This window comes from Polaromonas sp. P1_F9, assembly GCF_056405615.1.
Window position 1 is genome coordinate 962356 of record NZ_JBFUBT010000001.1, and the last position, 55728, is coordinate 1018083.

Consider the following 55728-nt stretch of genomic DNA (forward strand, 5'->3'; position numbering starts at 1 on the left):
GGCCCACAGTGCATTGGTGAAGCCGTAGTTGAGCGCGATGGCGCCGCCTATCGCCTCCAGCGCCAGGAAAGACATCGCGCCGAAGGCCGTGTTGCCGACCCGCCACTCCGACCACTTGCGAAAGCCGCGCGGCGTATAGCGCAGCGCGTAGTCCTCGATGGATTCGTCGGCCACCCACGCGTTGTACTCGCGTCGAATACGGAAAATTTTCTGGGTGGCGATGGTCAAGGCGGTCTCCGTCGAACGGCCGTAGGGCTGCGGCAACGCACCCGAAGCGTTCCGCAAGAAGTGTGCCCGGCGCACCAAAAGGGTGGCTACGTTGATTGACGTATAGGGATGCGCGGCCCTTGTGAACATGATTCACCTGACTTCAACGCAAGCCTTCACCTCTTCAACCGTTCACCTTTTTACCAACCGCAGGAGCCCAGCATGTCCAACGACGATCGCGATCCATCTTCCTTCATCAACCGCCGCCGCCTCATGCAGGGCGTCGCCGCGGCCCTGCCGCTGGCCGGCCTGCCCGGCTGGGCACAAGCCCAGCAATTTCCCACAGCCAAGGTCAACACCACCAAGCTGGCCGTCACCGACACCGAAGTGACCGTGGGCCAGTTGCACTCGGCCACCGGCACCATGGCGATTTCCGAGACGGGTTCCATCCAGGCCGAGCAGCTCGCCATAGACCAGATCAACGCCATGGGCGGCGTGCTGGGCCGCAAGATCAAGGTCATCAAGGAAGACGGCGCCTCCGACTGGCCCACCTTCGCGGAAAAATCCAAGAAACTGCTGGTCAATGACAAGGTCGCCGCCGTGTTCGGCTGCTGGACCTCGGCCTCACGCAAAGCCGTGCTGCCCATCTTCGAAAAAGAAAACGGCATGCTCTACTACCCGACTTTTTACGAAGGCCTGGAGCAGAGCAAGAACGTGATCTACACCGGCCAGGAAGCCACGCAGCAGATCCTCTACGGCCTGGACTGGGCCTCGAAAGAAAAGAAAGCCAAGACCTTCTTCCTGGTCGGCTCCGACTACATCTGGCCGCGCACCTCGATGAAAATCGGCCGCAAGCACATCGAAGCCCACCTCACCGGCAGCAAGGTCGTCGGCGAAGAGTACTACCCGCTGGGCCACACCAACTTCAACTCGCTGATCAACAAGATCAAGGTCGCCAAGCCCGACTGCATCTTCATTGCCGTGGTGGGCGGCTCCAACGTGGCCTTCTACAAACAGCTGAAAGCGGCCGGCGTCACCGCCGCCAAGCAGTTCCTGCTGACCATCTCGGTGACGGAAGACGAGGTGCTGGGCATAGGCGGCGAGAACATGAACGGTTTCTACGCCTCCATGAAGTACTTCCAGTCGCTGGACAACCCCAACAACAAGGCTTTCGTGACGGCCTTCAAGGCCAAGTACGGCAAGGACGCTGTGATCGGCGACGTGACGCAGGCCGGCTACCTCGGCCCCTGGCTGTGGAAAGCCACGGTCGAAAAAGCCGGCAGCTTCGACGTCGACAAGATCGCCGCGGCCTCCACCGGCATCGAGCTCAAGACCGCGCCCGAAGGCTACGTGAAGCTGCATGAGAACCATCACCTGTGGAGCAAGGCCCGCATCGGCCAGGCCCAGGCGGACGGCCAGTTCAAGGTGGTGGCCGAATCCCCGGCATTGATCGAACCCAACCCCTTCCCCAAGGGCTACCAGTAAGCGCAAGCGCTGGCTCCTGACGGTTCACTCAGCCACGTGGCTGGGTGAGCCGGCAGGGGCTTCTTCTTTTCCCTTTGTCCTTTCTTCGCAGACGCCCCGCCTTTTTGACTCGCACCGGAGCCCCACCATGAATCTTTCCGAAATGCTCAACATCGGCCTGATGCAAGGCTTTGCCGGGCTCAGCCTGTTTTCCGTGCTGCTCCTCATGGGCCTGGGCCTGGCCATCATCTTCGGCCAGATGGGCGTGATCAACATGGCCCATGGCGAGTTCATGACCATAGGCGCCTACACGATTTACCTGTTTTCGCATTTGTCGGAAACCTACGCACCGGGCTTTGTGCAGGCCTACTTTCCGTTCGCCATCGTCGCGGCTTTCATCTTCGCCTTCGCCGTCGGCTGGCTGGCCGAATGGGCTTTCATACGGCATCTCTACAAACGACCGCTGGACACGCTGCTGGCCACCTGGGGCCTGTCGCTGGGCATGCAGCAGATCTTCCGCACCACCTTCGGCGCCAAGGAAGTCAGCCCCACCCTGCCCGAATGGCTCATGGGCTCATGGGCGCCGGCCCCCGGCCTGGACATTCCGATCAACGGCATGTTCGTGATGGCGCTCACATTGATCGCGACCTGCGGCGTGTTGATCGCACTGCACAAGTCGCGCTGGGGCCTGCGCGTACGCGCCACGGTCGCCAACCGCGTGATGGCCAACGCCACCGGCATCAACACCAAGAAGACCGACCGCCTGACCTTTGCCATCGGCTGCGGCATTGCGGGCGTGGCCGGCGCGGCCTTCACCACGATTGGCTCCACCGGCCCGACCAGCGGATCGCTCTACATCGTCGATGCTTTCCTGGTCGTCACCTTCGGCGGCGCGGCCAGCCTGCTGGGCACTGTGGTCTCGGCCTTCGGTATCGCGCAGACGCAATCGATTGCCGAGTTCTTCATGACCGGCTCGATGGCCAAGGTGCTGACCTTGATGACCATCGTGACCATCCTGATGCTGCGCCCGCAAGGTTTGTTCGCCTCCAAGGTGCGGCGCTGAGCTTTCAACTTATTCCCACAGCAATCCAGATAACCGGAGTTTTTCATGAACAGCCTCAAGCAATGGATAGTGCGCAACGGCCTGGGCAACGTCGCCCTGCTCGCCCTGGTGCTGCTGGTGGTCTTTCCCCTCGCGCTGGATTTGTTTCGCCTCAACCTCGTGGGCAAATACCTGAGCTATTCCTTCGTCGCGCTGGGGCTGGTCATGCTGTGGGGCTACGGCGGCGTGCTCAGCCTGGGCCAGGGCGTGTTCTTCGGCCTGGGCGGCTACGGCATGGCGATGTTCTTGAAGCTTGAAGCCAGCGACCCTATCACCACCAAAATCCAGTCCACGCCCGGCATCCCCGACTTCATGGACTGGAACCAGATCACCGCACTGCCGATCTGGTGGAAGCCCTTCCAGTCCTTCCCGCTGACCTTGCTGCTGATCCTGGTCGTGCCCACGCTGCTGGCCTTCATCATCGGCTACGCCATGTTCAAGCGGCGTGTGGGCGGCGTCTACTTTGCCATCATCACGCAGGCCGTGGCGCTGATCCTCACGGTGCTCATCATCGGCCAACAGGGCTACACCGGCGGCGTCAACGGCATGACCGACCTCAAGACCATCCTCGGATGGGACACCCGCACCGACAGCGCCAAGTACATCCTCTACTTTGCCACCGTGGGCCTGCTGCTGGGTGCCATCGTGCTGTGCACCTGGATCCAGAAGAGCAAGCTGGGCACGCTGCTGCTGGCCATGCGTGACAAGGAAGACCGCGTGCGCTTTTCGGGCTACGACGTGGCCATGTTCCGGGTCTTCGCCTTCTGCTTCGCGGCCATGCTGTCGGCCGTGGGCGGCGCGATGTTCACCCTGCAGGTGGGCTTCATGTCGCCCTCACTGGTCGGCATCGTACCGTCGATTGAGATGGTGATCTTCGCCGCCGTGGGCGGGCGCATGTCGCTGGTGGGCGCGGTCTACGGCGCGCTGCTGGTGAACTTCGGCAAGACCTATTTTTCCGAGAGCTTTCCCGACCTCTGGCTGTTCCTGATGGCCGGCATGTTCCTGGGCGTGGTGCTGGCCTTCCCCGACGGCCTGGCCGGCGTCTACACGCAGCGGGTCAAGCCCTGGCTGGCCAGGCACTTCAGCCGCCGGGAGAAAGTTGCCCCGCCTGCCGCTCCTCCGACGGCGCCGCCGGCAGTGACGACGCATGAAACGCCCACGCTGCCCGCCGGCTTGACTGGCCAGCAGACCTGAACTACCCAAGGACGCCACCATGATCGCTCCCGCCATGACCCCCAAGGACTTTGTGCTGTCGGTCGAAGACCTGACGGTGTCCTTCGATGGCTTCAAGGCCATCGACAGCCTGAACCTCTACGTCGACCAGAACGAGCTGCGCGTGATCATAGGCCCCAACGGCGCGGGCAAGACCACGCTGCTGGACCTGATCTGCGGCAAGACCCGCGCCAGCCACGGCCGCATCAAGTTCAAGAACGCCGAGATGACCAAGCTGCCCGAATACCAGATCGTGCGATCCGGCATAGGCCGCAAGTTCCAGACGCCGTCCATCTACGAAAACCTCAGCGTGTTCCAGAACCTGGAAGTGTCCTTCCCGCGCGGGCGCGGCGTGTTCGGCGCGCTGTTCTTCAAGCGCAGCGAGGAAGTCAAGGCCCGCGTGCAGGCCGTGGCGGCCGAGATCGGCCTGGCTGATCAAGTGGACACCGAAGCCGGCCTGCTCTCGCACGGGCAAAAGCAGTGGCTGGAGATCGGCATGCTGCTGATGCAGGACCCGGAGCTGCTGATGCTGGACGAACCGATCGCCGGCATGAGCGTGCGCGAGCGCGAGCTCACGGCCGAGCTGCTCAAACGCATCTGCAAGGGCCGCGCCATGATCGTCATCGAGCACGACATGGAGTTCGTCAAGCGCATCGCCGACAAGGTGACCGTCATGCACCAGGGAAAGATCCTGGCCGAAGGGTCGATGGAAAAAGTGCAGGCCGACCCGCGCGTGATCGACGTGTACCTGGGCCATTAAGCGCTAAAGCACCAAGGAACCACCATGCTCAACGTCAACAACCTCCACGTCAGCTACGGCCAGAGCGAGGCGCTGCACGGCATCAGCTTCTCGGCCAAGAAGAATGAAACCGTGGCCATCATGGGCCGCAACGGCATGGGCAAGACCACGCTGTTCAAGTCGCTGATCGGCATCCTGCCGCTCAAGTCCGGAACGATTGAAGTCGACGGCCTGGATATCTCCAAGGACGAGAGCTACCAGCGGGTTGCCAAGGGCGTGGCCTATGTGCCGCAGGGCCGCATGATTTTCCCGACGCTGACGGTGCAGGAGAACATCCTGACCGGCCTGGAGAACGCCAAACACAAGCAGATCCCGGACGAGATCTACGCGCTGTTCCCGGTGCTCTTCGACATGCGCGGCCGCAAGGGCGGCAACCTGTCGGGCGGCCAGCAACAGCAGCTGGCGATTGCCCGCGCGCTGGTGACCAACCCCAAGGTGCTGCTGCTGGACGAGCCGACCGAGGGCATACAGCCATCCATCATCAAGGACATCGCGCGTGCGCTCAACGAGATCCGCAAGATGCGCGAAATCACGATCGTGGTGTCGGAGCAGGTGCTGAGCTTTGCGATGGACGTGGCCGACCGGCTTTTCGTGATCGAGGGCGGGCAGCTGGTGCATGAAAGCACTCGGGCCGGCACCGACACGGCGCGCATCAAGCAGTTTCTTTCCGTCTGATTTTCTTTTCCCTTTCCCTTTATTCATCACCACCAGGAGATATGGCATGACTGACACGCTGATCAAGGTTGACCTGACGAAGTCGCCCACCCTCAACGAAAACATCCACAACCGCTGGCACCCGGACATCCCCATGGCCTGCTGGGTCAACCCGGGCGATGATTTCATCCTGGAAACCTTCGACTGGACCGGCGGCTTCATCAAGAACAACGACAGCGCCGATGATGTGCGCGACATCGACCTTTCCACGGTGCATTACCTGTCAGGCCCGGTCGGGGTCAAGGGCGCGGAACCCGGCGACCTGCTGGTGGTGGACCTGCTGGACATAGGCGCCAAGCAGGACAGCCTCTGGGGCTTCAACGGCTTCTTCAGCAAGAAGAACGGCGGCGGCTTCCTGACCGACCATTTCCCTGAAGCGCAAAAATCGATCTGGGACTTCAAGGGCATGTTCACGAGTTCGCGCCACGTTCCGGGCGTGAACTTCGCCGGGCTCATCCACCCCGGCCTGATAGGCTGCCTGCCCGACAAAGCCATGCTGGAGATGTGGAACACGCGCGAGCAGGCGCTGATCGACAGCGAGCCGACGCGCACGGGCCTCGCCAACCCGCCTTCGGCCGGCACCGCCCACATGGGCAAGATGACGGGCGCGGCACGCGACAAGGCCGCCGCCGAGGGCGCGCGCACCGTGCCGCCGCGCGAGCACGGCGGCAACTGCGACATCAAGGATTTGTCGCGCGGCTCCAAGGTCTACTTCCCGGTCTACGTCGATGGCGCCGGCCTGTCGGTGGGCGACCTGCACTTCAGCCAGGGTGACGGCGAGATCACTTTCTGCGGCGCCATCGAGATGGCCGGCTGGGTGCACATGAAGGTCACGCTGATCAAGGGCGGCATGGCCAAGTACGGCATCAAGAACCCCATCTTCAAGCCCAGCGTGATCACGCCACGCTACGACGACTATTTGATCTTCGAAGGCATCTCGGTCGACGAGGCCGGCAAGCAGTACTACCTGGACGTCAACGTCGCCTACCGCCAGGCCTGCCTGAACGCCATCGAGTACCTCAAGAAGTTCGGCTACTCGGGCGCGCAGGCGTATTCCATCCTGGGCACGGCGCCGGTGCAGGGCCACATCAGCGGCGTGGTCGACGTGCCGAATTCCTGTGCCACGCTGTGGCTGCCCACCGGCATCTTCGACTTCGACATCAACCCGAACGCGTCGGGACCGGTCAAGCACATCGACGGCAAGATCAGCATGCCGCTGTCGCCCGACCTGCCCTGATACGGAGAAACCGGTCATGCCTACCTACGACTACGACTGCCCGCAATGCGGCAGCTTTGACGCGCTGCGCTCGGTCTCGATGCGCAACCAGGCGGCCGCCTGCCCGGCCTGCGGCGGCCCCGCCGCGCGCATTCTGTCCGTCGCGCCTTCGCTGGCGTTGATGGAAGACGGCGCGCGCCGCGCCATGGACACCAATGAGCGCGCACGGCATGAGCCCAAGCGCTCCGGCGACTACGCGCGGCTCAAGCACCCGGCCGGCTGCGGCTGTTGTTCAAGCGGCAAGCGCGGCGCCACGCTCACCGCGCCCAATGGCAACAAAGCTTTTCCCAGCAAACGCCCGTGGATGATCAGTCACTGAAGCCACTCTTCTCAAGGAGCACCCCATGATTCACGGCGATATTTCAAGCAGCAAGGACACCGTCGGCGTCGCGGTGGTCAACTACAAGATGCCTCGGCTTCATACCAAAGCCGAGGTGGTGGAGAACGCGAACAACATCGCGCGCATGCTCGAAGGCATGAAGAAGGGCCTGCCCGGCCTGGACCTGGTGATCTTCCCCGAGTACAGCACCCACGGCATCATGTACGACAGCAAGGAGATGCATGAGAACGCCGCCACGGTGCCGGGCTTTGAGACCGAGATCTTCGCGGCCGCCTGCCGGCGGGCCAAAGTGTGGGGCGTGTTCTCGCTCACGGGCGAGCGGCATGAAGAGCACCCGCGCAAGGCGCCCTACAACACCCTGATCCTGATGAACGACCAGGGTGAGATCGTGCAGAAGTACCGCAAGATCATGCCCTGGGTGCCGATTGAAGGCTGGTACCCCGGCGACCGCACCTATGTGAGCGACGGGCCAAAGGGCATGAAGATCAGCCTGATCATCTGCGACGACGGCAACTACCCGGAGATCTGGCGCGACTGCGCGATGAAGGGCGCCGAGCTCATCGTGCGATGCCAAGGTTATATGTACCCGGCCAAAGAACAGCAGATTTTGATCAGCAAGGCCATGGCATTTGCCAACAACACCTATGTGGCGGTGGCCAACGCTTCAGGTTTTGACGGCGTGTACTCCTATTTCGGCCATTCCGCGCTGATCGGCTTTGACGGCCGCACGCTGGGCGAATGCGGCGAAGAAGAAATGGGGGTGCAGTATGCGGCGCTGTCCAAGAGCCTGATCCGCGACTTCCGCCGCAACGGCCAGTCGGAAAATCACTTGTTCAAGCTGCTGCACCGCGGCTACACCGGCATGATCAATTCGGGCGATGGCGACAAGGGAACACCCACCTGCCCCTTCAGCTTTTATGCCGACTGGCTGCGCGACCCGGAGACCGCACGCAAGCAGGTGGAGTCGTTTACGCGGACGACGATCGGGACGGATGAGGCGCCTATGGAGGGGATTCCGAACCAGAGTAGCGTTACGGCTTGATCCATCAGCTATTCTTTTGATAGCTGCTTGCGCCCGCCCATATTGGTTGGAACCCTTATTCCTCTGGATTGAAGGCTGTTTTCAGACCGGCAGCGACTGCCCCGCTTGCGAAATCACCGTCTTTTGAATGAGCCGGTCATCGCCTAGCACGATCAGGGAGAACAGCAGTTCGTCCAGGCTGGCGGCCTGAGCGGTCTTGCGGGCCAGCAAAGGCGTGGCCTGCAGGTCCAGCACCACAAAATCCGCTTCGCAACCGGGCTGCAGGTTACCGACAACGCCTTCCAGGCCCAGCGCCCGCGCCGCGCCCGCGGTGTGCTGCCACCACAGGTGCTGCGGCTTGAGCGAGAGACCGGTTTTGGTCTGCCCTTCCCTTCCCACATAGTAGGCCGCCAGCATGGTGTGAAAAGGGCTGAAAGAGGTCCCACCGCCGACGTCGCTGGCCAGGCCGTACGGGAAGCCGATCCTGTCCGCACCCTCATAGTCGAAAAACCCGCTGCCCAGAAACAGGTTGCTGGTCGGGCTCACGGCCGCCGCCGTGCCGGTGCCGCGCATCAGGGCACGGTCTTCGTCGTCGATGTGGATGCAATGCGCATATACGGCCCGCGGGCGCAGCAGGCCGAACTGTTCGTAGACGCTGAGGTAGCTGCGCGCCTTCGGATAAAGCTGCCGCACCCAGGCGATTTCGTCCTTGTTCTCGGCGACATGGGACTGGATCCACACATCCGGGTATTTCGCCGCCAGCTCGCCGGCGCCACGCAGCTGCGCCTCACTGCAGCTGGGCACAAAACGCGGCGTGATGGCATAGCCCAGCCGATCCACGCCGTGCCAGCGCAGGATCAGCGCTTCGGTGTCCTGCAGGCTCTGCACCGTTTCATCGCGCACGCCATCCGGCGCATTCTGGTCCATCAGGCATTTGCCCGTCATGAGGCGCAACTGGTTTTTTTGTGCCTCGGCGAACAGCGCGTTGACGGATTCCACATGCGAAGTCGCGAAAGCCAGCGCCGTGGTGACCCCGTTGCGCAGCAGCTCTGCTATGAAAAACGTAGCTGCTTGCGCACAGTGGTCCTTGCTTGCGAAGCGTTTTTCTTCTGGAAAAGTATAGTTTTCAAGCCAGGGCAGCAGCCCTTCGGCAGGCGAGCCGATCACGTCCAGCTGCGGATAGTGAACGTGCATGTCGACAAAACCCGGCGCAATGAGGCGGCCCGGCAGGTGTTCTGTGGGCACCTCGGCAAATTGGGACACCAGCGCCTGGTAGCTGCCAACAGCCTGCACGACCTGGCGGCCTTCGGCATCGGGTCCGGTCACCAGCAGGCCATCAGCCTCATAAACGGCCTGCGCAGGCGCGGCAAAGTACAGGAGGGCGGCGCGATAGGCTTTCATGGCTGCAAGATTAACCCAGTCACCGGCGGGCTGAATATTCAAAACCCGATAAGGCCTATTGAGCTTGTTGCCAGCCGGACAGCCGGGTTCAGCGGCTCACACGGCAGCCGTCGCCCAGCGAGGCGCGCCAGACCCGTACCGAAGTCAAGCCCGGCAGGCGTGCGTCCAGCTTGCGGAAGATGAACTGGCACAGGTTTTCCAGCGTGGGCGGGCCCAGATCTTTCACGTCGTCGAGCAGGTGGTGGTCCAGTTCCTCGCGCAGCACCTCGATTTCGCGCCGTACCAGGCCGAGATCCATCACCATGCCGGTTACCGGGTCAGGCACGCCGGCGAGGAAAACTTCCGCGTTGTAGGTATGGCCATGCAAGCGTTTGCTGCTGTCGGCCTCGATGACGCGCTTCAAGGTGTGCGCCGCGTCAAAGTAGAAAGTCTGGCTGATCTCGCAGCGCATGGGGGCTGCCGTGGTTTTTGTTGTGCTCATCGGATGCCCGTGATCTTGTGGGTCTGCAGGCTGAGGCGCCACGCGGGGCGGGCCATGCACAGCTGGATGCAGGTTTCGGTGTTCTGCTGGCGCTGGGGGTTATCCATGGGCTGCAGGTAGCGGTGGGTGAAGTCGGCGGCTTCCAGTTCGGCCAGGTCAAAACTGCTCTGCGGCCACACCACCTTGAGTTCATGGCCCGCGCGTTGCACCCAGGGCGCGCCGGCCTTGGGGCTGACGCAGATCCAGTCGATGCCCTCGGGCGCGGCGATGGTGCCGTTGGTCTCGACCGCGATCTGGAAGCCGCGCGCGTGCAACGCGGCAATCAGTTCGGCATCGACCTGTAGCAGCGGCTCGCCACCCGTCATCACCACAAAGCGGTGGGTGCTGTCACCGGCCGGCCATTGTGCAGCGATGCGGTCGGCCAGCGCATCGGCAGCGCGAAACTTGCCGCCCAGCGTGCCGTCGGTGCCCACAAAGTCGGTGTCGCAAAACTTGCAGACGGCGGTAGCGCGGTCCTGCTCACGGCCTGTCCAGAGGTTGCAGCCGGCAAAGCGGCAGAACACCGCCGGCCGCCCGGCATTGGCGCCCTCGCCCTGCAGCGTGTAGAAAATTTCCTTGACCTGGTAGCTCATGGCGCGGCCTGCGCAGGCATCTGCGGTCGCAAGGTCAGTTGGGAAACTGGGGGGAAAAGAGAAATAAAACAGGCGCCCACAGCGGCCGGAAGACCAGGGGTCGCGAGGTTTTTATACATGGTAGTCCTCTACATGGCCCCGGAGTCAAAGCAAATGCCGGCGCGCCGAGGCAGCACGCAAGCCCTGATTTTAACGGCCAACGGCCGATGGCGGTATTTCGGGGGATTTACCGGCCAATAGCGGCTTCAGGGCTCCGGAGCTTCGTGCGCCTGTTTTTCGAGCCAATCGCAAAATCTGTCCAGCCGCACATCCGTCCTGGCCCGGCGCCTGGCCACGTACTGGTAGCTGCTTTCCTCAAAGCCCAGCGGCGCCACCAGCCGCCCCGCGCGGATATCGTCCATCACCAGGTGCCAGGGCGCGATGCAAACGCCCAGCCCAGCCACTGCCGCCTCAAGCGTGAAGTAATAGTGCTCAAACTCCGGACCGTCCTGAACAGGAAGGGCAAGACCGCGCGACTCGCACCACATCTGCCAGGCATCCCGCCGCGTCTGGGTGTGCAGCAGCGGCAAGCGGGCCAGGTCGATCGCTTCGCGCACGTTCGCCCGATTGGCGAGCGCAGGCGCCATGACAGGTCCCAGGCGCTCCACAAACAGCGGCAGCAGCGTGCCCGATTTTTCGCTGCCCCGCCCGTCTATCGTGATGACGAGGTCGTAACGGTCACGATCCACATCGACCACACGCTCGGCGGCGCTGAGCCGGACGTCGATATCGGGATGGCGCGCATTAAAGTCATAGAGACGCGGAATCAGCCACTTGACGGTGAAGGTACTGAAACAGGAAACGTCCAGCGTTCCGGCCTCGCTGCTGCGCACTTCACGCACGGCGGCTTCCATCTGGTCCAACGCAGTGGAAAGGGCTGGCCACAGGGCGGCGCCGGCATCGGTCAGTTGTGGCTTGTTTTTGGCACCCTCGAAGAGCGGCACACCCAAGGACTGCTCCAGCTGGCGCACCTGACGGCTGATGGCCCCGGGGGTCACCGACAACTCCTCGGCTGCAGCCGTCATGCGGCCCAGCCGGGCAGCAGCTTCAAAGGCACGCAGGGCATTCAAAGGTGGGAGGTGGCGTTTCAACACTATGTGAGTTTATGGCACATATGACTTGCGAACAAATCGCTTTTCCTGGCCGTGATTGCTTGCGAGAATTGCCTGCATACCGGTGAAAGCTTCAATTCATCGCCACCTATTTAAATTGAGGAAAAATCACATGCCTTTTGTCCGTACCAGCGTCCACCACAGCAGCAGCCCCGAGCAACGGCAAGGCATCGTCGACGGGATTCACCAGGCGCTGGTCGACAGCATTGGCATGCCCGAAGACGAGCTTTTTAATTTGGTCAGCGGCTACGATGCGCAGCAGTTTTTCTTCAGCCGCAGCTTCAACGGCATGGTGCGTTCAGAGCAACCGGTGGTCGTCGAGATCACGATGCGGCGTGGCCGCAGCGACGCGATGAAGCGCGCACTCTATGCGGCCATCGCGCGCAATTTAAAGGCCAACGCCGGTGTTGCCGCCGATGACGTTTTCATCTTCATGCATGAAAACGACTATTCGGACTGGTCGGTGGGCGGCGGCAAGTTTGCCATGGCGCTGGTGCAACAGCCCGGTCCTCACTGAGTCCTGACTGATGAGCGAAGTGCTTACTTCTGCGCAGCTGCGCTGCCAGCCGGCAACACCGGATAAGCCTTCGCCATCCACAGATACATCACCGCGCCCACCAGCAGCGAGGCTGCTGCAATTTCCAGCGAGAGCGTGAAACCCGCGCCGGCGTTGGGTGTGCGCCGCAGCAGCACCGCGACCAGCGGCGGGCCGAGGATCTGGCCAACACCGTAGGTGGCTGTCAGCAGGCCCATGAAACTGGCGGCCGTGGCGGGTTTCAGGCGGCGCACTTCCTGCATCGCAAAAAAAGTAATGGCAGTAAAGGGAACGCCCAGCATCAGGCTGCCGATGGCAAAGCCTGCGAGGCTGGGGCTCCAGAGGCTGGCGGCGATGCCCAGCGCCTGCAGGAAGTAGCAGCCGGTCAGCAGCAGGCGGAAGTCCTTGCCCGGCGGCAGTCGCGTGGCCAGCAGCGCACCCAGCATCACGCCCAGGCCGAAGATGGGCCAGAACATGTCCAGCCAGGCCGAACCCGGCAAGGCCGCACGCGCGATCACCGGCAGAAAAGTGGCGGTGATGATGTAGCCGAAGCCGGCGAGGCCGTAGGCCAGCGTGAGCAGGGTCATTTCGGCATTGCCGTGGTGCTGCGGCGCATCACCCGGCCGGGCAGCAGCGCGTGGCACCAGTGCAGTCAGGCGTTCATCGCCGCCGCGCAAGACCTGCCACACCGAGGCTGTCAGCGCAAACGCCAGCACGCCGAAAATCATCCAGCCGGTGGCGGCCGTCCAGTGCCAGGCCACCATGCCGGTGGCAAACAGGCCGCTCACCAAAATGCCGGCGCCCGGCCCGACGTAGATGATGCCGCCCATCGCGGGCACGCCGCGCCTGGCCAGCTGCGAGAGGCACCAGCCCGACGTGAAGACGAACACCACCGCGCTGGTCACGCCCGCGGCAAAGCGCAGCAGCGGCCATGCAGCCGGAAAATGCCAGCCCATCGCCAGCGTAAGCACACCGGTGGCAACCAGACCAGCGCGCACCAGAGACGAATACGCCAGGTGCGGCAGCCACTTTAAGCGCGCCCACAGCCAGGGCTGCAGCGTGCAGAGAATCGCGCCCAGCATGTAGCCAAAGTAATTTGCGCTGGCCAGCCAGCTGGCTGTCGGCAAATCGACCACGCCGTCGTTGAGCATCATCGGCAGCAGCGGTGTGAAGGCAAAGCGCCCGAGGCCCATGGCCACCGCCAACGCCACCAACCCCGCCAGAGCGATGGGCCAGGGATTGTGGGCGGCAAGGGTTTGCCCTTCTTTTGGCGTCAACGCCATACACAGTTCTCCGTCATGTTGAATTCAGGCCGCGCCCCGGGGACAACGCGCTGATGGGCTTATTGAAATGTTTCGAAGACCTGGTTGAGGCGATTGATATAGCGGGACTTTGCCGGGGCTTCGATGAAGCTTGCCTCAAAGCTGTTGCGCGCCAACGCATAGGCATGCTGCGCATTCAGTCCCGTCGCAGCAAAAGTCTGCGTGAAATTGTCATTCATGTAGCCGCCGAAATAGGCCGGGTCGTCTGAATTGACCGTGGCCACCAGCCCGGCATCAAGCAGCTCGCGCAGGTTGTGGCTGGCAAGATCCGGGAACACGCAGAGCTTGAGGTTGGAAAGCGGGCAGACCGTGAGCGGAATACGGTCTTGCGCCAGGCGCTGCATCAGCAGCGCGTCGCGGCTGGAACGCACGCCGTGGTCCACACGCTCCACCTTGAGCACATCGAGCGCCGTCCAGACGTATTCGGGCGGGCCTTCCTCCCCGGCGTGGGCCACCAGGTGAAAGCCCAGCTCGCGGCAGCGCGCAAATACGCGGGCAAACTTCTCTGGCGGGTTGCCGACCTCGCCCGAATCCAGCCCGATGCCGATGAATTTATCGCGAAACGGCAAGGCCTGCTCCAGCGTTTCAAAAGCGTCCTCCTCGCTGAGGTGACGCAGAAAGCACAGGATCAGCGAGGCGCTGACGCCCAGCCCGGCCTGCGCGTCCACGCAGGCACGATGCAGGCCATTAATGACCGTTTCCATGCTGACACCACGCGCCGTATGCGTTTGCGGATCGAAGAACATTTCGGTGTGCACCACGTTGTCAGCGGAGGCTTTGCGCAGGTAGGCCTCGGCCATGTCGTAAAAGTCCTGCTCAGTGATGAGCACACTGGCGCCTGCGTAGTAAATGTCAAGAAAGCTCTGCAGGTTGGTGAAGGCATAAGCGCTGCGCAATTCTTCAACGCTGGCGTAGGGAATGTTCACGCCGTTGCGGCGGGCCAGCGCGAAGATCAGTTCGGGCTCAAGCGAGCCTTCGATATGCATATGCAGCTCGGCCTTGGGCATGCTTTTGAGCAGCGCGGGCAGGCGGTCTGCGGACACGGGTTTTACATTGAACGGTGCGGGCGTCATTTCAACTCCAGAAACAAAAAAAGCCGCCCGAAGGCAGCTTTGAAACTACGTTGCGAGCGCTCCGGCCCAGGAACTGTTGCCCCCAGGCACGGCGCTGCGTCCATTATCCTCAGTTGCCGGGAACCTTGCCTTCGACACCCTTGACATACGTCTTCAGGCCGCCGAGAAATTTGTCGTCCGCCACCACATCCTTGGCCAGCAATTCCTTGCCGGTGTTGTCAGTGATCGGGCCTTTCCAGATCGAGAAGCTGCCGTCCTTCAGGCCTGCCTTGACTTCGTCAATGCGCTTTTTGGTGTCGTCCGGCACATCGGCGGCAATCGACACGATGTCGATGGCGCCTTCCTTGACGCCCCACCACGAAGCCGTATTGCCGGTCCACTTGCCTTCAAGGGCCTCACCCACGGACTTCACGTAATACGGGCCCCAGTTGATAACGGCCGATGCCAGGTGGGCCTTGGGGCCGTAGGCGGTCATGTCTGAATCCCAGCCGAAGGCGCGTTTGCCCATTTTTTCGGCAGTCTGCAGCACGGCGGACGAATCAGTGTTCTGGAACAGCACGTCGGCGCCGCCGTTGATGAGCGCCGTGGCCGCCTCGGTTTCCTTGGGTGGGTTAAACCATTCATTGACCCATACCACCTTGGTCTTGACCTTGGGATTGACCGACTGCGCGCCCAGCGTGAAGCTGTTGATGTTGCGCACCACCTCAGGAATCGGCACCGAGCCGACCACGCCCAACGTGCCCGTCTTGCTCATCTTGCCCGCGATCACGCCGGCCATGTAGGCACCTTCGTAGGTGCGGCTGTCATAGGTGCGCATGTTCTCGGCCTGCTTGTAGCCGGTGGCGTGCTCGAACTTCACGTCTTTGGTATCGCCTGCCACTTTGAGCATGGGTTCCATGTAGCCGAAGGTGGTGCCGAAGATCAGCTTGTTGCCCTGGGCTGCCATGTCGCGGATCACGCGCTCGGCGTCAGCCGACTCGGGTACTTTTTCGACGAAGCTGGTGACGACCTTGTCGCCATAGGCTTTCTCCACGGCCTTGCGGCCGTTGTCGTGCGCAAAGGTCCAGCCACCGTCGCCCACCGGGCCGACATAGGCAAATGCGATTTTCAGGGGCTCGACCTTGGCAGGCGCTGCCGCCGCTGGTGCGGGCGCGGCAGGCGCCGCTGCCGGCTCTTCCTTCTTGCCGCAGCCCATCAAAGCTGCAGCCGCCACCGCCGACAGGGCCGCCAGCTTGAGCAGGGAACGTTTTTGCAGGTCAGTCATGTGAACTCGCTTTCGTTGTAGGAAATGACATTGAAATGAAAAGTGGAACGGGAAGGCGAAAAAAAGCAATTATGCGGCGGAAACCTCAGGCGCCGGGGTAAAACGGCTTGCCCAGCGAAGCCGGCATGTTCAGTCGTATCCAGGCCGGGTTGCGCGAAATCAGCACCAGCACAACGATGGTCGCCAGGTAGGGCAACATGCTGAGGAATTCGCTCGGCACATTGACCCCCTGGCTCTGGAAGTGAAACTGCAGCATGGTCACGCCGCCAAACAGGTAGGCACCAAGCAACACCCGTGCCGGGCGCCAGGTGGCAAAAGTGGTCAAGGCCAGGGCAATCCAGCCCCGGCCGGAGACCATGCCTTCTGTCCAGCCATGCGAATACACCTCTGACAAGTAGGCGCCGGCCAGCCCGCACAGTGCGCCGCCGGTGATGACCGCCGCCAGGCGGATGCGGCGCACTGGATAGCCCAGCGCATGAGCCGACTCGGGCGACTCGCCTACCGCCCGCACCACCAGCCCCAGGCGCGTGCGGTACAAAAACCAGACCAGCGCAGCCGCAAACAGAATCACCAGATAGACCAGCGGATGCTGCTGGAACAAAGGCCCGCCCACAATGGGCAGGTCACCCAGCCACGGCACCGAGAACGGCGGCAGCGCAGGCAGCGCCGCCTTGGTGTAGTCGGTTCCCACAAAGGCCGAAAAGCCTGCACCGAACAAACTGAGCGCCAGGCCGGTGGCGTACTGGTTGGTGTTGAACCAGATGACCAGCACGCCAAACACCGTGGCCAGCGCCGCCCCTGCGCCCATGCCGGCCAGCAGGCCAAGCCAGATGCTGCCGGTGGCGACCGTCATCATGACGCCTGCCACGGCGGCGCACAGCATCATGCCCTCCGCACCAAGGTTCACGATGCCAACTTTTTCATTGATCAACAAGCCCAGCGCGGCAATGGCCAGCACCGTGCCCGCGCTGAAGACCGAGCCCAACAGGGCCATGTAAACGTCCATCAGGCGGCTCCTTGTGAAGGGGTGGCATTCCCGGCGGCCGTGGCCGGCATGGCATCTGCCTTGCGACGTATGCGGTAGGCGATCAATGTGTCGCAGGCCAGCAAGGTAAACAGCAGCAGGCCCTGAAAGACTCCGGTCAGTGACTTGGGCAGGCCCAGACGCGACTGCGCCAGTTCACCGCCGATGTAGAACATGCTCATCAGGATGGCCGAAAACACCATGCCCACCGGATTCAGCCGCCCGACAAAGGCCACGATGATCGCAGCAAAGCCATAACCTGCCGGAACATAAGGCGTGAGTTGGCCTATCGGCCCGGCAACCTCGAGCGCGCCCGCAAGACCCGCCGCGCCACCCGAAGTCAGCAACGCAATCCACACCGCACGCCGGGACGAAAACCCGGCATAGCGGGCTGCCGCCGGCGCCAGCCCGCCTACCTGCTGCGCAAAACCGGCGCGGGTGCGGAACAAAAATACCCACAGCGCGCCCACCCCGGCCAGCGCCAGCAGCAGGCCAATGGTCATGCGCGAGCCCTTCATGAGCCGCGGCATCTGCGTCACCGCGTCAAAGGTCTTGCTTTGGGGGAAATTGAAACCCATCGGATCTTTCAGCGGACCCGTCACCACATAACCCAGCAGCAGTGTGGCCACATAAACCAGCATCAGGCTGACGAGGATCTCATTGGCATTGAAACGGTCGCGCAGAAAAGCCACGATGGCCGCCCAGAACATGCCGCCCGCCACACCGGCGGCAATGATGGCCACGATGATCCATGCACCGGTGGTCTTGTCGGCCTGCAGGGCAACATAGCCCGCAGCCACGGCGCCCACCACAAACTGGCCTTCGGCGCCGATGTTCCAGACGTTGGAGCGAAAACACACGGCCAGCCCCAGCGCGATAATGAGCAGCGGCGTGGCCTTGACCATGAGCTCGCCCAGTGCGTAGCTGTTTTTGATCGGCTCATAAAAAAATACCAGCAAGCCCTTGACCGGGTCCTTGCCCAGCAGCATGAAGAGCACGGTGCCGATCAGCACCGTGACCACCAGCGCCAGCACCGGCGAGGCATAGCCCCACCAACGCGACGGCTGCGAGCGGGGTTCAAGCCTGAACATCGGTGGCCTCCTGTACGTCTCCGGCAGCCGCGGTGCTGGCGGCGCCCGCCCACAGCCCGCTCATCCATTCGCCGATCTGCGGCACCGTAGCCGCGGCGCGGTCGACCGAAGGCGACAGCCTTCCCTTGGCCATGACATACAACCGGTCAGCGATTTCAAACAACTCTTCCAGCTCTTCGCTCACGACCAGCACGGCACAGCCAGCATCGCGCAGTGCCAGAATTTCGCTGCGGATCAACGCCGCCGCACCCACGTCAACACCCCAGGTGGGCTGCGCCACGATAAAAAGTTTGGGGTTGGCGTCGATCTCGCGGCCAACGATGAACTTCTGCAGATTGCCGCCCGAGAGGGATCGCGCTGCTGCGGCCGGCCCCCCGGCCTTGACCTTGAAGCGCTGGATGATGGCTGCGGCCTGCTGCGCCAGCCGGCCGGTGTGTATCCAGCCGCCCCTGCCGAGCGCATCGTGCCGCGTCAGCAGAAGGTTGTGCGCCAGGCTCAGCGTGGGCACGGCACCCCGGCCCAGCCGCTCCTCCGGCACAAAATTCAGGCCCAGCGCGCGGCGAGCACGCGGGCGCAACTGCGCGGCGGGCTGGCCGAAGAGTTCGATCATGGCCGGCGCGGCGCGGGTATCTTCACCTGACAGCGCGTACAGCAGTTCCTTCTGGCCATTGCCCGAGACGCCGGCAATGCCGACCACCTCGCCGGCGCGCACCTGGAGCGCCACGTCCCGCAGGTCCACGCCAAACTGGTCGGCACGCGCCAGGCTCAATGCTTTCACTTGCAGCGCCACCGCACCAGGCGCACGGTCATGGTGCTCAAGCGGCGGTGGCTCGGCGCCAATCATCAGGCGCGAGAGCGAAGCATTGCTTTCCACAACCGGGTTGCAAAACCCGGTCACCTTCCCGCCGCGTAGCACCGTGCAGGCAGTGCACAGTTCGCGGATCTCGTGCAGCTTGTGGCTGATGTAGAGGATGCTGCAGCCTTCAGACACCAACTGGCGCAGCACCACGAAGAGTTTTTCAACCGCCTGCGGAGTCAGCACAGAGGTCGGTTCGTCCAGGATCAGCAATCGCGGATGGGTCAGCAGCGCCCGGATGATCTCCACACGCTGCATCTCTCCCACCGACAGTGTGTGCACAGGGCGTGAAGGGTCGGTGTCCAACCCGTACTCCTGCGCCTTGGTGGCGATGCGCCGTGTCACTTCAGCCAGGCTCAGTGCCTTGTCCAGCCCCAGCCAGACGTTTTCGGCCACCGTCAGCGTGTCGAACAGGCTGAAGTGCTGGAACACCATGCTGATGCCCAGCGCCCGCGCCTCGTGCGGGTTGCGCACCACGACCGGTTTGCCGTCCATCGCCACGCTGCCGGCGTCGGGCTTGACCGAGCCGTAAATGATCTTCATCAGCGTGGATTTGCCCGCGCCGTTTTCACCGAGCACGGCGTGGATTTCACCGGGCTGTACCGTCAGCGAAATGCCACTGTTGGCCACCACGCCCGGGTAGCTTTTGGTGATGCCGGAAAGCTGCAGCCGCGGCGGCTGGCCGGGCGGGCTGTCAGTCTGGGGCGGGGCTGCGGTCATTGTCTCTGGGTATCCGGTTTTGTCTTCGGTTTATAGGTGATTCTGGCTGAAACCCATACAGAACGGGCGCAAGCAGCTATTCTTTTCGTAGCGTTGAGGCCACAGACTTGACACGTTCGCGCAGCCACCGGGCCGAATTGGAGGCATGCGTGCGTTCGTGCCAAAGCTGGTAATACATCATGCGGGGAAAGGCGATCGGGCTAGGCAGTATTTTCACCGGCAACAGGCTGGCAAAGCGTTCACAGTACTGGCGCCCGGTGGTCATCACCAGCAAGCTTGATGCCACCATGGCCGGCATGAGGCTGAAGTGCGGGCAGCGCACCGTGATGTTGCGCACCATGCCCAGGGTATCGAGATGCTCGTCGATCACGCCCTTAGCGCCGGGGTGCGTGGCGGTGGGCGCGATATGTTCGGCTTCCAGCCAGGTCGCGGCATCCCAGCCGCGGCGTACCGCCGGGTGGTCTTTGGCGACCAGGCACACCACTTCGTCGCCAAAAAGCCGCGCCATGTGCAGGTCGTCGGGCGGTGCGGCCCAGTTGCCTATGACGATGTCGGCCTGGCCTTGCGCCAGGTGCATGCGGTAGTCGGATTCAGCGGACAGCGGGTGGATTTCAATATGGCAGAGCGGCGCCTGGGATTTGATCTGCGCCACCAGCTGCGGCAGGAAGGACGGGTCCAGGTAGTCGCTGGCTGCCAGGCGAAAGGTGGTCTGGGCGGTGGCCGGGTCAAACCCGCGCGCATCGCTGAACAACATGCCGGCCGCGCGCAAAATGCTGGCCGAGGGCTCGATCATGCGCAGGCCCGCATCCGTGGGCACCATACCGGCGCCGGACCGCACCAGGATAGGGTCGCCCGCCAGCGTGCGCAGGCGCTTGAGCGCCGCGCTGACGGCGGGCTGGTACATGCCCAGGCGGAGGGCGGCGCGTGATACGCTGCGTTCGGTAAGCACGGTGTTCAAGACCCTGATGAGATGGAGGTCTATCTTGTCGAAAAGCGCCTGGTCTTTCATACCTTTTCACCCATGCGGTTGATATGCACTTTTGTATGCCGGCCGCAGCAAGGCTGTTTTAACCTGAAGCATGGCTGTCCCATCTTTTTCCAGACCCATCCGCTTCGTCAGGCGGGGTGAAGTTGTTTCCGTCAGCAATGTACCACCCAGCCGCACCCTGCTGGAGCTGCTGCGCGAGGACCTGGCCTGCACCGGCACCAAGGAGGGCTGCGGCGAAGGTGACTGCGGCGCCTGCACCGTGGTGCTGGGCGAGGCGGCCGGCGGCAAGCTCGAATACCGTGCCATCAACAGCTGCATTCGGCTGGCGCATTCCATAGACGGAATGGCGCTTTGGACTGTGGAAGATATTGCCACGGACGGAGCCCTACACCCTGCCCAGCAGGCCATGGTCGATAAGCACGGCTCCCAATGCGGCTTCTGCACACCCGGCTTCGTGATGAGCCTGTTCGGCATGTACCAGAACCACGTCTGCAAGGGCGAGCCCATCACGCGGGAGCTGGCGCAGGAAGAACTCTCCGGCAACCTCTGCCGCTGCACTGGCTACCGGCCCATCCTGGAGGCCGCGCAGACCATGGGCGACCTACCTCCGATGCGGATCGACGAAGCCGGTTTGCTACAAAAACTGGAGCCGCTTGCGCCCGCCCCTGTTGGGCTGCAGGCCGATTTGGCCTACAAATCACCCACCACGCTGAAAGCCTTGCTGCAGGCCCGCGCCGCCTACCCCGATGCCCAGCTGGTGGCCGGCTGCACCGACGTGGGCTTGTGGGTGACCAAACAGCACATGCAGTTCGGGGAGGTGCTGGATGTCACCAAAGTGCGGGAACTGCGCCACATTGAAGACTACCCGCAGCACATCGCCATAGGTGCCGCCGTGACACTGGCCGACGCCTATGCGGCGCTTGTGAAAGACCGGCCGCAGCTGCACAACTTCGCCGCCCGCTTTGCCGGGCTGCCGGTGCGAAATTCGGGCACGCTGGGCGGCAACATCGCCAATGGCTCGCCGATTGGCGACTCCATGCCTCTGCTGATTGCGCTGGGGGCCAACATCGTCCTGATGAGCATGCGCGGCCACCGCGAAATGCCGCTGGAAGCGCTTTACACCGGCTACCGCAAGAACGTGATGGCGCCCGACGAAGTGCTGGGCTGGATCAAGGTGCCCAAACCGCAGCCCCGCGAGGCGATGAAGGTTTACAAAATCTCGAAGCGCTACGACGACGACATTTCCGCCGCCTGTCTGGCGATCAACCTGCGGATTGAAAACAGCACCGTGGTCGCTGCTTCCATCGGTGCGGGCGGTGTGGCAGCCACGCCGGTGCGCGCCATCCAGACCGAAGCGGCGCTGACAGGGAAGCCCTGGACGCAGACCACTGTGCAGCACGCCATCGCTACGTTGCGCGCCGAGTTCTCGCCCATCTCGGACATGCGCGCGTCCGCCGCCTACCGCAGCCAGGTGCTCGGCAACCTGCTCCAGCGCTACTGGCTCGAAAGCCAGGGTCTGCAGCAGATCAACCTGGCCAGCTTCCGGCTGGAGGAAGCCGCATGAACGCCGCGAAAGATGTCTCCGTCAGTCGCGATGCGATGGCCGACCCGGACGTGCGCGCAGCCAACGCCCGCGCAGGCGAGATGCCCGCTGCAGACCTGGCGGAAAAAACGTCGCTGGTCCAAAAACCCGCAAGCACGCAGGCAGCGGGCCGCTCCACGCCCCATGAAAGCGCTCGCGCGCAAGTCGCCGGCGCCGCCACCTATGTCGACGACATTCCCGAGGTGCGCGGCACGCTGCATGCCGCGCCCATTTTGTCGACCGTGGCACACGGCAGGCTGTTGGGCGTTGACACCGCCGCAGCGCTGGCGATGCCGGGCGTGCGCGATGTGATCCTGGCAAGCGACATTCCGGGCGACCCGGTGCTGGGCAATTTCTCGCACGACGAGCCGGTGTTTGCACAAAACACGGTGCAGCACATCGGCCAGGTGATCGGCGTGGTGGTGGCCGACACCGTCATGCAGGCCCGCCGCGCCGCGCGCAAGGTGGTGTGCAACATCGAACCCCTGCCTGCACTGCTGACCGTGCGCGACGCGCTCAAGGCCGAAAGTTATGTGCTGCCGCCGGTTTTTGTGAAACGCGGCGATGCGGCCAGCGCCCTGAATAAAGCCGCACACACACTGCACGGCACGCTCGAAGTGGGCGGCCAGGAGCATTTCTACCTCGAAGGCCAGGTCGCCTACGTGGTGCCGCAGGAACAGCAGCAGTGGCTGGTGTATTCGAGCACCCAGCACCCTGGCGAGATCCAGCACTGGGTGTCGCACGCGCTGGGTATCGCCAACCACGCAGTGCGCGTCGAATGCCGGCGCATGGGCGGCGGCTTTGGCGGCAAGGAAACGCAGTCAGGCCAGATGGCCGTCTGGGCCGCCATCGCTGCCCACAAACTGCATTGCCCCGTCAAGCTGCGGCTGGACCGCGACGACGACTTCATGGTCACCGGCAAACGCCACCCGTTTGCGTATGAGTACGACGTGGGCTTCGACGGCACCGGCCGGCTCAGCGGCCTCAAACTCATGATGGCGGTGAACTGCGGCTTCAGCGCCGACCTGTCAGGCCCCGTGGCTGACCGCGCGGTCTTCCACGCCGACAACGCCTACTTTCTGGAAGACGTGGAGATCGCGTCTTACCGCTGCAAGACGAACACGCAAAGCAACACGGCCTTCCGCGGCTTTGGCGGGCCGCAAGGCATGATCGTGATTGAAGCCATCATGGGCGATATCGGGCGCAGGCTCGGGCTGGATCCGCTGGAGGTTCGCAAACGCAACCTCTACGGCATTGGCGAGCGCGACGTGACGCACTACCAGATGAAGGTCGAGGACAACATCCTTGCTCCGCTGCTATCAAAACTGGAGCGGTCTGCGCTTTACCCTCAACGCCGCCAGGCCATTTCTGCCTGGAACAGCAAGAGCCCGGTCATCAAGCGCGGCATCGCCATCACGCCCGTGAAGTTCGGCATTTCGTTCACCGCCACCCTCTTCAACCAGGCCGGGGCGCTGGTGCATGTGTACACCGACGGCAGCGTACAAGTGAACCACGGCGGCACCGAAATGGGCCAGGGCCTGAACACCAAGGTCGCCCAGATCGTGGCCGATGAACTGGGCGTGCCGTTCGACCAGGTGCTGGCCACAGCCAGCGACACCAGCAAAGTCCCCAATGCCTCAGCCACCGCCGCCTCAGCCGGCACCGACCTGAACGCGCGCGCCGCGCAATACGCCGCCCGCAATGTGCGCGACAACCTGGCGCAATTTGTGGCCGGCCTGGATCGCTGCGGCGCGGGCGCCGTGCAGTTTGAAGGCGGCGAGGTCATCACACCGGCAGGCGCGCGGCCCTTCACCGAGGTGGTGAAGCTGGCGTATGCCAACCGCATCCAGCTCTGGAGCGACGGCTTTTACCGTACGCCCAAAATCCACTACGACAAGGCCACGCTGACCGGCCGGCCGTTCTACTACTTCGCTTACGGCGCGGCCTGCACCGAAGTCGCCATCGACACCCTGACGGGCGAAAGCCGCGTGCTGAAAGTCGACATCCTGCATGACGTGGGCACCAGCATCAACCCGGCCATCGACATCGGCCAGATCGAAGGCGGCTTTGTGCAGGGAATGGGCTGGCTCACCACCGAGCAGCTGGTGTGGAACGACAAGGGCCTTTTGACCACGCACGCACCCAGCACTTACAAGATTCCGGCGACCGGCGACGTCCCCGAACACTTCAAGGTCGATTTATGGCCCGAGCCCAACCGCGAAGACAACGTCTTCGGCAGCAAGGCTGTGGGCGAGCCGCCGCTGATGCTGGCGATCAGTGTGTATGAGGCCTTGCGCGACGCGATTGTCTCAACCCGGCCGGGCGGCAGCGCCGCCGTGTTGCAGGCTCCGGCCACACCCGAGCATGTGCTGGCGGCGCTGGGGCGCCGCTGAGCATCCCAGGGATCACGCCTCCCGGTACATCCCCGAGTCGCCGCGCACGCCCAGCTTCTTCCTGAAGGCCTGAATGTCAAAGCCCTCGCTGGCGAGCTGCTTTTGCATGACGGTCTGAGCGGCGGCCACCGCATCGGCATTGGCCCACTCGACCACGGTCACCACATCGAACTCGCTGCTGTCGCCCGTCTGGGTCAGCACATGCTTCTGCAAGCAGCCGGGCTGCTCGCCCAGCATGCGCTGGACATGGTGGATGCGCTCGACAAAAGCGGAGATCGACTGCGAGGGCACGACAAATTTGTCGATGCGGAACACGGACGTGGATGCGGGGGTTGAAGATTCACCTGGCATGAGACAACTCCTTTGAAAATGGCAGGCCGGATTGGCTTGCGAAACCCAAGTCTGGAACCTCAAGTAAAGTTGAGGTCAAGCATTTATTTCAAGGAATCCCATGGGCACGGAACTGGAACAGGCCGGCATCTTTCCCACGCTCTCGGTCGGCGACATGGCGCGCCGCAGCGGCGTGGCGGTGTCCACCCTGCACTTTTATGAGAAAAAAGGGCTGATCAGCAGCACCCGCACCGAGGGCAACCAGCGCCGCTACGCACGCGAGATGCTGCGTCGCGTGGCTTTTGTGCGTGTGGCGCAGCGGGTGGGCATTGCGCTGGCCGACATCGAGGCAGCCCTGGGCACCCTGCCCGCGAAGGCGGCCCCCAGCCGCGCGGACTGGGCCCGACTGTCGGCAGCCTGGCGCACCGACCTCGATGAGCGCATGGTCCAGCTCAAGAAACTGCGTGACACGCTGGACGACTGCATAGGCTGCGGCTGCCTGTCCATCGACAAATGCCGGTTGCGCAACCCTTATGACCAGCTCGCCGGGCAGGGCGCGGGGCCGCAGCGTTTGTGGGTTCGTCGCCGGGAAGCCTAGAACAAGGGGCGGATCAGATCCAGCAGCATCATCGCCACCGCAAAACCCATCACCACCACACCGCCCCAACCGAACCAGGTGGTCTTCAAACCGGAAGTGAAATTGCCCATCACCGATTTCCGGCCGGCCAGCAGCATCAGGCCCGCCATGATGGGCACGGCCACCACGCCGTTGATCACGGCACTCCAGTAGAGCGCTTTCATCGGGTCTATGCTGGTGAAGTCCATGCCGGTGCCGACTACGGTAGCGATGACGATGATGGCGTAAAAGCGCTTGGCCTCGTACCAGTGGCGCTCCAGGCCCTCGGGCCAGCCGAAGGCTTCGGCCACCGCATAGGCGGCCGATGAGGCCAGCACCGGCACGGCCAGCAAACCGGTGGCGATGATGCCGCCGGCAAACAGCGCAAAGGCAAAATCGCCGGCCAGCGGCCGCAGCGCCTGCGCCGCCTGCGCGGCTGATGTCACATCATGGATACCGGCCGCATACAGCACCGCACCGCCCAGCACCATGATGAAAAAGGCGATGGCGTTCGAAAAAAACATGCCGATGTAGGTGTCGCGCTTGACGCGGCGCAGGTCGCGGCGGATCTTCTTTTCGGCGCCCAGCACGCCGCCCTTCAGGCGCAGTTCTTCCACCTCCTGCGAGGCCTGCCAGAAAAACAGGTAAGGCGAAATCGTGGTGCCCAGCAGCGCGACAATCATCATCCAGTAGCCCGAGGTCCATTGCAGTTTGGGAACGACCAGGTCATGCAGCACCTGGGCCCACTGCACCTGTACCAGGAACACGGCGATCACATAGGCAAACAGGAACAGCGTCAGCCATTTGAGGATGGGCGCCAGCTTGCGGTAAGGCACAAACACCTGCAGCAGCACAGTGATGATGCCGAAGGCCACTGCATGAAAGTGGTCGCCGCCGCCCACAGCCAGCTGCAGCGCCTCGCCCATGGCGGCAATGTCGGCGGCAATATTGATGGTGTTGGCAATCACCAGCAAAAACACCATGCTCATCAGGAACGCGCGCGGCGTGTGCTCGCGCAGGTTGGCCGCCACACCCTTGCCGGTGACGCGCCCGATGCGGGCGCTGACCAGCTGGATGGCGATCATGAAGGGCAGCGACAAAAACACCGTCCACAGCAGTCCGGTGCCGAACTGCGCCCCCGCCTGCGTGTAGGTAGCGATGCCGGAAGGGTCGTCATCGGCAGCGCCGGTGACAACGCCTGGGCCGACATGGCGCAGGAAAGAGGGGATGCGGTTCAACATGGCCGCGAGGCTAACACCAAAGCATGAGGCCAGGCTTAAGAACCTGCTCACGCGACTGACAGATGACTTGCAGGCGAACTTCAGCATCAAAACAGCCCGTAGCCCAATCAGATCAGGCGCAAACAGCTACAAAATCAATAGCACGCGCCGAACCGCGGGCGGCCGAACAGACGGACTGCAGACAAAGGCGTAGGATGACTCATCAGCGGCAAGCTCCCGCAGCCCATCGCGGCTCAGGACGCCAGGGGACCTTCGCGCAAGCGCAGCCTTCCCTCCATACCGGAGAAACCATGACCACTGCATCACACATGAGCGTCCAGGCTTCACAGCCCTCACGGCGCGCGGCGCCTCCACCCGGCCTTGCCGGGGGGTGGTGCAAAGGCAATCGATATGGCCCCGCACCTGCCTTGTCCGCCGGAGGAGCCGCGTAATGGACAGCGCCGCCCTCAGCCTTCTGGGTGCCTTCCTGTTGTCCATCATCGGGCTCTTTGTCTTTATCTGGTCGCTGCGCAAAGGTCTGCTGCAAGAAAACCCTGTCGCGGCTTCCGTCATCTTCGCGCACGGCGAGATCGGCCAGGTCGACGACCCCGCGCTACAGGACGCGGCACAGGCGTCAATGCAGAAGGTAGTGAAGGAAGGCGGCATCAAGACGCACGCGGCCGACGCCGCCGAACTGCTGGACCGCATCACGTCCGACCGCTCCACCGCGTTTCCTGTGTTCATGTTCATCACCTTTGCCTGCCTGTGGCTCATCGTGGGTTCGATGGCGGGGCTTGTTTCATCCATCAAGCTGCATGAGCCCGACTGGCTCACCGACTATGCCTGGTTGACCTTCGGCCGGATACGCACCGTGCATCTGACCGGCGTGCTCTACGGCTGGATCACCAATGCGGCGCTGGGAATGATCGTGTGGCTGCTGCCGCGGCTGCTGCGCACCCGGCTCTACGGCGCGATCTGGGTCATGCTGGGCGGGGCGCTCATCAACATGGGCATCGCCGGCGGCATAGGCGCCATCGCGACCGGCTGGAACGACGGCATGGAATACCTGGAAATTCCATGGCAGATCGCAATCTTCATGTTCGCCGGCTTTGCCCTTGTCATCCTGCCGGTGCTGTTCACGCTGGTCAACCGCAAGGTCTCGCACCTGTACGTCAGTGTCTGGTACATGACGGCGGCGCTGTTGTGGATTGCCCTGCTCTTCCTGGTTGGCAAGATGCCCGGCGTGCACACCGGCGTGCAGCAGGCCACCACCAACTGGTGGTATGGGCACAACGTGCTGGGCCTGTGGTTCACGCCCGTGAGCGTGGGCGCCATCTATTACTTCCTGCCCAAAATCATCGGGCGGCCGATACGCTCCTACAACCTCTCGCTGCTGGGCTTCTGGACGCTGGCATTTTTCTACGGGCAGGTCGGCGGCCACCACCTCATCGGCGGCCCGGTGCCCGGCTGGCTCATCACGCTGTCGATCGTGCAGAGCGTCATGATGGTGATCCCCGTGATCGCCTTCAGCATCAACATGGGCGCCACGCTGCAGGGGCGTATGCACCTGGCGCGTTATTCGCCGACGCTGCGCTTCATGATGTTCGGCGGGCTGATGTACCTGGCCTCGTCGCTGCAGGGCTCTCTGGAGGCGCTGCGCAGCGTCAACCAGATCACCCACTTCACCCATTTCACGGTGGCCCATGCGCACCTGGGCGCCTATGCCTTCGTCACCATGGTGCTGTTCGGGGCCATCTATTTCATGATGCCCCGGGTGCTGAACTGGGAGTGGCCGTACCCGAAACTGATCACCCTGCATTTCTGGCTGGCGGCTGTCGGGGTGACGATATATTTTGTCGGGCTCACCATCGGCGGCTGGCTTCAAGGTGTGGCCATGCTGGATGCTGCCCAGCCCTTCATGGCTTCCGTCGAGCTGACCCTGCCCTACCTGAAATGGCGATCCGTGGGTGGCGGCCTGATGGTGCTCAGCCACCTGGTGTTCGTCGGCCATTTCCTGGCCATGGCGCTTCGTTTCGGGCCGGGCCGCGCGGGCGCCGCCCTCTTCTGGCCCAACGACGCACGCAGCGTTGAAATGGGAGCCGCTCATGGAAAATGAAGTCAAGCTGGCATCGGGCGCCATGGTGGCCCTGGGCATCGCCACGGCAGCCCTGGTGGTGATGCCCTACATGCAGGTGCGCGACATCAAACCGCCGCCGGAGCTGAAAAACTACACCAGCGCCCAGCTGCGCGGGCGCGAGGTCTATATTGCCAATGGCTGTGTGTATTGCCACAGCCAGCAGCCGCGTGACCGGAACTTCGGCCCCGACGCGGAGCGCGGCTGGGGCCGGGCCTCGGTGCCGGGCGATTATTTCTATGACAAGCCGCATTTGCTGGGCAGCATGCGCACCGGGCCGGACCTCTTCAACATCGGGGCGCGCCAGCCGAGCAAGGACTGGCACCTGGGCCACCTGTACCAGCCGCGCGCCTATGTGCCCGGCTCCATCATGCCGTCCTACCCTTACCTCTTCACGGTGAAGGACGCGAAAGACGCCGAAAGCGAGGGCGAGCAGCCGCTGGCGCTGCCGCCCGCCTACGGGCCGAACATCGGCCAGGTTGTCGTGCCTTCGCCCCAGGCGCTGGACCTGGTCAAGTACCTGCAGGGCCTGAACCACACCTACCCGGTGCTGCCACCCGCCCCCAAGCCCTGAGCCACACAAGGTCATCCCATGCTGAACGACAAGACATCTGAAAGCCGGGCCCAGGAGCGGGAACAGGCCGAGCCTTCCGAAAAAAGCCAGCCCATCCCGCTGATCTTCCTGGTCGGGGCATTGGCCCTGGTGCTGTGGGGCGCGGGCTACATCGTGCTGTCCGGCTCTTTCGGCCGCGCCGACCTGGGGGACAAGCGCACCCTGGCGGATCTCTCGGGCCCCGCGCCGGGCGCTGCGGCCAACGGCAAACAGCTGTTCACCGCCAACTGCGTGGCCTGCCACCAGGCCACCGGCAAAGGGCTGCCCGGCGTGTTTCCACCGCTGGACGGCTCCGAATGGGTCACCGGCGACGAGCGCACCGTGGCCAACATCCTGCTGCATGGCGTCACGGGCGAAATCACCGTCATGGGCAATACCTTCAAGGGCGCCATGCCGGCGTTCGGGCAGCTCAGCGATGCCGAACTGGCCGCGGTGGCGAGCTACATCCGCGCCGAATGGTCCAACAAGGCGGGAGCCATCAAGCCCGAGCTGTTCGAGGCCGAACGCAAGGCCGGCACGCGAACCGCACCGTTCAACGGCGGCGCCGAGCTCAAGGCGCTGACGGCCAAAGCCTCCTGAGCCCTTCGATGTTTCGCACCGCCTTTCTGAGCGCCATGCTGGCCCTGGCGGGCTATAGCGCCGCCACGTGGCTGACGCACGACTTCCAGGTCTGGACCGCCGAGGGCGCCCGCCGGCTCGAAGTTGCGCTGCGACCTGTCACAACTCCCGCAGTCAGCGTCGACGGGCCCGGCATCGCCCCTCAAACGCTATCGCAGCGGCTCGCCGACGGGCAGTCCGTCACGCTGGTGGATTTCGTCTATACACGTTGCCAGACCGTCTGCCTGGCGATGGGCAGCAGCTTCCAGCAAATGCAGCAGATATTGCAGGCGAGGCAGGAGCGCGGTGGCAGGGTCAAGCTGCTGTCGGTCAGCTTCGATGGGCGTCACGACAGCCCCGCCGTGCTGCAGGCCTATGCAGCGCGATTGAGCGCCGACCCGGCGCTATGGCGCTTTGTGCGTGTGCAGGACCCGCGGGACACCCAGCGCCTGCTGGCGGATTTCCAGGTCGTGGTGGTACCTGACGGCCGCGGCGATTTTGAGCACAACGCAGCGCTGCTGGTCATCGACCAGAAAGGCCGTCTGGTTCGCATTTTCGATTACGCGGAGCAGCAGCTCGCACTCGACTATGCGCAGCACCTTGCGCAGGCTGCCTCGCCATGAAAAGGCTGGGTAGTCCCTCGCGCAGCACCCTGGCGGTTATGGCCGCCACCTTGCTGGTCCCGCTGGCCTTGCCCGGCCTGCGGCATGGGCTGGAAGCCAGCATGACACTTCACATGCTGGTGCAGTATCCCCTGCTGGCGCTGGCCGGCTATCTGCTCGCCGCAGCACTGCCGGGGCGCTGGCTGGCACGCCTGGGGCGCTGGAATGCCCACGGCATCAGCGGTTTGTTCGCGGCAGCGATGATGCTCGCGATCCTGATGATCCCCCGCGTACTGGACCTGGCGCTGGTGGACGGCCGCATCGAAATCCTGAAATGCCTGGCCCTGCTGGCTTGCGGCGCCGCCGTGCGCCTGTCCTGGCAAGCGGCGGGCCTGCTGGTGCAGGGTTTCTTTCTGGGCAATGTGTTGCCGATGATGGCCGTCGTGGGCAACCTGTATGAAACCTCGCCTGTGCGCGTCTGCAACGCCTACCTGCTGGACGACCAGGCCCGGCTGGGGCAGATATTGGTTTGGATTGCAGCGGCGATTGCCGGTGCATGGTTCACCTGGCTGGTCCGGGCCTTGATGCAAAGAGACGCTGCCATGTTGCCTGACGATGCAGCGACGAAACCCGCGGCACGCTGACACCACTCATGCCGCCGGGGTGCCACTCACACGGCAAGGTTCAGATCCACCTCCAGGCCTGCCCGCTTCATTTCACGTGCCAGCAGCAGCCGCCACAGGCCTGCCTCGTCGACCGAAATGCTTGTGGCGCCCTTCAGGACATCCGGCAAGGCGTCATCTTCGGACAGCAGGCAGGCAATGCGGTTGCGGCCGAGCGCGGCCAGCATGAACCCGATGGCCAGCATGGCCGCAGGCGCATCGGATTTGTTGCCCGGCAGGAGCAGCAAAAACGCCACATTGCGCAGCCCCTCCAGCTGGTCGATGGAGACGGCGTCGAGTATCGCCGCCTCCAGCCCCAACTGCTCCATGAACTGGCACGCGTCGCCCACGGCATCTCCGCCCAGGCCCAGGATAGCCACGCGGGAACCGGACACGGCTTGCGGCGCGGTGGCAGAAGAGGAAGGGAGATCGGTCTTGGACATGAGCATCCTCGTTGGAATGGAAGGTGAAGGTGTGGAGATCTGTTCCGGTTTCGGTTCCGGTTCCGGTTCCGGTGGGGGCGGTGGCACCGGTTTCGCCTCCACAACCGGCTCCACTATCGGCGCTGCAGTGCCATCGAGGTAGTCGCTCAGCAGCTTCTTGGCCGCATTCACGCGCATGATGGCCAGGTCGATCCCCTGCCTGACTTTTTGCTGGCGTTCGTCTTCCGTGAAGCGGTCGCCGAAAGTCTTGTCCAGCAGAAAATCCTGTATCGCGACGGCAAACTGCCGGTATTCGGGCGTGCCCACGCCAAAGCTGTCGGCCAGGGTGGTGTTGACTTTCTTTTGCAGGGACTCCACGCTCGAATCCCAGCCGGTTTGCGTCACCGATATTTTGAAGGCCCGCAGAATCTTGATCTGCCGGTTGACCTTTTCGATCGCGTTCTCGATCTGGGCTCTATCGAGGGCGCCGGATGGTAGTGTATTTTTGCCGTTGGACATGCGGGTTCCTCATGCGACCAACCCACACTGTAAAGCTTCTCTGATTCCGGACCAAACGCCAGCAATGCACCGCACCTTTTCATATTGGCATGCATCGGCCAGGAATGACCCGGCCATTCATCACATCTGCAGCGAAATCACCGTTCCGCCACTGCATGGCTCGCATGAGAACTTCACAGGCAGGAAGGCTTCGATGGTCCGCGCATTGGTGCGGGTGTGCTCGGTCAGCTCCGTCGCCCAATAGCGACCCATCCGACCCTGCAGGCCCGCCAGTGCCATGGGAATCATCAGCTGGTCTGCCAGGTGCGGGCCTACCGGCGCCTGGTGGGCCTGGTAGGCCTTCACCTCCTGCAGCACACGACGGGCAACCTGCTCGGCACTCACGCTCTTTTCGCCATAGGCCGCAAAGACCTCGGTGATGTGCTCATAGCGCAGGACGGCCAATAGCGCATTGCCCGGCCCTTCGTTGCTGCGCAGCCCGCGGTCGCGCAGGCAGCCTTCTTCCCAGCCCAGCCCCTTGCGCAGTACGTCCAGCTCACGTTCAGCCACGCCTCTGGGCAGGCCGGCGTGCAGGCATTCGGCATAAGCCTCCAGCAACGCACCGCGCTGCATGAGGTGAATGGCCGAAAAGCCCTGCGTGGGCGGGTTCAGGCGCACGCGCGCCTCCCCGCCTCCCGCCGGGTAGAAACCGTGGCGGCGCAGTTCAATGTCAAACAGTGCCTCGCCGCTGCCGGCGAAATAAGGCGCCAGCGCGGTCAGAAAGGAACACGACGGCGCCATCGGGTTGTGCGTGCCGCCGCTGAGCAGCAGCGTCGAAGCCGCCTCGGCCTGCAGCAGCGGCCACAACACGGTCTGCAGCACCAGCATGCAGCTGCCCGCCGAGCCGACCGCAAATTCGTAGTCGCCCGCGCGCACCTCACCTGGCGTGAACAGCAACGTGGTTTCGCCAATCTGCACAGCCTGGCCGGCGGCATTGACGGCAGAAGTCTGATCGAGGCCGCCGCCCACAGCCACAGCTGCGTTCACGCAGGCCAGGTGCTGGCGCATCAGGCCGGGCTTGGGCCGCTTCGCACGGATGTTGTTCATGCGAAATGGCTTACCCGTCACCAGGCTGAGGGCCAGCGCGGTGCGCAAAATCTGCCCGCCGCCTTCGCCTTGCGAGCCATCGAGTTTAATCATTGTTTTTCTTCTTTCATCATCAGTCAGTTGCGCTGGCGGCAAGCACGCTCAAGGTCCGGTTAACAGGGTTCCACACCGTCAGGCACCAAATGCCCCACCACTCTTTTCCCGCTTCAAAATAGTTACTCCATTCGCTGCGCGATGGTTCAAGATCAGGATCACCAACCCAGTCGATCACCTCAGGAAAATGGCCCGGGATCAAACCTAAAATTTGACACCACCGATCAAACAGCGCCTTCGCGTCAGCATCTTTCATGAAACCGTAAGGTGGGTCACTAAAACTCAAAAACAAACAAGGCGCACCGGCTGGATGCGCCGCGCAGGAAAAGAGGTCCTGTACTTTTTCCACCGGCAAAATTTCCGGACTCGCAGCGGCACAGTCGTAGTCGAGCTGATGAAAATTCGACGCACTAAATTGCGGAAATTTTTTGATGGCCTCCTGGTGGTTTACCAACCATCGCTCCCGTACGTCCGCGAACAGCAGCTCCAGCGCGCACCGATGCAGCGCCGCAGAAGGATCAATGCCTTTCTCCAGCGTGTAAACAGCAAAATCAAATACGCAGCCAGCTTCGGCAAGGTTTTCCCGAAGAGCCGTCAGGGAAGGACCGGACAATGCCTGCAGAGCGTTGTCCTTTTGACCCCCTCCCTCAACCTTTGACACACACCACCTGCTTGAGCGTGTAAACCACTTCCACCAGGTCGCTCTGCGCCAGCATCACGGCATCGATGTCCTTGTAGGCCATCGGGATCTCGTCGATCACGTCGGCGTCCTTGCGGCACTCAACACCTTCGGTGGCCTTGATCTGGTCGTCCACCGTGAACTGCTTCTTGGCCTGGGTGCGGCTCATGGTGCGACCCGCTCCGTGGCTGCAACTCATGAAGCTGTCAGGGTTGCCCTTGCCGCGCACGATGAAACTCTTGGCGCCCATGCTGCCGGGAATGATCCCGAGCTCTCCCGCCTTGGCGCTCACGGCGCCCTTGCGGGTCACAAACACCTCTTGCCCAAAGTGCGTTTCCTTCTGCACATAGTTGTGGTGGCAGTTCACCGCCTCCAGGTGCGTCTCAAAGGGCTTGTTGATCACCTTGCGCAGCGCGCCAATGGCGGCCTGCATCATCACCTCGCGGTTCAGGCGCGCAAATTTTTGCGCCCAGCCCACACCGCGCACATAGTCGCCAAAGTACTGCGAACCTTCTTCGAGGTAGGCCAGGTCCTTGTCGGGCAGGTTACGCTGGTGCAGCTCGGCATCTTTCTTCGCCAGCTCAATGAAGTGCGTACCGATGGCGTTACCCACCCCGCGCGAACCGCTGTGCAGCATGATCCAGACCCCGCCGCCTTCGTCGAGGCACACCTCCACGAAGTGGTTGCCGCCGCCCAGGGTTCCCATGTGACGGTGGTTGTTGGTGTTCTTCAGGCGCGGGTAGTCCAGGCAGATGGCCTCGAATTCATCGACCAGCTGGCCCCAGGCCGCATCGGCCGCGCTGGGCGGGTTCGTCCAGGCGCCGACTTCTCGCACTGAACCATTCCTGCGATAGGTCTTGGGCGCGGAGCCGTGCGGCACGGCCTTCTCGATTTCCGTGCGTAGCGGGCCCAGGTTGTCGGGCAGGTCTTCGGCGCGCAGCGTGGTCTTGCAGGCCATCATGCCGCAGCCGATGTCCACACCGACCGCCGCCGGAATGATCGCCTTGAAGGTCGGGATCACACTGCCGATGGTGGCGCCCAGGCCGTAATGCACGTCGGGCATCACGGCCACGTGCTTGAACACAATGGGCAGGCGGGCGGAGTTTTCCAGCTGCTTCAGGGCCTGGGCTTCCACCGGTACGCCGTTGGTCCACATCTTGACCGGCACACCGCCGGTGACTTCATGTTGTTGGTAGTTCATTGTTTTTCTTCCTCTTTCAATAAAACGGATGACTAGAGCTTGTGAAATGAAATTCCGCCACTTGTTGCCAAGCTGGGGTTTGAACCCAGACCCCGCGCCTTTCAGCGCGAGAGCGTTTGCACGCCGCGTCTACCTGTAATTTCACGGGCATTCATCCAAAACCTTTTGATCACCAGCAGCAACAAAATTGTTGAAATGGATACGTGCTCTACCAGACTGAGCTACGGTGCTGCAATGGGCTCGGGCACAAGCCCATTGCAGCACCGGCGGGATTCGAACCCGCGACCTCGGCATTAACAGTGCTGTAATTCCAACCGCATTTGCCGCCGGCAATCAAAACTTTTTGCTCTCTCTTCAAGAGCTTTCAAAAACACGACAAGGATCGGTGAGATTTTCATGTGCATTCAGTTTCCTGTGATGCACATGGCCAGAGTCGAACCGGCTATATCCAATGTAATCCCGCCAGCATTCGTGCTTTTGAAAACCCTCTTGCCTATCTTTAAAAATGGCCCCCGCCTGAGGACTAACAGTTGTGTGATAAAAACAGTTTGGATGTAATCACACCGGCATTCCTCAGGCGACGACGCTCAACACATCGAGTCATGGCTTACAAAGCCAGCTCGTCTATCAATCCGACCCAGTGGTCGGCTCCCAACGCCCCCGCGGCAAACAAAGCCAGTACCTTGAACACTTCATCGGTAAAACCGCCGATGTTCAGGATGTCAGGCCGTTCTAGCGCCTGCGTATGGGCGTAAGGCTGGATGTCGATACACACCAACCTGGCTTGCGGGTTGCGCTGCTTGAACACTTCCCATTCACGCAAGGTTTGCGTCGCACCGGCACGCTTGCTATCCACCCATGACTCGTTGTCCGACACCAGCACCACCAGGTCTGCCTTGGCCTTACCGGCGTTCAACAGGGCCAACGGCGCCGAGCAGTTGGTTCCGCCACCGCCCACGGCAGCCAGTTTTTCCGCATTGGTCATCACCGAGTCACGCGGGTTCAACGACAAATTGACGACTTTCTGCTCAAACGGCAGCACCATGGTTGCCGGGTTCTTGCGCAGCAGAGCCGCAGCCACCAGGGCCGCCACGTCAATACAACGCACCGCACTGGTTGCAGAGCCACGGTGTCCAGACACCGCCGAGCTCATGGAGCCCGACACATCAGGACACACCACCACCTTACCCACCAAAGCGGGCACGTTCTTCAACGCGATTTCCATCGCGTCTTGCAATGCTTCACGTACCTGCAGAGGAACGGTTTCATCCGTCGCTTTGTAGGCAGCCATCAACTGGTAGGGCAACACGCGGGCCTTCTCAATGCTCTGCACATCACGCAGTTTGGCGGCAATGGCCTTTTCAGCCTTGGTCGTACCAAACACACCGTGGCGCGCAAAGGTGTTGAGGTTCTGTCGCACCATCTGCCACGAGCCATTCTTGGCAATCTGCGTCCACTGGTTGGTGGTCAGGTTCAACGCGGTCAGCATCTGAAAAGGCACATCGGGTGCCGCACCGCAGCGGTCCTTTTTGTAGGCTTCAAAAGCACGCGTCGCCTCGGGCAACTGGCTTACGTCAAAGTCACGGCCAATCAACCAGGCAAACCACGCGGCGCGCCAGGCCTCAGCCGGTTTGGGGTGAACCATCTTCACGACGTCGGCCAATGACGGGCTGTTACCCACGCTGGCGTTCAACAGCTGCTTCTCGCTTGCATTGCACAACCAGGCCTGCACCAACTTCTTGGGACGCGAACCCATTGACTTACGGCCCACACGGCCGCTACGCAGAATTTGCACCACGTTACGCAGCATCTTGCCGTTGTCCACGACGCGAGGAAACGCCTTGGCAAACAGTGCCACATCGCGGGTCGCCAGCGAAGCCAACAGCAGCGCCGGCATGTCTTTCATATGGCCGCGCTTACGGGCATAGATGGCGGTTTTGGCCACGAAGCCCGCATCCACCTGCGCAGCCAGCTCCAGCACTTTGTCCAGTTGCTCGGCAGCACCGGCGTAGTAAACATTGTTCAGGCAACCGGTGACGGCCAACTGCACCAGCGCATGCCGAGGTGCCAGAGCATAAGCCACACCACCCGCCTCGTTGACAGTGGTGGAGGCAGACGGGAAAGCGCCTTTGCTGCTTTGAAATAGTTGAGTGTTTGCCATGTTCTTGTTCCTTGTTTGCATTCACCGTTGTGGTGACGAACTATGTATTGCAGGCAGCGTGCCAACTCTTCAAAACTTTTTCTCCATCACCGTAGATCATTGATTTAATTTAGTATTTTTCATAAAAATCAAAAAATAGCCGATTCATCTTCATTCATCTCTCCTATTTTTTTAGCTTTAAAGCTAGTACATTAGAAATATGAAGAAGAAAGTGGTGATGGGTTTCCTGGGCACCCAGCTCGATTCCGGCCTGAATGCATCGCGCTGGGAGAAATGGCGGCCCACGGTGTCGATCGCGCAGCATGAAGACCTGGCCGTCGACCGGCTGGAGCTGATGCACGACGTGCGCAACAAGGCGCTGGCTGAACGGGTGCGTGACGACGTGGTTCAGCTCTCGCCCGGCACCGAGGTTCGCCTGGTCGAAATGAACCTGGCCAACCCCTGGGATTTCGGCGAGGTCTATGGCGCGCTGTATGACTGGATGCGCGCCTACGCCTTCGACACCGAGCGCGAAGAGTACTGGGCGCACATCACCACCGGCACCCATGTAGCGCAGATCTGCCTGTTCCTGCTGGTCGAGGCGCGCTTCATTCCCGGCGTTCTGTTGCAGACGGCGCCGCCCAGGGGCCGGCAAGGCCAGGGTGTGGGCAGTTATGAACTGATTGACCTGGACCTCTCGCGCTATGACGCGATCAACACGCGGCTAGCGGTGGCGCAGCAAGATGCAGTGTCCTTCCTCAAAAGCGGCATCGCCACACGCAACCCCCGCTTCAACAGGTTGATTGAGGAAATCGAACACATCGCCGTCCAGAGCAAGGCGCCCATCCTGCTGACCGGACCGACCGGCGCGGGCAAGTCGATGCTGGCGCGGCGGATTTTTGAGCTCAAAAAGTCACGCCACCAGGTCAGCGGCAGCTTTGTCGATGTGAACTGCGCGACGCTGCACGGCGACGGTGCAGGCTCCACGCTGTTCGGCCACAAGAAGGGGGCGTTCACCGGTGCGGCCAATGACCGTCCCGGCCTGCTGCGCACCGCCGACAAGGGCGTGCTGTTTCTCGACGAAATCGGCGAGCTGGGCCTGGACGAGCAGGCCATGCTGCTCAAGGCCGTGGAAGAAAAGCGCTTCCTGCCCGTAGGCGCCGACAAAGAAGTCGAAAGCAGCTTCCAGCTGATAGCAGGCACCAACAAGGACTTGCGCCTGGAAGTCGCCCGCGGGCGCTTCCGCGAGGATCTTTTCGCGCGTATCAATCTGTGGACGTACGCCCTGCCCGGCCTCAGCCAGCGCCGGGAGGACATCGAGCCCAACATGGACCACCAGCTCATGCTCGCATCCGAAGATCTGGGCAGAAAAACCCGAATGACCGCCGAAGCCCGCGCCGCCTACCTGCGATTTGCACAATCGGGCGAGGCCATCTGGGCTGGCAATTTTCGCGACTTGAGCGCATCCATCACCCGCCTTGCCACGCTGGGCGACAACGGCCGCATCGGCGCGAGCCTGGTGGAGGCCGAGATCGCGCGGCTACGCTGGCAATGGCAGGCCGCAGAACAGGAAACCAGCGGCGGCGCTACCTCACTCGCCGAATTAATGGGAGGCGCCGCGGACACACTCGATTATTTTGAGCAGTTGCAGCTTCAAGCCGTGATTGAGGTCTGCCGCAAAAGCGCCTCCCTCAGCGACGCGGGGCGGGCGCTCTTCAATGTCTCACGTACCCAGCGCAGCGTGGTGAACGATGCAGACAGGCTGCGCAAATATCTGCTGAAATTTGACCTGACCTGGGAGAAGCTGTCGACCTGAACCCGGGTACAAACCCGAGACACAAGGCCAGGCGGCCCTATTCGCTCATCACCACCAGCACCTGCGCATCGCTGCGGCCCAGCGAAAGGTAGATATGGCCCACGCCGCTGTCGAAATAGGCCGACTCATGGCGCCCCACTTCGATGATTTCGCCGGTCTCGAACTCGATGCGCACGCGGCCCGACAGCACGATCACGAACTCCTGCCCTGCGTGGCGGATGAAGTCGGGGAACTGGCTGCGGCTGCGCGCCACGATGCGGCCGTGCATCGGCGTCATGCGCTTGCCCGGAAAGCCGGCGGCCAGGGCACCGTAGTCATAGTTGCCCGAGCTGTAGGCCGGCGCACCGCCTGCTTCGGACCAGACCACCACCGGCTTTGCAGCGCCGGGGGCCGGCGCCGCGGCTCGCGCGTCCAGCAGCTGCCCCACGTCCAGCGACAGCGCCCGCGCCACGGCGGCCAGCTTTTCATAGCTGACCGAAATCTGGCCCAGTTCCATCTTGGACAGCGTGGACAGCGCGACGCCGGAACGGCCGGACAGGTCCTTGAGCGTCAGCCGCCGCGCCTTGCGGTGCCCGCGCAGGCTCAGGCCGAGCCGCACCCGGTCCGCCTCGGGGTGGGCGGCAGGGTTGCGGGCGGGGCGTGCAGGCATGGTGTTTTCCCTTTGTTGGGGCCAAATCAGGTAAATGGGCTGGACAGGCACGATTCTCGCATGTGAGAATTCTCAAATGAGAGAATTTGACATCATGATCTTCGGCGCAGGCATTGCAGGCGCATCTTTGGCCTGGCGCCTGGCCGGGCAACGCAGCGTTGCGCTCGTCGAACGTGAGTCCCAGCCGGGGTTTCACTCCACCGGCCGGTCGGCGGCCATGTTCATGGAAACCTACGGCCCACCCATGGTGCGGGCGCTGACGCGTGCCAGCCGCGGGTTTTACGAACGGCCACCGGAAGGATTTCCCCCGGCACTGATACAGCCCAGGGGCGTGCTTTACCTTGCCACGCACGGCCAGGAAGAAGAACTGGCGCACACCCGCCAGGAACTGTCCGCAAGCTGCCCCGGCCTGGTGACGCTGGACGCCGGCACCACGCTGGCCCATGTGCCCTGCCTGCGGCCCGATGTGGTGCACGGCGCGCTGTACGACGCAGGCGCGCAGGACATGGATGTGCATGCACTGCACCAGGGCTTTCTGCGCGGCTTTCGCCAGAAGGCCGGTGCCGACGGGGAGCTGCGCACCGCCGCCACACTGACACAGGCCTCGCATGACGGACAGCGCTGGACCCTGCAATTCAGCGACGGCCAGACGCTGCGCGCGAAAACCGTGGTGAATGCCGCAGGCGCCTGGGCTGACGAGCTGGCCGCCATGTTCGGCGCGCAGCCCATCGGCCTGGTGCCGCACCGGCGCAGCGCCTTTACCTTCAAGGCACCGGAAGGCATGGACCCTTCACACTGGCCCGCCGTGGTGGGTGTGGATGAAAGCTATTACTTCAAGCCCGATGCCGGGCAGTTGCTGGGCTCGCCCGCCAACGCGGACCCGACAGTTCCGCACGACGTGGTTCCTGAAGAGCTGGACATTGCCATGGGTATTCACCAGATCGAAAGTGTGTCGACACTGACGATCCGCCGCCCTTCCAGTACATGGGCCGGCCTGCGCTCTTTTGTACCCGACGGGGAAATGGTGATTGGCCATGACAACGCCTGCCCCGGTTTTTTCTGGCTCGCAGCGCAGGGCGGCTACGGCATCCAGAGCGCGGCCGGTGCAAGTGCGCTGGCCGATGCGCTGATCCGCCAGGCTGCGCTGCCTGAAGAATTGGCCCTGCAAGGCGTTGATGCGTCCAGGTTGTCACCTGCCCGGTTGCGTTAATCCTGCAGCCACCTTTCAGAATCGCCCCTTCCCCACACTCCTGCATCCCCACTTCCGATTGATCCAATCTTCAACGAGGCCTACCATGCAACACATGTCCTTTAAAGCAATGCGCCGCACGCTGATCGCCAGCGCCTTCTTTTCCTGCGGGCTTGCCGCCATGGTTGGACCCGCCCATGCCGCCGATTTTCCTGAGCGGCCCGTCACGCTGGTTGCGCCCTTCCCTGCCGGCGGCGCGGCCGACGTGCTGGCGCGTATCCTGGGCAAGGCCCTGGGTGATCAGTTGGGCCAACCCGTGGTGGTCGAAAACAAGCCGGGCGCCGGCACCGCCATAGGCGCGGCCGCAGTGGCCAACGCCAAGCCCGACGGCTATACCCTGCTCGTGAGCTCCAATTCCACCTTCACGCTGAACCCGGCGTTGCAACCCAAGCTGTCCTATGACCCGGCCAAGGGCTTTGACGCGATAGGCATGGTGGGCTCGGTGGCGCTGGCCATGCTGGTGAACCCGTCGGTCACGGCCACCGACGTGCACCAGTTCGTCGCGGCGGCCAAGGCCAATCCGGACAAATACCTGTACGGCAGTTTCGGCAACGGCACCAGCTCCAACTTTGCCGGCGCGATGTTCAATGCGGCCACGGGCCTGAAGATGACGCATGTTCCCTACAAAGGCTCCGGCCCCCTCATGACAGATCTGATCGGCGGCCAAATCCCGGTGTCTTTCGACACCGTGGTCGCCGCATCGCAGCAACTCAAGTCCGGCAAGATCCGCGTGCTGGCCGTGGCCATGAACAAGCGCTCGTCCCTGCTCCCCAATGTGCCGACCATGGCCGAGGCCGGCTACCCGGCCGTCGACATGAACGCCTGGCTGGCCGTGGTGGCGCCCAAGGGCCTTCCGGCGCCCGTCAAGGCGCGGCTCGAAAAGGCCCTGGCCACGGTCATGGCCAACCCCGAAACCCTGGACAAACTCAAGGCCGCCGGGTTCGAGCCCGGCTATACCGCGGTTCCCGACTGGTCTGGCTTGGTGACGGCGGAAATTGCGCGCATGAAGGCGCTGGCCGAACGCTCCCAGATCAAAACAGATTAGTCATGACGGCCCCCACGCTCGCCACTTCGTGTGCTTCGCTGCCCCCCGAGGGGGCGCGTTCCGCCTTGGGGCGGCCCGGCGGCGAGACCTGGCCCCCACGCTCGCACACTTCGTGTGCTTCGCTGCCCCCCGAGGGGGCGCGTTCCGCCTTGGGGCGGCCCGGCGGCGGAACATGACCATTTCCTTCGACACAAGACATTGATATGCACTCCACTCTTCCAGACATCTCCGCCGTCGAACTCCGTAGCCTGATCGCCAGCCGCGAGGTATCGCCGGTGGAGCTGATGGACGCATGCATAGACCGCATCGAACGCCTCAACCCCGCCATTAACGCGATCTGCGCGACCGACTTCACGCGTGCGCGCGAGGGTGCACGCGAAGCCGAAGCGCAAGTGATGCGCGGCGCACCGCTGGGCCCTTTGCACGGACTGCCGCTGGGGGTGAAGGATCTGCAGGACACCGCGGGCCTGCTCACCACCTACGGCAACATAGGACTTCGCGGCAACGTGCCGGCCAAAGACAACGCGCTGGTGGCCAAACTGCGCGCGGCCGGCGCCATCGTCACGGCCAAGACCAATGTGCCCGACATGGGCGCCGGCGCCAACTCACGCAACCCGGTGTGGGGCGCGACGGGCAACCCGTTCAACCCCACGCTCAACGCGGGCGGTTCTTCCGGCGGCTCGGCGGCGGCTCTGGCAGCCGGCATGCTGCCGATCTGCACCGGCTCCGACACCGGCGGCTCGCTGCGTATTCCGGCTTCGCTCTGCGGCGTGGTCGGCCTGCGGCCTTCGCCCGGGCTGGTGGCCAACGACGCCCGGCCGCTGGGCTGGTCTGTCATCTCCGTGCTGGGGCCGATGGGGCGCAACGTGGCCGATACGGCGCTGCTCTTTGCCGCCAGCGTAGGCGCGAACGCACGCGACCCGCTTTCCTACCCGGTGGATGCCTCCACGTTCTGGCCCTTGAAGCAGGTGGACCTTTCCACCTTGCGTGTGGGCACCACGGAAGACTTTGGCATGTGTATCGTGGACCCGGAAATCCGGCGCGTGTTCCGCCAGCGCGTGGAAGCCGTACGGCCGCTGGTGGCAAGCTGCGAGCCGATAGACCTTGAGCTGGGCGATGCCGACCGTGCCTTTGACACACTGCGTGCAGAAAGTTTTGTAGCGGCATTCGCCGATACCTATCGCAACGCCCCCGAAACGCTGGGCCCGAATGTACGCGCCAACATGGAAATAGCGGCTGCCATCACGCTGGCGGACCGCGCCTGGGCGCACCTGGAGCAAACACGCATTTCGCGCCGCTTTGCCAAAGCTTTCGAGCATTACGACATCATCCTGGCGCCCGTCACGCCGGTCACGCCCTTCCCCTGGACAGAGCTGTATGCCGCCAACATCGACGGCCAGGCCATGCGCAACTACTACCACTGGCTGGGCCTGACCTATGTGGTGACACTGGCAACCAACCCGGCGCTCGCGCTGCCCTGCGGCAAAGACGAACATGGCATGCCTTTCGGGCTGCAGGTGATTGGACGGCTGCACGCCGATGCACAACTGCTGGCCGCATGCCAGGCGCTGGAACAGGTCTTTGAAGCCAGCGATACCCTGCGCAGGCCGCAACCCGATTTGCAAACTTTGCAGGCGGCGCGGCCGGAACTCAAATCCATCGTCACGCATCCGCCCGAGATCAGCGCGGCGCCCGGCACGGGTGGTTTGACGGCCGTGTGAGGATTTTTTGCCTGTTTTATGTACCAAACAGGCCCACAACGCAGGCAGAACCTGCGCGAGCAGCTACAAAATCAATAGCGCCCGGAAGTCATTGACGTTGGTGTGTGTGGGCCCGGGAATAACCAGTCCACCCAGCGGCTCGAAGTAGCCGTAGGCGTCATTGCGGTCCAGGTACTGGTCCAGCTTCATGCCTTTGGCCAGTGCGCGCTGCAGTGTGTCGGGCGCTACATAAGCGCCGGCGTTGTCTTCCACGCCGTCGATGCCGTCGGTGTCAGCCGCCAGTGCATACACACCCGGCTGGCCCTGCAGCGCCAAGGCCAGGCCCATGCAGAATTCGCCGGCACGGCCTCCCCGGCCGCGCGGCGCGCCTTCCGCTTGCTTGCGAACGGTCACTGTGGTTTCGCCGCCGCTCAGGATCACGCAGGGCTTGCTGAAGGGCTGCCCCTTGAGCGCCACGGCACGGGCCAGCGCCGCATGCACCTTGCCGACCTCGCGGGATTCGCCTTCCATCTCGTCGCTCAGGATGTGCGCCTGCAAGCCGGCTGCGCGCGCTACCGCGGCGGCGGCCTCCAGGCTTTGCTGCGGCGTGGCAATCATGTGCACCTCATGGCCTTTGAAGACCGCATCGCCCGGCTTGGGTGTTTCGAGTGCGCCCTGTTCCAGCAGGCTCATGATGGCGCCGGGCACTTCAATGCCGTAGCGCTGCAGGATGGCCACCGCCTCGGCGCAGCTGGTGGCGTCGGGCACGGTGGGGCCGCTGGCGATGATGGACGGGTCGTCTCCCGGCACGTCGCTGATGGTGAGCGTCACCACACGCGCCGGCGCGCAGGCTGCGGCCAGGCGGCCGCCCTTGATGCGCGAGAGATGTTTGCGCACGCAGTTCATCTCGGAAATATTGGCGCCGCTGTTGAGCAGCGCCTTGTTGATGCGCTGCTTGTCTTCCAGCGTCAGGCCTTCAGCCGGCAAGGTCAGCAACGCCGAGCCTCCGCCCGAGATCAGGCACAGCACCAGGTCGTTTTTTCCCAGCCCCTGCACCATGGCCAGGATGCGCTGTGCAGCTTCCAGCCCTGCCGCGTCCGGCACCGGGTGCGCGGCTTCGACAATCTCGATGCGCTGCTTCAGTCCCTCAGGGCGCGGCGGAATGTGGTGGTAGCGGGTCACGACCAGGCCTTCAAGCGGCGCGTCGGCGGGCCACAGTGCCTCCACCGCCTGCGCCATGGAACCGCCGGCCTTGCCCGCACCGATCACGATGGTGCGGCCGCCGCTTTCGGGGGTGGGCGGTTTGGGCAGGTAGCGTGCGGTGTTCTCAAGCGGCAACGCGCGCGCAACAGCGGCGGCGTACAGGTGCTCGAGGAACTCGCGCGGCTGGGTGGCGGCGTCCGGGATGGGCGTGCCGGGGGTAGGTGTCTTGGCTGCAGTCATTGAAATGTCTCCACCCCGGATTGTGCCGTGGTAACCGGGCAGTAACCCGGCAGCGCGGGAGGCTTTGGGATTTCGCCGGAAAGGCAGCTTCCTAGAATGAGCCATCATCCACCGAAGCAGAAAGAAAAGCCTCATGAACGCTTACCTGGCCCTGGGCATTGCCATCGTTGCCGAAGTCATCGCCACCACAGCGCTCAAGTCCAGCGACAGCTTCACGCGCCTGGTGCCTTCGCTGATCAGCATCGCGGGTTATGGCACCGCGCTGTATCTCCTCACGGTGACGATGAAGTCCATCCCCACCGGTGTGACCTACGCAATCTGGTCGGGCCTGGGCATTGTGCTGATCAGCATCACCAGCTTCTTCGTTCACCAGCAGAAGATTGACCTCTGGGGCATGGTGGGCATGGCGCTCATCATTGCCGGCGTGGTGGTGTTGAACCTTCTTTCCAGCACCACCAGCCTCCACTGAGGCCCCGCTCCTGCTGCCCCGGGAGCTACTTTTTCCCCAGGCCCAGGCGCTTGGCACCTTCGGTGTAGATACGGATGCGCTCCTTCATGAAGCCGTCCATCTGGTCCAGGCCCACGTTGACGAGTTCAAAGCCGTTTTTGGCGGCGAGTTCCTTCATCTCCGGGTCGTTGTTCAGCACGGCCCACATGTCGGACAAGCGCCTGCGCGCTTCCAGCGGGGTTGATTTGGGCACGCCAATGCCGCGGTAGGCGCCGTCCACCCAGTCCACACCAAGCTCCCTGAAGGTGGGCACATCGGGCATCATCGGGTGGCGCTTTTCCATGGCGACTGCCAGCGGCCGCACCCTGCCCTTGTTGCCGATGGCAAACGGCGTATAGGTCATCGCACCGTCAACCTGCGAGCCGATCACGGCCATCGTCATGTCGCCCGTCCCCTTGTAGGGCACATAGGTGCTCTTGACGCCGAAAGCCGCGTTGAGCCGCGCATGCGCCGCATGGTTGGCAGAGTTCAGCCCCGAGCCGCCCAGGTTCAGTTTGCCGGGGTCTTTTTTGGCTGCGGCGATGAAGTCTGCAAACGTTTTGATCGGGCTTTTCTCGGGCACCACCAGCACGTCGGGGGTGTAGTGAAACCAGAACACCGGCACGATGTCGGCAGTCTTGTACTGCACCTCGCCCTCGATGGGCTGGAACACGATGTGCGGCAGGTTGATGCCCACCACATTGAAGCCGTCGCCCGGCAGGCTGTTCATCTGGCCCCACATCAGGCCGCCGCCGGCGCCCGCCTTGTACTGGATGATGGTGTCGACGGCCGGGCATTTTTTCTTGAGCACGACCTGCTGGTGGCGCGCCGACAGGTCCGACTCACCACCCGGTGGAAAGGCCTGCCAGTACAGCACGTTCCTGTCTGGGCACACCACACCCGCTGCGGGCACAGCGGGCTGCGCGATGGCGACGGGCATCGCGGCCATGCAGAAAATGCCCATCCACTTTTTCACTTCAACTTTCATGGTGTGTCTCCTGAATGTTTCTGAAGCGGAAAACTCGCCGATGCCCCTGGCGTGACTGCACCGGCATTCACCGAGAAATTCAAGCGGCCTGCAGCTGCCGCTGCCTGCCGACCTCGGCACAGACAGCTTCGGTGACATGCGCCGTCGTAGCGCTGCCGCCCAGGTCGCGCGTGTGCAGCGCAGCAGTGGCGGTCGCCTTTTCGATTGCGGCCATCAACACCGCGGCTGCACCGGTTTCGCCCAGGTGCTCCAGCAGCATGACACAACTCCAGAAAGTGCCAATAGGATTCGCCAGGCCTTTTCCCATGATGTCAAAGGCCGAGCCGTGAATCGGCTCAAACATGCTCGGATAGCGGCGCTCGGGGTCGATGTTGCCGGTCGGTGCAATGCCCAGGCTGCCGGCCAGCGCGGCCGCCAGGTCGCTCAGGATATCGGCATGCAGGTTGGTGGCGACCACGGTGTCGAGCGATGCGGGGCGATTGACCATGCGCGCGGTGCAGGCGTCGACCAGTTCCTTGTCCCAGGTCACGTCCGGAAATTCCCGGCTGATCTGCAGCGCGATCTCGTCCCACATCACCATGGCATGGCGCTGGGCGTTGGACTTGGTAACCACGGTCAGCAGCTTGCGCGGGCGCGACTGGGCGAGCCTGAAGGCAAAGCGCATGATGCGCTCGACGCCGGCGCGGGTCATCATCGACACATCGGTGGCCACTTCGATCGGATGGCCCTGGTGGGCGCGCCCGCCTACGCCTGAGTACTCGCCTTCGGAGTTCTCGCGCACGATCACCCAGTTGAGTTGCTCCGGTGTGCAGCGCTTGAGCGGCGCGTCGATGCCGGGCAGGATGCGTGTGGGCCGTACATTGGCGTACTGGTCAAAGCCCTGGCAGATTTTGAGGCGCAAGCCCCAGAGCGTGATGTGGTCGGGAATGTGCGGGTCGCCGGCCGAGCCGAACAGGATGGCGTCTTTGTCGCGCAGCGCGTCCAGGCCATCCTCCGGCATCATCATGCCGTGCCGGCGGAAGTAGTCGCCGCCCCAATCGAAAGCACTGAAGCTGAAGGCGAAATTCTTTTGCGCGGCGGCCAGGGCCTGCAGCACCTGCTGGCCGGCCGGTATGACTTCCTTGCCGATGCCGTCGCCGGGGATGCAGGCGATCTTGTAGGTCTTCATGTTGATTCCTCTGTTTTCTCGGTTGTGATCTGTTCACTGTAGCGATTGGCGCAGACAATAAAACCCCCTAAAGTAAGATTACTGTTAACCACAGGTTACGAATGAATCCAGTCAACACAGCCCCCTCGGAGATGGCTTTTTTCAGCCTGCTGGCGCGTTACGGCAGCCTGTCGGCCACGGCGCGCGAGCTCGGCGTCAGCACGGCAGCCATCAGCAAGCGGCTGACGCAGATGGAGGCCAGGCTGGGGGTGCAGTTGCTGAGCCGCACCACGCGGCGCGCCAGCCTCACGCAGGAAGGCGAGATTTACCTCACACACGCACGCCGCATCCTCGCCGACATTGACGACATGGAGCAGCAGGTGTCCAGTGCCGTGGCGGCGCCCAAGGGCCTGCTGCGCGTGAACGCCACCATAGGCTTCGGCCGCAACCATGTGGCGCCGCTGATCTCGCGTTTCGTGAAAGCCCATCCCGAAGTAGAAGTGCAGTTGCAGCTCACGGTCAACCCGCCGCCCCTGACTGAAGACGCCTTCGATGTTTGTGTCCGTTTCGGTGAACCGCCGGACGCCCGCGTGATTGCGCGGCTGATCGCACCGAATCGCCGCCTGCTCTGCGCCTCACCGGCCTATCTGGCCCGCCATGGCACGCCCAGGGTGCCGCATGACCTGGCGCAGCACAACTGCATCGGCATACGCCAGGGTGACGAGGCCTACGGTATGTGGCGCCTGGCGTCCGGCAAGCACACGCAGGCCATCAAGGTGCACGGCAACCTCAGCACCAGCGACGGCGAGATTGCGGTGAACTGGGCGCTCGACGGCCACGGCATTTTGATGCGCGCCGAATGGGACATCGCCAAATACCTGCGCAGCGGCCGGCTGGTTCAGGTGCTGGAGAACTACCGCACACCGGCAGCCGACATCCATGCGGTGTACCCGGCCCGTCACCAGCATTCGGTGCGGGTCAGGGCTTTTGTGGGTTTCCTGGCCCAGCATTTCAGCAAGCCGTCCACACGCGCCGCAGGGCTGGCGGGCAACTGGTAAGGCTTGCCCGACTTATTCGGTTTTGGCGCCTGCATCGAACCACTGCCTGATCACCTGCCGCTCGGCCTCGGTGATTCCCGTGGCATTGTTCATGGGCATCAGCCGCGTGACCACCGCCTGCTGGTAGACCTGCGTCGCGTGACGCGCCAATGCTTCGGGCGAATCGAGCCGCACGTTTTTCATCTGCACCTGCGCGCCGTGGCACAGGTAGCAGCGCTGGGCCATGATGGCCTGCACTTTTTGAAAGCTGCTTTGGTCTGCAGCGCCCATTGGTTGTGCGCCACCAGCTACTGAATTGATAGCACCCACAGCAGCAGGAGGTTTCATCCAGACGATCACGACGGCGATGACAGCCACGCCCACCAGCGCATACGGCAACGGGTGCCGGTTGCGGCCCAGCTTGTAGCCGTGGCGCAGCACAAAAAACTGGCGGATGGCGGCGCCGGCCAGCATCATCAGGATCAGCACCAGCCAGTTTTGCGGATGGCTCCAGGTGAAGCTGTAGTGGTTGCTGAGCATGGCGAACAGCACCGGCAGCGTGAAGTAGGTGTTGTGCACGCTGCGTTGTTTGCCGCGCTGGCCGTGCACCGCATCGACCGGCTCGCCGGCCTTGATGGCGGCCACGACCTTGCGCTGGCCGGGGATGATCCAGAAGAACACATTGGCACTCATGGCGGTGGCCATCATGGCGCCTACCAGCAAGAAGGCCGCGCGCCCGGCAAACCAGTGGCAGGCCAGCCAGGAGGCAGCGCACACCAGCACCGCGACCAACGCGCCGACGATGGCGTCTCCGTTTTTCCGTTTTCCGAAAATCTGGCAGATGCCGTCGTACAGCATCCAGAAAATGACAAAGAAGGACAGCGCCACCGCACCGGCCGCGCCGGGCGACCAGTTCATCAGCGATTTGTCGACAAGGTAGGTGCCGGCGTTCCACAAATAGGAGATCGTGAACAGCGCAAAGCCCGACAGCCAGGTGCTGTAGCTTTCCCAGTAAAACCAGTGCAGGTGCGCCGGCAGTTGCGGCGGCTTGACAGCGAATTTGACGGGGTGGTAAAAACCGCCGCCGTGCACGGCCCAGAGCTCGCCGCTTACGCCCTGCTTTTTGAGGTCTTCATCCTCGGGCGGCGTGAGGCTGCTGTCGAGAAAGACAAAATAAAACGAGGAACCCACCCAGGCGATGGCGGTGATGACATGGACCCAGCGCAGCAGCAGGTTGGCCCAGTCGAGAAGGTAGTTTTCCATATCTCTCAACCTATGCAGCACGCGAGGGCGCTGCCTTGTGCAACCTGCTCACCACTGCGGGCGCTGTAAGCAGAAACAAGGCCGCGAACAAAAGAAGCTGGCGCTAACTTGATTTAGCCCCGGCTTCCCGGCTCCGCTGCGGCCTGACGCGCCAAGTTTATAGAGTTTGGCTTCAGCTCCGAAAAATTTCTGCGCCGCGCTCAAACCGCGTTGATGGTTTGCAACAGCTGGGCCGCTACCGCAACAGCGATGACTTCTGGCTCCTTGCCGGTAATGCCGGGCACGCCGATGGGGCACGTCACTTGCGCCAGCTCGCCCGCGGCGAAGCCCCGAGCTTCCAGGCGGTGGCGGAATGCCGCCCATTTGGTTTTGCTGCCGATCAAGCCGATGTAGGGTAAATCGGATTTCTCGCGCTGGCGCAGCAGGCAGGCGGCCACGATGTCCAGGTCTTCCGCATGGCTGAAACTCATGATGAGCACGCGGGACTGCGGCGCCAGGCCAGGCACGGCGGCTTGTACGGGATCGGAATGTTCGGCCACCACGCGCGGCGGTACGCTGGCAGGAAACACCCCGTCGCGGCTGTCTATCCAGCTGAGTGAAAACGGCAAAGGGGCGAGCACCCGCACCAGCGCGTGGCCGACGTGGCCGCCGCCGAACAGCGCCACCGGCGTCAATGCAGCCTGGCCCAGCCGCAAGGTCAGCGCTGGTGTGTCGCTCGCGCTGACGCATTCAAAGCGCAATGCCACCACGCCGCCGCAGCACTGGCCCAGCGACGAGCCCAGCGCTACGCGCAGCGTTGTCGCCTGACGCCCGGCAGCGTCACCCGCGAGCAGCGTACGCGCCCTGGTGATGGCATCGTATTCCAGGTGGCCGCCGCCTATCGTGCCCACCAGCGCATCGGGAAAAACCGCCATCCAGGTTCCCGCCTCGCGAGGCACCGAGCCCTGCGCCTCTGCCACCTCCACCAGCACCGCCTGCGCCGAGGCCAGGCGGGCCAAAAACTCCTCGAGTTGCAGACTGGAGACACTGGAAACCATTGGTGACGACTTGGCGGTTGGAGGATAGAAATATTGGGCAAAATGCCTTGACCGCCACCTTAGCACCACCCTGGCGCCGGGCAGCTCCCGGGCATGATGACAGGTATATCAGGAATCCAATGAGCCGGCCGCTCAAAAAGCCGGCAAAGGCAAGCACGATGAGACAAGACATGTCCGACTCCACACCGCGCCGCTTCTGGCTGGTGGCCCTGCTTTCAGCAGCAGCTGCCGCCGTCGTCAGTGCCTGCAAGACCGCGCCGGAACCTGCACCCACCACAACACCCAAAGCCCCAGACCCCTCTCCGGTGATCGGGCCGATCGCCGGCCCGCAAGGCTCGGCCAGAAGCTCAGGGGCGGCCACGCCGCGTGCCTATCGGGAAGACGGCGCCACGCATATCTACGGCCTCAATTCCGACCGTATCTACAAAGGCCGCATGCCGCCGCTGCTGTATGCCGTGGGTGTGCTGAATGTGGAAATCGACCGGGTCGGCCGCGTCACCCGCCTGGACTGGATGCGTGCGCCCCGCCATGCGCCCGAAGTGATGGCGGAGATCGAGCGCACCATCCGGCAGGCGTCCCCCTTCCCGGCACCTACGCGCATGGGCAAGGTGGTCTACACCGACACCTGGCTTTGGCACAAGAGCGGCAAATTTCAGCTGGATACATTGACCGAGGGTCAGGACTAGAACTCGCCCGCAAAGGCAGGAGCGCGAGACAAAGGCAATGCGAAGCGAGCCGGCCAGGCCAGCATGAGCCGCGGGACTGGCTTTGCCAGACCGCAGGCGGGCGGCCCCCTCGGGGGGCAGGAAGCTACACGAAGTGAGCGACCGTGGGGGCCCTACTCCTCACTCTATTTTGAGGTTCTGCGTTTTAACGACGTTGCGCCAGGCGCGGTAGTCGGCTTCTATAAAGTGGCCGAGCAATGCGGGTGAGCCGGGTGCGGCTTCCACGGCGTCGGCCTTGAACCGCGCCACCACCTCGGGCAAAGCCACGACCTTGTTGATGGCAGCGTTCAGTGCGTTGACGATGGCGGGCGGTGTGCCGGTGGGGGCCATCAACGCAAAGTAGTTGACCACATCAATGCCTGCCAGGCCGGCTTCCGTCATGCTGGGCACGTCGGGCAAGGCACTTGAGCGTTTGGCACTCGTTACGGCCAAAGGCTTGATGCTGCCGTTTTTGATGAAAGGCAGCAGGGCCGGGATGGTGCCCGTGATCAGCTGGATCTGGCCGCCGATCATGTCCATGGTGGCGGGCGCCACACCGCGGTAAGGAATGTGCGTGATGAAGGTGCCGGTACGGGCCTTCAGCAACTCAAGCACGAGGTGGTTGACACCGCCCGCCCCGGCCGAGCCGTAGTTCAGCGCCCCGGGCTTTTGCCGGGCCAGCGTGACCAGTTCTTTCATGGTGTTCGCCGGCAGCTTGGTGTTGGCAGCCCAGACCAGTGGGCCGCTGGCGATCATGCCCACCGGCGTGAACTGGCGCAGCGGGTCGTAATTGGCGCTGGGCAGGGAGGCAGCCACCGTGGTGAAGGGTGAAGCCACCAGCAGCAGCGTGTAGCCGTCGGCCGGGGACTGCGCCACATACTGCGTGCCGATGGCACCCGAGGCGCCCGCACGGTTGTCCACCACAAAGGAGGCATTCATGGTCTCGCCGAGTTTTTGCGCAATCAGCCGCGCCATGGCATCGGTGCCGGCGCCGGGGGCAAAAGGCACGACGATCTTGACGGCACGCTCAGGATAGATGCCGGCGGGAACGGATGCGGCCGAGGCCGGTGAGCCGGCAGAACCCGCTGAAGGGCCTTGTGCCAATACGGCTGGAGCCACGAGGCTGGCGGCGGTGCCTGCGGACAGCAGCAGGGCCTGGCGGCGGCTCAGGGTCATTGGCTTGACATTCATGGAGGAGGAAGAAAGTTGCACAAACCGCTGATTGTCGCCGCCCCGGATGACGGCGCCATGACACGGGTCTGGCCTGGCACCCGCTCAGCTGCCGCGGTAGGTGGAATAACTCCAGGGGCTGACCAGCAGGGGCACGTGGTAATGCAGGCCCGGATCAGCCACACCGAAGTCCAGCGTCACCTCGTCCAGGAAAGCCGGCTCAGGCAGTTTCACGCCGCGCGCCTTGAAGTAGGCAGCCACCTCGAACACGAGCCGGTAGGTGCCGGCTTTCAGATTAGCGCTGTCGTATAGCAGTCCATCGGGATTGCGCCCATCTTCATTGAGGATGAAGTGCTTCACCAGCGTCGCCTGGCCCGCATGGGTGGTGTAGAGCGACGCCTTCATGCCGCCTGCCGGCGTGCCGTGCATGGTGTCCAGTACATGTGTGCTCAAGCCCATGGCAGTCCTTGAAGATTGTTTTTCAATTTCGGTTTACCAAAAGTGTATACACTTTTCAGCATTCCGGCTATTATCGACTGATGGAATCGTCAACCACCCACACCATCGTCGAAGCCCTGACCAAGGCCATTGTGGAGCACAGGCTGCACCCGGGCACGAAGCTTGCCGAGCAAAAACTGGCCGACCATTTCGGCGTCTCGCGCACGCTGGTGCGGCAGGCATTGTTCCAGCTCTCGCAAAACCGCCTGATTCGCCTCGAACCGGCGCGCGGTGCTTTCGTGGCTGCACCGTCCGTGATGGAAGCGCGGCAGGTGTTTGCCGTGCGCCGCATGCTCGAAGCCGAAATGACGCGGGCCTTTGTGCGCGAAGTCACCCCCGCCAAAATCAAGGCGCTGAAAGAACACGTCGCTCGGGAAAAGTCGGCGGTCGACCTCGGGGACGTGTCCAGCCGGACCGAATTGTTGGGCGACTTTCATGTGCGCATGGCCGAGCTCATGGGCAACGAGGTATTGGCGCAGATGCTTGGCGAGCTGACCTCGCGTTGCGCCCTCATCACCCTGATGTACCAGACCGCCACCGCCGCCGAACACTCCAACGACGAGCACGCCGAAATCGTCAGGGCGCTGGCCGCCAGGAACGAAGCGCTGGCCGTGCGCCTCATGAATGACCACCTGCTGCATGTCGAGAAGAGCCTCTCCTTTGACCGCAAGGTACCGACGAACGATATTTCCATGGCACTGTCATGAGTACTGATATGAACACTGGCTACCCTAGAGATTTGGTCGGCTACGGCCGCAACCCGCCACAAGCCAACTGGCCGGGGCGGGCACGCATCGCCGTGCAGTTCGTCCTCAACTATGAAGAAGGCGGCGAAAACTCGGTGCTGCACGGCGACGCCGGCTCCGAACAGTTTTTGTCCGAGATGGCCAATCCACCCAGCTTTGCCGACCGGCACCTCAGCATGGAAGGCATCTACGAATACGGCTCACGCGTGGGCGTGTGGCGCATCCTGCGCGAGTTTGAAAAGCGCAAACTACCGCTCACGGTGTTCGGCGTGGGCATGGCGCTGCAGCGCCACCCCGAAGTCGCCGCGGCCTTCACTGAACTCGGCCACGAGATCGCCTGTCACGGCTGGCGCTGGATCAACTACCAGCAGATCGACGAAGCCACCGAGCGCGAACACATGCGCCTGGGCCTGGACGCGATTGAAAAGCTCACCGGCACGCGCCCGCTGGGCTGGTACACCGGCCGCGACAGCCCCAATACGCGCCGGCTGGTGGCCGACGACGGCCGGCTCGAATACGACAGCGACTACTATGGCGACGACCTGCCTTTCTGGACCGAGGTAAAGCGCACCGACGGCCAGGTCGTGCCGCGCCTGGTGGTGCCCTACACGCTGGACACCAACGACATGCGCTTTGCACTGCCGCAAGGTTTCTCGCAGGCCGACGATTTTTTCATCTACTTGCGCGACAGCTTTGACGCGCTCTATGCCGAAGGCAGTGCGTCGCCCAAGATGCTGAGCATCGGCATGCACTGCCGCCTGCTGGGTCGTCCGGGCCGCATTGTGGCGCTGCAGCGTTTTCTGGACCATGTGCAAAAGCATGAGCGTGTCTGGGTCTGCCGCCGCATCGATATTGCGCGGCACTGGCAGGCCAACCATCCCTACATGCCCCGGCAGGAAAGCTGAACATGGCCATCTCGCTTGAACAAGTCAATGCCGTACCGCGCGCAGAAGCGCTGCAACTGCTCGACGGCCTCTACGAGCACTCCCCCTGGATTGCCGAAAAGGCGCTGGACGCACGCCCTTTCCAGTCACTCGCCCACCTGAAGCACACCATGGCGCAAGTACTGCGCGAGGCCGGCAGGGACGCGCAGGTCAAGCTCATCCAGGCCCACCCCGAACTGGCCGGCAAAGCCATGGTCTGCAAAAGCCTTACGGCGGAATCAACCAATGAGCAAGGCAAGGCCG

At 63.1% G+C, this 55728-nt stretch carries 54 protein-coding genes (2 of these 54 cut by a window edge); 27 read left to right on the top strand and 27 right to left on the bottom strand.

The window, feature by feature from the left end; genetic code table 11:
* Positions 1-228 carry the start of a hybrid sensor histidine kinase/response regulator gene (locus AC1DYR_RS04530; RefSeq protein WP_477704016.1) on the bottom strand. The gene continues 3150 nt to the left of window position 1, outside the view, so the window shows 228 of its 3378 coding nt (coding positions 1-228); the start codon lies at positions 226-228; its stop codon lies off the left edge, out of view.
* A 201-nt stretch (positions 229-429) separates the two neighbouring features.
* On the opposite strand from AC1DYR_RS04530, the gene urtA reads away from it, so the two are divergent.
* From urtA to AC1DYR_RS04570, 8 genes are all read left to right on the top strand, one after another.
* Positions 430-1692 (top strand): urea ABC transporter substrate-binding protein, encoded by a 1263-nt coding sequence (urtA, locus tag AC1DYR_RS04535; RefSeq protein WP_436158001.1) that lies wholly within the window; start codon positions 430-432, stop codon positions 1690-1692.
* 127 nt (positions 1693-1819) lie between these two features.
* Positions 1820-2734, top strand: coding sequence for an urea ABC transporter permease subunit UrtB (gene urtB / locus AC1DYR_RS04540; RefSeq protein WP_477704017.1), 915 nt, complete (start codon positions 1820-1822; stop codon positions 2732-2734).
* A gap of 45 nt (positions 2735-2779) precedes the next feature.
* Positions 2780-3967 carry an urea ABC transporter permease subunit UrtC gene (gene urtC, locus AC1DYR_RS04545; protein WP_477704018.1) on the top strand — a complete coding sequence of 396 codons (1188 nt, stop codon included), beginning with the start codon at positions 2780-2782 and terminating at the stop codon, positions 3965-3967.
* Positions 3968-4001: 34 nt separating this feature from the next.
* Positions 4002-4745: an urea ABC transporter ATP-binding protein UrtD gene (urtD, locus tag AC1DYR_RS04550; RefSeq protein ID WP_477704134.1), complete on the top strand. Its 744-nt coding sequence runs from the start codon at positions 4002-4004 to the stop codon at positions 4743-4745.
* 24 nt (positions 4746-4769) lie between these two features.
* Positions 4770-5459, top strand: coding sequence for an urea ABC transporter ATP-binding subunit UrtE (urtE, locus tag AC1DYR_RS04555; RefSeq protein WP_436157998.1), 690 nt, complete (start codon positions 4770-4772; stop codon positions 5457-5459).
* Positions 5460-5505: 46 nt separating this feature from the next.
* Positions 5506-6735: a formamidase gene (gene fmdA, locus AC1DYR_RS04560; RefSeq protein WP_477704019.1), complete on the top strand. Its 1230-nt coding sequence runs from the start codon at positions 5506-5508 to the stop codon at positions 6733-6735.
* 16 nt (positions 6736-6751) lie between these two features.
* The gene (locus AC1DYR_RS04565; RefSeq protein WP_411885348.1) at positions 6752-7093 is read left to right on the top strand and encodes a zinc ribbon domain-containing protein; all 342 of its coding nucleotides are present in this window, start codon (positions 6752-6754) and stop codon (positions 7091-7093) included.
* A 25-nt stretch (positions 7094-7118) separates the two neighbouring features.
* A complete protein-coding gene (locus AC1DYR_RS04570) occupies positions 7119-8156 on the top strand; it encodes an aliphatic amidase (RefSeq protein WP_477704020.1) in 1038 nt (345 codons plus the stop codon).
* 81 nt (positions 8157-8237) lie between these two features.
* Here the strand turns inward: AC1DYR_RS04570 and guaD are convergent, their stop codons facing one another.
* The 4 genes from guaD to AC1DYR_RS04590 form a co-directional block, all read right to left on the bottom strand.
* Positions 8238-9536, bottom strand: a complete 1299-nt coding sequence (guaD, locus tag AC1DYR_RS04575) for a guanine deaminase (protein ID WP_477704021.1) — start codon at positions 9534-9536, stop codon at positions 8238-8240.
* Between the two features lie 88 nt (positions 9537-9624).
* Positions 9625-9987, bottom strand: a complete 363-nt coding sequence (locus AC1DYR_RS04580; protein WP_477704135.1) for a 6-pyruvoyl trahydropterin synthase family protein — start codon at positions 9985-9987, stop codon at positions 9625-9627.
* Between the two features lie 26 nt (positions 9988-10013).
* Positions 10014-10649 carry a 7-carboxy-7-deazaguanine synthase gene (queE, locus tag AC1DYR_RS04585; RefSeq protein ID WP_477704022.1) on the bottom strand — a complete coding sequence of 212 codons (636 nt, stop codon included), beginning with the start codon at positions 10647-10649 and terminating at the stop codon, positions 10014-10016.
* A 245-nt stretch (positions 10650-10894) separates the two neighbouring features.
* A complete protein-coding gene (locus AC1DYR_RS04590) occupies positions 10895-11782 on the bottom strand; it encodes a LysR substrate-binding domain-containing protein (RefSeq protein ID WP_477704023.1) in 888 nt (295 codons plus the stop codon).
* A 130-nt stretch (positions 11783-11912) separates the two neighbouring features.
* On the opposite strand from AC1DYR_RS04590, the gene AC1DYR_RS04595 reads away from it, so the two are divergent.
* A complete protein-coding gene (locus AC1DYR_RS04595; RefSeq protein ID WP_477704024.1) occupies positions 11913-12317 on the top strand; it encodes a tautomerase family protein in 405 nt (134 codons plus the stop codon).
* Between the two features lie 23 nt (positions 12318-12340).
* Here the strand turns inward: AC1DYR_RS04595 and AC1DYR_RS04600 are convergent, their stop codons facing one another.
* The 7 genes from AC1DYR_RS04600 to AC1DYR_RS04630 form a co-directional block, all read right to left on the bottom strand.
* On the bottom strand, positions 12341-13618 hold the full coding sequence (locus AC1DYR_RS04600; RefSeq protein ID WP_477704025.1) for a YbfB/YjiJ family MFS transporter: 1278 nt from the start codon (positions 13616-13618) through the stop codon (positions 12341-12343).
* A gap of 59 nt (positions 13619-13677) precedes the next feature.
* Positions 13678-14730 carry an adenosine deaminase gene (locus AC1DYR_RS04605; protein WP_477704026.1) on the bottom strand — a complete coding sequence of 351 codons (1053 nt, stop codon included), beginning with the start codon at positions 14728-14730 and terminating at the stop codon, positions 13678-13680.
* A gap of 109 nt (positions 14731-14839) precedes the next feature.
* Positions 14840-15994 carry a BMP family ABC transporter substrate-binding protein gene (locus AC1DYR_RS04610; RefSeq protein WP_477704027.1) on the bottom strand — a complete coding sequence of 385 codons (1155 nt, stop codon included), beginning with the start codon at positions 15992-15994 and terminating at the stop codon, positions 14840-14842.
* 85 nt (positions 15995-16079) lie between these two features.
* A complete protein-coding gene (locus AC1DYR_RS04615; RefSeq protein ID WP_477704028.1) occupies positions 16080-17000 on the bottom strand; it encodes an ABC transporter permease in 921 nt (306 codons plus the stop codon).
* Positions 17000-18109, bottom strand: coding sequence for an ABC transporter permease (locus AC1DYR_RS04620; RefSeq protein ID WP_477704029.1), 1110 nt, complete (start codon positions 18107-18109; stop codon positions 17000-17002). The genes AC1DYR_RS04615 and AC1DYR_RS04620 overlap by 1 nt, the downstream gene beginning before the upstream one ends.
* Entirely contained in the window at positions 18096-19685 is a 1590-nt protein-coding gene (locus AC1DYR_RS04625; protein ID WP_477704030.1) for an ABC transporter ATP-binding protein, read from the bottom strand. The genes AC1DYR_RS04620 and AC1DYR_RS04625 overlap by 14 nt, the downstream gene beginning before the upstream one ends.
* A 76-nt stretch (positions 19686-19761) precedes the next feature.
* A complete protein-coding gene (locus tag AC1DYR_RS04630) occupies positions 19762-20694 on the bottom strand; it encodes a LysR family transcriptional regulator (protein ID WP_477704031.1) in 933 nt (310 codons plus the stop codon).
* A gap of 70 nt (positions 20695-20764) precedes the next feature.
* Here AC1DYR_RS04630 and xdhA point away from each other — a divergent pair, with 70 nt between their 5' ends.
* On the top strand, positions 20765-22237 hold the full coding sequence (gene xdhA / locus AC1DYR_RS04635; protein WP_477704032.1) for a xanthine dehydrogenase small subunit: 1473 nt from the start codon (positions 20765-20767) through the stop codon (positions 22235-22237).
* Entirely contained in the window at positions 22234-24648 is a 2415-nt protein-coding gene (gene xdhB, locus AC1DYR_RS04640) for a xanthine dehydrogenase molybdopterin binding subunit (protein WP_477704033.1), read from the top strand. Before xdhA ends, xdhB begins: the two co-directional genes overlap by 4 nt.
* A 12-nt stretch (positions 24649-24660) precedes the next feature.
* On the opposite strand, the gene AC1DYR_RS04645 is transcribed toward xdhB, so the two are convergent.
* Complete coding sequence (locus AC1DYR_RS04645; RefSeq protein ID WP_477704034.1) at positions 24661-24999, bottom strand: antibiotic biosynthesis monooxygenase; 339 nt, start codon at positions 24997-24999, stop codon at positions 24661-24663.
* Positions 25000-25099: 100 nt separating this feature from the next.
* Between AC1DYR_RS04645 and soxR the strand changes: the two genes are divergently transcribed.
* Positions 25100-25576: a redox-sensitive transcriptional activator SoxR gene (gene soxR / locus AC1DYR_RS04650; protein ID WP_477704035.1), complete on the top strand. Its 477-nt coding sequence runs from the start codon at positions 25100-25102 to the stop codon at positions 25574-25576.
* Here the strand turns inward: soxR and AC1DYR_RS04655 are convergent.
* A complete protein-coding gene (locus AC1DYR_RS04655) occupies positions 25573-26835 on the bottom strand; it encodes an Nramp family divalent metal transporter (protein WP_457279846.1) in 1263 nt (420 codons plus the stop codon). The genes soxR and AC1DYR_RS04655 overlap by 4 nt on opposite strands.
* A gap of 430 nt (positions 26836-27265) precedes the next feature.
* Here AC1DYR_RS04655 and AC1DYR_RS04660 point away from each other — a divergent pair, with 430 nt between their 5' ends.
* The 5 genes from AC1DYR_RS04660 to AC1DYR_RS04680 are packed head-to-tail and all read left to right on the top strand — an operon-like array spanning position 27266 to position 31404.
* Positions 27266-28930 carry a cbb3-type cytochrome c oxidase subunit I gene (locus AC1DYR_RS04660; RefSeq protein WP_477704036.1) on the top strand — a complete coding sequence of 555 codons (1665 nt, stop codon included), beginning with the start codon at positions 27266-27268 and terminating at the stop codon, positions 28928-28930.
* On the top strand, positions 28920-29522 hold the full coding sequence (locus AC1DYR_RS04665) for a cbb3-type cytochrome c oxidase subunit II (RefSeq protein ID WP_477668129.1): 603 nt from the start codon (positions 28920-28922) through the stop codon (positions 29520-29522). Before AC1DYR_RS04660 ends, AC1DYR_RS04665 begins: the two co-directional genes overlap by 11 nt.
* A gap of 18 nt (positions 29523-29540) precedes the next feature.
* Positions 29541-30140 carry a c-type cytochrome gene (locus AC1DYR_RS04670; RefSeq protein ID WP_477672113.1) on the top strand — a complete coding sequence of 200 codons (600 nt, stop codon included), beginning with the start codon at positions 29541-29543 and terminating at the stop codon, positions 30138-30140.
* Positions 30141-30148: 8 nt separating this feature from the next.
* On the top strand, positions 30149-30781 hold the full coding sequence (locus AC1DYR_RS04675) for an SCO family protein (RefSeq protein ID WP_477704037.1): 633 nt from the start codon (positions 30149-30151) through the stop codon (positions 30779-30781).
* Positions 30778-31404, top strand: a complete 627-nt coding sequence (locus AC1DYR_RS04680; RefSeq protein ID WP_477704038.1) for a hypothetical protein — start codon at positions 30778-30780, stop codon at positions 31402-31404. Before AC1DYR_RS04675 ends, AC1DYR_RS04680 begins: the two co-directional genes overlap by 4 nt.
* A 26-nt stretch (positions 31405-31430) precedes the next feature.
* Here AC1DYR_RS04680 and AC1DYR_RS04685 read toward each other — a convergent pair whose 3' ends face one another.
* From AC1DYR_RS04685 to AC1DYR_RS04705, 5 genes are all read right to left on the bottom strand, one after another.
* Complete coding sequence (locus AC1DYR_RS04685; protein WP_477704039.1) at positions 31431-32363, bottom strand: hypothetical protein; 933 nt, start codon at positions 32361-32363, stop codon at positions 31431-31433.
* 120 nt (positions 32364-32483) lie between these two features.
* Entirely contained in the window at positions 32484-33542 is a 1059-nt protein-coding gene (gene rtcA / locus AC1DYR_RS04690) for an RNA 3'-terminal phosphate cyclase (RefSeq protein ID WP_477704040.1), read from the bottom strand.
* 19 nt (positions 33543-33561) lie between these two features.
* Positions 33562-34203: a hypothetical protein gene (locus AC1DYR_RS04695; RefSeq protein WP_477704041.1), complete on the bottom strand. Its 642-nt coding sequence runs from the start codon at positions 34201-34203 to the stop codon at positions 33562-33564.
* Positions 34190-35422, bottom strand: a complete 1233-nt coding sequence (locus tag AC1DYR_RS04700) for an RtcB family protein (protein ID WP_477704042.1) — start codon at positions 35420-35422, stop codon at positions 34190-34192. Before AC1DYR_RS04700 ends, AC1DYR_RS04695 begins: the two co-directional genes overlap by 14 nt.
* 607 nt (positions 35423-36029) lie before the next feature.
* Entirely contained in the window at positions 36030-37583 is a 1554-nt protein-coding gene (locus tag AC1DYR_RS04705) for a vWA domain-containing protein (protein WP_477704043.1), read from the bottom strand.
* 199 nt (positions 37584-37782) lie between these two features.
* Here AC1DYR_RS04705 and rtcR point away from each other — a divergent pair, with 199 nt between their 5' ends.
* Positions 37783-39378, top strand: a complete 1596-nt coding sequence (gene rtcR / locus AC1DYR_RS04710) for an RNA repair transcriptional activator RtcR (protein WP_477704044.1) — start codon at positions 37783-37785, stop codon at positions 39376-39378.
* A 37-nt stretch (positions 39379-39415) separates the two neighbouring features.
* Here rtcR and AC1DYR_RS04715 read toward each other — a convergent pair whose 3' ends face one another.
* Positions 39416-40027 carry a helix-turn-helix domain-containing protein gene (locus AC1DYR_RS04715; RefSeq protein ID WP_477704045.1) on the bottom strand — a complete coding sequence of 204 codons (612 nt, stop codon included), beginning with the start codon at positions 40025-40027 and terminating at the stop codon, positions 39416-39418.
* Positions 40028-40103: 76 nt separating this feature from the next.
* On the opposite strand from AC1DYR_RS04715, the gene AC1DYR_RS04720 reads away from it, so the two are divergent.
* From AC1DYR_RS04720 to AC1DYR_RS04730, 3 genes are all read left to right on the top strand, one after another.
* A complete protein-coding gene (locus tag AC1DYR_RS04720) occupies positions 40104-41237 on the top strand; it encodes an NAD(P)/FAD-dependent oxidoreductase (RefSeq protein WP_477704046.1) in 1134 nt (377 codons plus the stop codon).
* Positions 41238-41322: 85 nt separating this feature from the next.
* A complete protein-coding gene (locus AC1DYR_RS04725) occupies positions 41323-42321 on the top strand; it encodes a Bug family tripartite tricarboxylate transporter substrate binding protein (protein ID WP_477704047.1) in 999 nt (332 codons plus the stop codon).
* 203 nt (positions 42322-42524) lie between these two features.
* A complete protein-coding gene (locus tag AC1DYR_RS04730) occupies positions 42525-44042 on the top strand; it encodes an amidase (protein ID WP_477704048.1) in 1518 nt (505 codons plus the stop codon).
* A 63-nt stretch (positions 44043-44105) separates the two neighbouring features.
* Here the strand turns inward: AC1DYR_RS04730 and AC1DYR_RS04735 are convergent, their stop codons facing one another.
* Positions 44106-45464, bottom strand: a complete 1359-nt coding sequence (locus AC1DYR_RS04735; RefSeq protein WP_477704049.1) for a glycerate kinase type-2 family protein — start codon at positions 45462-45464, stop codon at positions 44106-44108.
* Between the two features lie 133 nt (positions 45465-45597).
* Here AC1DYR_RS04735 and AC1DYR_RS04740 point away from each other — a divergent pair, with 133 nt between their 5' ends.
* Complete coding sequence (locus AC1DYR_RS04740) at positions 45598-45933, top strand: DMT family transporter (protein ID WP_477647828.1); 336 nt, start codon at positions 45598-45600, stop codon at positions 45931-45933.
* 25 nt (positions 45934-45958) lie between these two features.
* Here the strand turns inward: AC1DYR_RS04740 and AC1DYR_RS04745 are convergent, their stop codons facing one another.
* Positions 45959-46939, bottom strand: coding sequence for a tripartite tricarboxylate transporter substrate binding protein (locus AC1DYR_RS04745; RefSeq protein ID WP_477704050.1), 981 nt, complete (start codon positions 46937-46939; stop codon positions 45959-45961).
* 79 nt (positions 46940-47018) lie between these two features.
* A complete protein-coding gene (locus AC1DYR_RS04750) occupies positions 47019-48107 on the bottom strand; it encodes a tartrate dehydrogenase (RefSeq protein ID WP_477704051.1) in 1089 nt (362 codons plus the stop codon).
* Between the two features lie 101 nt (positions 48108-48208).
* On the opposite strand from AC1DYR_RS04750, the gene AC1DYR_RS04755 reads away from it, so the two are divergent.
* A complete protein-coding gene (locus AC1DYR_RS04755) occupies positions 48209-49144 on the top strand; it encodes a LysR family transcriptional regulator (protein WP_477704052.1) in 936 nt (311 codons plus the stop codon).
* 12 nt (positions 49145-49156) lie between these two features.
* Here the strand turns inward: AC1DYR_RS04755 and AC1DYR_RS04760 are convergent, their stop codons facing one another.
* Both AC1DYR_RS04760 and xdhC read right to left on the bottom strand, forming a co-directional pair.
* On the bottom strand, positions 49157-50386 hold the full coding sequence (locus tag AC1DYR_RS04760; RefSeq protein WP_477704053.1) for a urate hydroxylase PuuD: 1230 nt from the start codon (positions 50384-50386) through the stop codon (positions 49157-49159).
* Between the two features lie 200 nt (positions 50387-50586).
* Positions 50587-51423, bottom strand: coding sequence for a xanthine dehydrogenase accessory protein XdhC (xdhC, locus tag AC1DYR_RS04765; protein ID WP_477704054.1), 837 nt, complete (start codon positions 51421-51423; stop codon positions 50587-50589).
* A gap of 170 nt (positions 51424-51593) precedes the next feature.
* Here xdhC and AC1DYR_RS04770 point away from each other — a divergent pair, with 170 nt between their 5' ends.
* A complete protein-coding gene (locus tag AC1DYR_RS04770; protein WP_477704055.1) occupies positions 51594-52109 on the top strand; it encodes a hypothetical protein in 516 nt (171 codons plus the stop codon).
* A 159-nt stretch (positions 52110-52268) separates the two neighbouring features.
* Here AC1DYR_RS04770 and AC1DYR_RS04775 read toward each other — a convergent pair whose 3' ends face one another.
* Both AC1DYR_RS04775 and uraH read right to left on the bottom strand, forming a co-directional pair.
* On the bottom strand, positions 52269-53318 hold the full coding sequence (locus tag AC1DYR_RS04775; RefSeq protein WP_477647821.1) for a tripartite tricarboxylate transporter substrate binding protein: 1050 nt from the start codon (positions 53316-53318) through the stop codon (positions 52269-52271).
* An 84-nt stretch (positions 53319-53402) separates the two neighbouring features.
* The gene (uraH, locus tag AC1DYR_RS04780; protein ID WP_457279822.1) at positions 53403-53756 is read right to left on the bottom strand and encodes a hydroxyisourate hydrolase; all 354 of its coding nucleotides are present in this window, start codon (positions 53754-53756) and stop codon (positions 53403-53405) included.
* 80 nt (positions 53757-53836) lie between these two features.
* Here uraH and AC1DYR_RS04785 point away from each other — a divergent pair, with 80 nt between their 5' ends.
* The 3 genes in view from AC1DYR_RS04785 to uraD are tightly spaced (at most 8 nt apart) and all read left to right on the top strand, a layout consistent with a single transcriptional unit that may run on beyond the window.
* The gene (locus tag AC1DYR_RS04785) at positions 53837-54502 is read left to right on the top strand and encodes a GntR family transcriptional regulator (protein WP_477704056.1); all 666 of its coding nucleotides are present in this window, start codon (positions 53837-53839) and stop codon (positions 54500-54502) included.
* An 8-nt stretch (positions 54503-54510) separates the two neighbouring features.
* Positions 54511-55446 carry an allantoinase PuuE gene (gene puuE / locus AC1DYR_RS04790; protein WP_477704057.1) on the top strand — a complete coding sequence of 312 codons (936 nt, stop codon included), beginning with the start codon at positions 54511-54513 and terminating at the stop codon, positions 55444-55446.
* A gap of 2 nt (positions 55447-55448) precedes the next feature.
* A protein-coding gene (gene uraD, locus AC1DYR_RS04795; RefSeq protein ID WP_477704058.1) for a 2-oxo-4-hydroxy-4-carboxy-5-ureidoimidazoline decarboxylase crosses the window boundary here: on the top strand, positions 55449-55728 show its start. 1496 nt of this gene lie beyond the right edge of the window; only the first 280 of its 1776 coding nucleotides appear in the window; it begins with the start codon at positions 55449-55451; its stop codon lies beyond the right edge, outside the window.

Excerpts from the sequence above, each read along its gene's own strand:
- queE (WP_477704022.1), bottom strand. The coding sequence starts at position 10,649 with ATGAGCTACCAGGTCAAGGAAATTTTCTACACGCTGCAGGGCGAGGGC.
- fmdA (WP_477704019.1), top strand. The coding sequence starts at position 5,506 with ATGACTGACACGCTGATCAAGGTTGACCTGACGAAGTCGCCCACCCTC.
- AC1DYR_RS04775 (WP_477647821.1), bottom strand. The coding sequence starts at position 53,318 with ATGAATGTCAAGCCAATGACCCTGAGCCGCCGCCAGGCCCTGCTGCTG.
- xdhC (WP_477704054.1), bottom strand. The coding sequence starts at position 51,423 with ATGGTTTCCAGTGTCTCCAGTCTGCAACTCGAGGAGTTTTTGGCCCGC.
- AC1DYR_RS04620 (WP_477704029.1), bottom strand. The coding sequence starts at position 18,109 with ATGTTCAGGCTTGAACCCCGCTCGCAGCCGTCGCGTTGGTGGGGCTAT.
- AC1DYR_RS04680 (WP_477704038.1), top strand. The coding sequence starts at position 30,778 with ATGAAAAGGCTGGGTAGTCCCTCGCGCAGCACCCTGGCGGTTATGGCC.
- AC1DYR_RS04760 (WP_477704053.1), bottom strand. The coding sequence starts at position 50,386 with ATGGAAAACTACCTTCTCGACTGGGCCAACCTGCTGCTGCGCTGGGTC.
- urtC (WP_477704018.1), top strand. The coding sequence starts at position 2,780 with ATGAACAGCCTCAAGCAATGGATAGTGCGCAACGGCCTGGGCAACGTC.
- AC1DYR_RS04740 (WP_477647828.1), top strand. The coding sequence starts at position 45,598 with ATGAACGCTTACCTGGCCCTGGGCATTGCCATCGTTGCCGAAGTCATC.
- AC1DYR_RS04700 (WP_477704042.1), bottom strand. The coding sequence starts at position 35,422 with ATGAACTACCAACAACATGAAGTCACCGGCGGTGTGCCGGTCAAGATG.
- xdhA (WP_477704032.1), top strand. The coding sequence starts at position 20,765 with ATGGCTGTCCCATCTTTTTCCAGACCCATCCGCTTCGTCAGGCGGGGT.
- AC1DYR_RS04705 (WP_477704043.1), bottom strand. The coding sequence starts at position 37,583 with ATGGCAAACACTCAACTATTTCAAAGCAGCAAAGGCGCTTTCCCGTCT.
- urtB (WP_477704017.1), top strand. The coding sequence starts at position 1,820 with ATGAATCTTTCCGAAATGCTCAACATCGGCCTGATGCAAGGCTTTGCC.
- AC1DYR_RS04645 (WP_477704034.1), bottom strand. The coding sequence starts at position 24,999 with ATGCCAGGTGAATCTTCAACCCCCGCATCCACGTCCGTGTTCCGCATC.
- puuE (WP_477704057.1), top strand. The coding sequence starts at position 54,511 with ATGAACACTGGCTACCCTAGAGATTTGGTCGGCTACGGCCGCAACCCG.
- AC1DYR_RS04725 (WP_477704047.1), top strand. The coding sequence starts at position 41,323 with ATGCAACACATGTCCTTTAAAGCAATGCGCCGCACGCTGATCGCCAGC.
- AC1DYR_RS04610 (WP_477704027.1), bottom strand. The coding sequence starts at position 15,994 with ATGACTGACCTGCAAAAACGTTCCCTGCTCAAGCTGGCGGCCCTGTCG.
- AC1DYR_RS04715 (WP_477704045.1), bottom strand. The coding sequence starts at position 40,027 with ATGCCTGCACGCCCCGCCCGCAACCCTGCCGCCCACCCCGAGGCGGAC.
- rtcA (WP_477704040.1), bottom strand. The coding sequence starts at position 33,542 with ATGATTAAACTCGATGGCTCGCAAGGCGAAGGCGGCGGGCAGATTTTG.
- soxR (WP_477704035.1), top strand. The coding sequence starts at position 25,100 with ATGGGCACGGAACTGGAACAGGCCGGCATCTTTCCCACGCTCTCGGTC.
- AC1DYR_RS04685 (WP_477704039.1), bottom strand. The coding sequence starts at position 32,363 with ATGTCCAACGGCAAAAATACACTACCATCCGGCGCCCTCGATAGAGCC.
- AC1DYR_RS04605 (WP_477704026.1), bottom strand. The coding sequence starts at position 14,730 with ATGACGCCCGCACCGTTCAATGTAAAACCCGTGTCCGCAGACCGCCTG.
- guaD (WP_477704021.1), bottom strand. The coding sequence starts at position 9,536 with ATGAAAGCCTATCGCGCCGCCCTCCTGTACTTTGCCGCGCCTGCGCAG.
- AC1DYR_RS04655 (WP_457279846.1), bottom strand. The coding sequence starts at position 26,835 with ATGTTGAACCGCATCCCCTCTTTCCTGCGCCATGTCGGCCCAGGCGTT.
- AC1DYR_RS04730 (WP_477704048.1), top strand. The coding sequence starts at position 42,525 with ATGCACTCCACTCTTCCAGACATCTCCGCCGTCGAACTCCGTAGCCTG.
- AC1DYR_RS04745 (WP_477704050.1), bottom strand. The coding sequence starts at position 46,939 with ATGAAAGTTGAAGTGAAAAAGTGGATGGGCATTTTCTGCATGGCCGCG.
- urtD (WP_477704134.1), top strand. The coding sequence starts at position 4,002 with ATGACCCCCAAGGACTTTGTGCTGTCGGTCGAAGACCTGACGGTGTCC.
- urtE (WP_436157998.1), top strand. The coding sequence starts at position 4,770 with ATGCTCAACGTCAACAACCTCCACGTCAGCTACGGCCAGAGCGAGGCG.
- rtcR (WP_477704044.1), top strand. The coding sequence starts at position 37,783 with ATGAAGAAGAAAGTGGTGATGGGTTTCCTGGGCACCCAGCTCGATTCC.
- AC1DYR_RS04600 (WP_477704025.1), bottom strand. The coding sequence starts at position 13,618 with ATGGCGTTGACGCCAAAAGAAGGGCAAACCCTTGCCGCCCACAATCCC.
- AC1DYR_RS04660 (WP_477704036.1), top strand. The coding sequence starts at position 27,266 with ATGGACAGCGCCGCCCTCAGCCTTCTGGGTGCCTTCCTGTTGTCCATC.
- xdhB (WP_477704033.1), top strand. The coding sequence starts at position 22,234 with ATGAACGCCGCGAAAGATGTCTCCGTCAGTCGCGATGCGATGGCCGAC.
- AC1DYR_RS04595 (WP_477704024.1), top strand. The coding sequence starts at position 11,913 with ATGCCTTTTGTCCGTACCAGCGTCCACCACAGCAGCAGCCCCGAGCAA.
- AC1DYR_RS04665 (WP_477668129.1), top strand. The coding sequence starts at position 28,920 with ATGGAAAATGAAGTCAAGCTGGCATCGGGCGCCATGGTGGCCCTGGGC.
- uraH (WP_457279822.1), bottom strand. The coding sequence starts at position 53,756 with ATGGGCTTGAGCACACATGTACTGGACACCATGCACGGCACGCCGGCA.
- AC1DYR_RS04785 (WP_477704056.1), top strand. The coding sequence starts at position 53,837 with ATGGAATCGTCAACCACCCACACCATCGTCGAAGCCCTGACCAAGGCC.
- AC1DYR_RS04630 (WP_477704031.1), bottom strand. The coding sequence starts at position 20,694 with ATGAAAGACCAGGCGCTTTTCGACAAGATAGACCTCCATCTCATCAGG.
- AC1DYR_RS04750 (WP_477704051.1), bottom strand. The coding sequence starts at position 48,107 with ATGAAGACCTACAAGATCGCCTGCATCCCCGGCGACGGCATCGGCAAG.
- AC1DYR_RS04720 (WP_477704046.1), top strand. The coding sequence starts at position 40,104 with ATGAGAGAATTTGACATCATGATCTTCGGCGCAGGCATTGCAGGCGCA.
- AC1DYR_RS04735 (WP_477704049.1), bottom strand. The coding sequence starts at position 45,464 with ATGACTGCAGCCAAGACACCTACCCCCGGCACGCCCATCCCGGACGCC.
- AC1DYR_RS04580 (WP_477704135.1), bottom strand. The coding sequence starts at position 9,987 with ATGCGCTGCGAGATCAGCCAGACTTTCTACTTTGACGCGGCGCACACC.
- AC1DYR_RS04565 (WP_411885348.1), top strand. The coding sequence starts at position 6,752 with ATGCCTACCTACGACTACGACTGCCCGCAATGCGGCAGCTTTGACGCG.
- AC1DYR_RS04625 (WP_477704030.1), bottom strand. The coding sequence starts at position 19,685 with ATGACCGCAGCCCCGCCCCAGACTGACAGCCCGCCCGGCCAGCCGCCG.
- AC1DYR_RS04615 (WP_477704028.1), bottom strand. The coding sequence starts at position 17,000 with ATGGACGTTTACATGGCCCTGTTGGGCTCGGTCTTCAGCGCGGGCACG.
- AC1DYR_RS04670 (WP_477672113.1), top strand. The coding sequence starts at position 29,541 with ATGCTGAACGACAAGACATCTGAAAGCCGGGCCCAGGAGCGGGAACAG.
- urtA (WP_436158001.1), top strand. The coding sequence starts at position 430 with ATGTCCAACGACGATCGCGATCCATCTTCCTTCATCAACCGCCGCCGC.
- AC1DYR_RS04675 (WP_477704037.1), top strand. The coding sequence starts at position 30,149 with ATGTTTCGCACCGCCTTTCTGAGCGCCATGCTGGCCCTGGCGGGCTAT.
- AC1DYR_RS04755 (WP_477704052.1), top strand. The coding sequence starts at position 48,209 with ATGAATCCAGTCAACACAGCCCCCTCGGAGATGGCTTTTTTCAGCCTG.
- AC1DYR_RS04770 (WP_477704055.1), top strand. The coding sequence starts at position 51,594 with ATGTCCGACTCCACACCGCGCCGCTTCTGGCTGGTGGCCCTGCTTTCA.
- AC1DYR_RS04570 (WP_477704020.1), top strand. The coding sequence starts at position 7,119 with ATGATTCACGGCGATATTTCAAGCAGCAAGGACACCGTCGGCGTCGCG.